The organism is Amycolatopsis sp. PS_44_ISF1 (assembly GCF_032335455.1).
Lineage (GTDB): Bacteria > Actinomycetota > Actinomycetes > Mycobacteriales > Pseudonocardiaceae > Amycolatopsis.
The window spans coordinates 112,744-168,555 of the sequence record NZ_JANUXO010000004.1 but is presented as its reverse complement, the minus strand read 5'-3'; the positions used below and the strand labels follow the sequence as shown (position 1 = coordinate 168,555).

General features: G+C 73.4%; 54 protein-coding genes (2 of these 54 cut by a window edge). 34 read left to right on the top strand and 20 right to left on the bottom strand.

The window, feature by feature from the left end; genetic code table 11:
* The 3 genes from NYF13_RS30715 to NYF13_RS30705 all read left to right on the top strand — a co-directional run.
* Positions 1-893: the 3' portion of a threonine synthase gene (locus NYF13_RS30715; protein WP_315661430.1), read on the top strand. 325 nt of this gene lie to the left of the window's left edge; only the last 893 of its 1,218 coding nucleotides appear in the window; its start codon lies beyond the left edge, outside the window; it ends in the stop codon at positions 891-893.
* Between the two features lie 38 nt (positions 894-931).
* Positions 932-1,588, top strand: a complete 657-nt coding sequence (locus NYF13_RS30710; protein WP_315661429.1) for a GntR family transcriptional regulator — start codon at positions 932-934, stop codon at positions 1,586-1,588.
* A gap of 154 nt (positions 1,589-1,742) precedes the next feature.
* The gene (locus tag NYF13_RS30705) at positions 1,743-3,395 is read left to right on the top strand and encodes a glutamate--tRNA ligase family protein (protein WP_315661428.1); all 1,653 of its coding nucleotides are present in this window, start codon (positions 1,743-1,745) and stop codon (positions 3,393-3,395) included.
* Here the strand turns inward: NYF13_RS30705 and NYF13_RS30700 are convergent.
* Positions 3,376-4,083 (bottom strand): nitroreductase family protein, encoded by a 708-nt coding sequence (locus NYF13_RS30700; RefSeq protein ID WP_315661427.1) that lies wholly within the window; start codon positions 4,081-4,083, stop codon positions 3,376-3,378. The two genes, NYF13_RS30705 and NYF13_RS30700, sit on opposite strands and share 20 nt — an antisense overlap.
* A 72-nt stretch (positions 4,084-4,155) precedes the next feature.
* Between NYF13_RS30700 and NYF13_RS30695 the strand changes: the two genes are divergently transcribed.
* The 6 genes from NYF13_RS30695 to NYF13_RS30670 all read left to right on the top strand — a co-directional run bounded on the left by NYF13_RS30695 (position 4,156) and on the right by NYF13_RS30670 (position 9,051).
* Positions 4,156-5,073, top strand: a complete 918-nt coding sequence (locus NYF13_RS30695) for a LysR family transcriptional regulator (protein ID WP_315661426.1) — start codon at positions 4,156-4,158, stop codon at positions 5,071-5,073.
* A 67-nt stretch (positions 5,074-5,140) separates the two neighbouring features.
* Entirely contained in the window at positions 5,141-5,317 is a 177-nt protein-coding gene (locus NYF13_RS30690; RefSeq protein ID WP_315661425.1) for a hypothetical protein, read from the top strand.
* 23 nt (positions 5,318-5,340) lie between these two features.
* Complete coding sequence (locus tag NYF13_RS30685) at positions 5,341-6,171, top strand: phosphotransferase (protein WP_315661424.1); 831 nt, start codon at positions 5,341-5,343, stop codon at positions 6,169-6,171.
* A gap of 160 nt (positions 6,172-6,331) precedes the next feature.
* The gene (locus NYF13_RS30680; RefSeq protein WP_315661423.1) at positions 6,332-7,552 is read left to right on the top strand and encodes a cytochrome P450; all 1,221 of its coding nucleotides are present in this window, start codon (positions 6,332-6,334) and stop codon (positions 7,550-7,552) included.
* Positions 7,553-7,580: 28 nt separating this feature from the next.
* Positions 7,581-7,781 (top strand): ferredoxin, encoded by a 201-nt coding sequence (locus tag NYF13_RS30675; RefSeq protein WP_315661422.1) that lies wholly within the window; start codon positions 7,581-7,583, stop codon positions 7,779-7,781.
* A 46-nt stretch (positions 7,782-7,827) separates the two neighbouring features.
* Positions 7,828-9,051, top strand: a complete 1,224-nt coding sequence (locus tag NYF13_RS30670) for a cytochrome P450 (RefSeq protein ID WP_315661421.1) — start codon at positions 7,828-7,830, stop codon at positions 9,049-9,051.
* A 4-nt stretch (positions 9,052-9,055) separates the two neighbouring features.
* Here NYF13_RS30670 and NYF13_RS30665 read toward each other — a convergent pair whose 3' ends face one another.
* On the bottom strand, positions 9,056-9,835 hold the full coding sequence (locus tag NYF13_RS30665; protein WP_315661420.1) for an IclR family transcriptional regulator: 780 nt from the start codon (positions 9,833-9,835) through the stop codon (positions 9,056-9,058).
* A gap of 164 nt (positions 9,836-9,999) precedes the next feature.
* Between NYF13_RS30665 and NYF13_RS30660 the strand changes: the two genes are divergently transcribed.
* The 5 genes from NYF13_RS30660 to NYF13_RS30640 all read left to right on the top strand — a co-directional run bounded on the left by NYF13_RS30660 (position 10,000) and on the right by NYF13_RS30640 (position 15,244).
* Positions 10,000-10,710, top strand: a complete 711-nt coding sequence (locus NYF13_RS30660; RefSeq protein WP_315661959.1) for a CoA transferase subunit A — start codon at positions 10,000-10,002, stop codon at positions 10,708-10,710.
* 2 nt (positions 10,711-10,712) lie between these two features.
* Positions 10,713-11,360, top strand: coding sequence for a CoA transferase subunit B (locus NYF13_RS30655; RefSeq protein WP_315661419.1), 648 nt, complete (start codon positions 10,713-10,715; stop codon positions 11,358-11,360).
* Positions 11,361-11,505: 145 nt separating this feature from the next.
* Positions 11,506-12,516 carry a non-homologous end-joining DNA ligase gene (ligD, locus tag NYF13_RS30650; RefSeq protein ID WP_315661418.1) on the top strand — a complete coding sequence of 337 codons (1,011 nt, stop codon included), beginning with the start codon at positions 11,506-11,508 and terminating at the stop codon, positions 12,514-12,516.
* Between the two features lie 310 nt (positions 12,517-12,826).
* Complete coding sequence (locus tag NYF13_RS30645) at positions 12,827-13,744, top strand: diiron oxygenase (RefSeq protein WP_315661417.1); 918 nt, start codon at positions 12,827-12,829, stop codon at positions 13,742-13,744.
* Between the two features lie 3 nt (positions 13,745-13,747).
* A complete protein-coding gene (locus NYF13_RS30640) occupies positions 13,748-15,244 on the top strand; it encodes an FAD-dependent oxidoreductase (RefSeq protein WP_315661416.1) in 1,497 nt (498 codons plus the stop codon).
* A gap of 29 nt (positions 15,245-15,273) precedes the next feature.
* Here NYF13_RS30640 and NYF13_RS30635 read toward each other — a convergent pair whose 3' ends face one another.
* Positions 15,274-16,209, bottom strand: a complete 936-nt coding sequence (locus NYF13_RS30635; RefSeq protein WP_315661415.1) for a DMT family transporter — start codon at positions 16,207-16,209, stop codon at positions 15,274-15,276.
* A 73-nt stretch (positions 16,210-16,282) separates the two neighbouring features.
* On the opposite strand from NYF13_RS30635, the gene NYF13_RS30630 reads away from it, so the two are divergent.
* On the top strand, positions 16,283-17,206 hold the full coding sequence (locus tag NYF13_RS30630) for a LysR family transcriptional regulator (RefSeq protein ID WP_315661414.1): 924 nt from the start codon (positions 16,283-16,285) through the stop codon (positions 17,204-17,206).
* A 383-nt stretch (positions 17,207-17,589) separates the two neighbouring features.
* Positions 17,590-18,981, top strand: coding sequence for an aminotransferase class I/II-fold pyridoxal phosphate-dependent enzyme (locus tag NYF13_RS30625; protein ID WP_315661413.1), 1,392 nt, complete (start codon positions 17,590-17,592; stop codon positions 18,979-18,981).
* 44 nt (positions 18,982-19,025) lie between these two features.
* Here the strand turns inward: NYF13_RS30625 and NYF13_RS30620 are convergent, their stop codons facing one another.
* The 3 genes from NYF13_RS30620 to NYF13_RS30610 form a co-directional block, all read right to left on the bottom strand.
* On the bottom strand, positions 19,026-19,250 hold the full coding sequence (locus NYF13_RS30620; RefSeq protein ID WP_315661412.1) for a hypothetical protein: 225 nt from the start codon (positions 19,248-19,250) through the stop codon (positions 19,026-19,028).
* 76 nt (positions 19,251-19,326) lie between these two features.
* Positions 19,327-19,692: an ATP-binding protein gene (locus NYF13_RS30615; RefSeq protein ID WP_315661411.1), complete on the bottom strand. Its 366-nt coding sequence runs from the start codon at positions 19,690-19,692 to the stop codon at positions 19,327-19,329.
* Between the two features lie 268 nt (positions 19,693-19,960).
* Complete coding sequence (locus tag NYF13_RS30610; protein WP_315661410.1) at positions 19,961-20,317, bottom strand: Sec-independent protein translocase TatB; 357 nt, start codon at positions 20,315-20,317, stop codon at positions 19,961-19,963.
* A 98-nt stretch (positions 20,318-20,415) separates the two neighbouring features.
* On the opposite strand from NYF13_RS30610, the gene NYF13_RS30605 reads away from it, so the two are divergent.
* The gene (locus NYF13_RS30605) at positions 20,416-21,060 is read left to right on the top strand and encodes a transglycosylase SLT domain-containing protein (protein ID WP_315661409.1); all 645 of its coding nucleotides are present in this window, start codon (positions 20,416-20,418) and stop codon (positions 21,058-21,060) included.
* A gap of 85 nt (positions 21,061-21,145) precedes the next feature.
* Here NYF13_RS30605 and NYF13_RS30600 read toward each other — a convergent pair whose 3' ends face one another.
* Positions 21,146-21,880: a zf-HC2 domain-containing protein gene (locus NYF13_RS30600; RefSeq protein WP_315661408.1), complete on the bottom strand. Its 735-nt coding sequence runs from the start codon at positions 21,878-21,880 to the stop codon at positions 21,146-21,148.
* Between the two features lie 63 nt (positions 21,881-21,943).
* Between NYF13_RS30600 and NYF13_RS30595 the strand changes: the two genes are divergently transcribed.
* The 3 genes from NYF13_RS30595 (at position 21,944) to NYF13_RS30585 (ending at position 26,829) form a co-directional block, all read left to right on the top strand.
* Positions 21,944-22,516, top strand: a complete 573-nt coding sequence (locus NYF13_RS30595; protein ID WP_315661407.1) for a sigma-70 family RNA polymerase sigma factor — start codon at positions 21,944-21,946, stop codon at positions 22,514-22,516.
* Positions 22,517-22,633: 117 nt separating this feature from the next.
* Positions 22,634-24,571 (top strand): cytochrome c oxidase assembly protein, encoded by a 1,938-nt coding sequence (locus NYF13_RS30590; RefSeq protein ID WP_315661406.1) that lies wholly within the window; start codon positions 22,634-22,636, stop codon positions 24,569-24,571.
* Positions 24,568-26,829, top strand: a complete 2,262-nt coding sequence (locus NYF13_RS30585; RefSeq protein WP_315661405.1) for a heavy metal translocating P-type ATPase — start codon at positions 24,568-24,570, stop codon at positions 26,827-26,829. Before NYF13_RS30590 ends, NYF13_RS30585 begins: the two co-directional genes overlap by 4 nt.
* A 42-nt stretch (positions 26,830-26,871) precedes the next feature.
* On the opposite strand, the gene NYF13_RS30580 is transcribed toward NYF13_RS30585, so the two are convergent.
* Entirely contained in the window at positions 26,872-27,810 is a 939-nt protein-coding gene (locus NYF13_RS30580; RefSeq protein ID WP_315661404.1) for a 2-dehydropantoate 2-reductase N-terminal domain-containing protein, read from the bottom strand.
* Between the two features lie 193 nt (positions 27,811-28,003).
* Between NYF13_RS30580 and NYF13_RS30575 the strand changes: the two genes are divergently transcribed.
* The 3 genes from NYF13_RS30575 (at position 28,004) to NYF13_RS30565 (ending at position 31,456) form a co-directional block, all read left to right on the top strand.
* Positions 28,004-29,041 (top strand): medium chain dehydrogenase/reductase family protein, encoded by a 1,038-nt coding sequence (locus NYF13_RS30575; RefSeq protein WP_315661403.1) that lies wholly within the window; start codon positions 28,004-28,006, stop codon positions 29,039-29,041.
* 168 nt (positions 29,042-29,209) lie between these two features.
* Positions 29,210-29,815 carry a malectin domain-containing carbohydrate-binding protein gene (locus NYF13_RS30570; protein ID WP_315661402.1) on the top strand — a complete coding sequence of 202 codons (606 nt, stop codon included), beginning with the start codon at positions 29,210-29,212 and terminating at the stop codon, positions 29,813-29,815.
* 210 nt (positions 29,816-30,025) lie between these two features.
* Positions 30,026-31,456, top strand: a complete 1,431-nt coding sequence (locus NYF13_RS30565; RefSeq protein WP_315661401.1) for an alpha/beta fold hydrolase — start codon at positions 30,026-30,028, stop codon at positions 31,454-31,456.
* A gap of 177 nt (positions 31,457-31,633) precedes the next feature.
* Here NYF13_RS30565 and NYF13_RS30560 read toward each other — a convergent pair whose 3' ends face one another.
* Positions 31,634-32,986: an amidohydrolase family protein gene (locus NYF13_RS30560; protein ID WP_315661400.1), complete on the bottom strand. Its 1,353-nt coding sequence runs from the start codon at positions 32,984-32,986 to the stop codon at positions 31,634-31,636.
* Positions 32,987-33,401: 415 nt separating this feature from the next.
* Here NYF13_RS30560 and NYF13_RS30555 point away from each other — a divergent pair, with 415 nt between their 5' ends.
* Positions 33,402-34,049 carry a hypothetical protein gene (locus tag NYF13_RS30555; protein WP_315661399.1) on the top strand — a complete coding sequence of 216 codons (648 nt, stop codon included), beginning with the start codon at positions 33,402-33,404 and terminating at the stop codon, positions 34,047-34,049.
* A gap of 20 nt (positions 34,050-34,069) precedes the next feature.
* Here the strand turns inward: NYF13_RS30555 and NYF13_RS30550 are convergent, their stop codons facing one another.
* Positions 34,070-34,948 carry a pyridoxal-phosphate dependent enzyme gene (locus NYF13_RS30550; protein WP_315661398.1) on the bottom strand — a complete coding sequence of 293 codons (879 nt, stop codon included), beginning with the start codon at positions 34,946-34,948 and terminating at the stop codon, positions 34,070-34,072.
* A gap of 157 nt (positions 34,949-35,105) precedes the next feature.
* On the opposite strand from NYF13_RS30550, the gene NYF13_RS30545 reads away from it, so the two are divergent.
* From NYF13_RS30545 to NYF13_RS30530, 4 genes are all read left to right on the top strand, one after another.
* Positions 35,106-35,627, top strand: coding sequence for a YlcI/YnfO family protein (locus NYF13_RS30545; RefSeq protein ID WP_315661397.1), 522 nt, complete (start codon positions 35,106-35,108; stop codon positions 35,625-35,627).
* Between the two features lie 72 nt (positions 35,628-35,699).
* Entirely contained in the window at positions 35,700-36,548 is an 849-nt protein-coding gene (locus NYF13_RS30540; RefSeq protein ID WP_315661396.1) for a DUF4097 family beta strand repeat-containing protein, read from the top strand.
* Between the two features lie 26 nt (positions 36,549-36,574).
* Positions 36,575-37,534 (top strand): ATP-binding cassette domain-containing protein, encoded by a 960-nt coding sequence (locus tag NYF13_RS30535; RefSeq protein ID WP_315661395.1) that lies wholly within the window; start codon positions 36,575-36,577, stop codon positions 37,532-37,534.
* Positions 37,531-38,328, top strand: a complete 798-nt coding sequence (locus NYF13_RS30530; protein ID WP_315661394.1) for an ABC transporter permease — start codon at positions 37,531-37,533, stop codon at positions 38,326-38,328. Before NYF13_RS30535 ends, NYF13_RS30530 begins: the two co-directional genes overlap by 4 nt.
* A gap of 205 nt (positions 38,329-38,533) precedes the next feature.
* On the opposite strand, the gene NYF13_RS30525 is transcribed toward NYF13_RS30530, so the two are convergent.
* Positions 38,534-39,544, bottom strand: coding sequence for a ferritin-like domain-containing protein (locus tag NYF13_RS30525; RefSeq protein ID WP_315661393.1), 1,011 nt, complete (start codon positions 39,542-39,544; stop codon positions 38,534-38,536).
* 289 nt (positions 39,545-39,833) lie between these two features.
* Here NYF13_RS30525 and NYF13_RS30520 point away from each other — a divergent pair, with 289 nt between their 5' ends.
* Together NYF13_RS30520 and NYF13_RS30515 are read left to right on the top strand one after the other, a co-directional pair.
* Positions 39,834-40,721, top strand: a complete 888-nt coding sequence (locus NYF13_RS30520; RefSeq protein WP_315661392.1) for a hypothetical protein — start codon at positions 39,834-39,836, stop codon at positions 40,719-40,721.
* 57 nt (positions 40,722-40,778) lie between these two features.
* The gene (locus NYF13_RS30515; RefSeq protein WP_315661391.1) at positions 40,779-42,548 is read left to right on the top strand and encodes a hypothetical protein; all 1,770 of its coding nucleotides are present in this window, start codon (positions 40,779-40,781) and stop codon (positions 42,546-42,548) included.
* A gap of 586 nt (positions 42,549-43,134) precedes the next feature.
* Here NYF13_RS30515 and NYF13_RS30510 read toward each other — a convergent pair.
* Positions 43,135-43,881 carry an anti-sigma factor gene (locus NYF13_RS30510; protein ID WP_315661390.1) on the bottom strand — a complete coding sequence of 249 codons (747 nt, stop codon included), beginning with the start codon at positions 43,879-43,881 and terminating at the stop codon, positions 43,135-43,137.
* Positions 43,878-44,483, bottom strand: a complete 606-nt coding sequence (gene sigK, locus NYF13_RS30505; protein ID WP_315661389.1) for an ECF RNA polymerase sigma factor SigK — start codon at positions 44,481-44,483, stop codon at positions 43,878-43,880. The genes NYF13_RS30510 and sigK overlap by 4 nt, the downstream gene beginning before the upstream one ends.
* A gap of 159 nt (positions 44,484-44,642) precedes the next feature.
* On the opposite strand from sigK, the gene NYF13_RS30500 reads away from it, so the two are divergent.
* Both NYF13_RS30500 and NYF13_RS30495 read left to right on the top strand, forming a co-directional pair.
* On the top strand, positions 44,643-46,217 hold the full coding sequence (locus NYF13_RS30500) for a molybdopterin-dependent oxidoreductase (protein WP_315661388.1): 1,575 nt from the start codon (positions 44,643-44,645) through the stop codon (positions 46,215-46,217).
* 132 nt (positions 46,218-46,349) lie between these two features.
* Complete coding sequence (locus NYF13_RS30495) at positions 46,350-47,027, top strand: fasciclin domain-containing protein (RefSeq protein WP_315661387.1); 678 nt, start codon at positions 46,350-46,352, stop codon at positions 47,025-47,027.
* A gap of 589 nt (positions 47,028-47,616) precedes the next feature.
* Here NYF13_RS30495 and NYF13_RS30490 read toward each other — a convergent pair.
* Both NYF13_RS30490 and NYF13_RS30485 read right to left on the bottom strand, forming a co-directional pair.
* A complete protein-coding gene (locus NYF13_RS30490; protein WP_315661386.1) occupies positions 47,617-48,375 on the bottom strand; it encodes a GAF and ANTAR domain-containing protein in 759 nt (252 codons plus the stop codon).
* A gap of 223 nt (positions 48,376-48,598) precedes the next feature.
* On the bottom strand, positions 48,599-49,216 hold the full coding sequence (locus NYF13_RS30485; RefSeq protein ID WP_315661385.1) for a hypothetical protein: 618 nt from the start codon (positions 49,214-49,216) through the stop codon (positions 48,599-48,601).
* A 355-nt stretch (positions 49,217-49,571) separates the two neighbouring features.
* Here NYF13_RS30485 and NYF13_RS30480 point away from each other — a divergent pair, with 355 nt between their 5' ends.
* The gene (locus NYF13_RS30480) at positions 49,572-50,075 is read left to right on the top strand and encodes a hypothetical protein (RefSeq protein ID WP_315661384.1); all 504 of its coding nucleotides are present in this window, start codon (positions 49,572-49,574) and stop codon (positions 50,073-50,075) included.
* Positions 50,076-50,128: 53 nt separating this feature from the next.
* On the opposite strand, the gene NYF13_RS30475 is transcribed toward NYF13_RS30480, so the two are convergent.
* The 5 genes from NYF13_RS30475 to NYF13_RS30455 form a co-directional block, all read right to left on the bottom strand.
* Positions 50,129-51,319, bottom strand: coding sequence for an acyl-CoA dehydrogenase family protein (locus NYF13_RS30475; RefSeq protein ID WP_315661383.1), 1,191 nt, complete (start codon positions 51,317-51,319; stop codon positions 50,129-50,131).
* A 62-nt stretch (positions 51,320-51,381) separates the two neighbouring features.
* The gene (locus NYF13_RS30470) at positions 51,382-52,509 is read right to left on the bottom strand and encodes a glutathione-independent formaldehyde dehydrogenase (protein ID WP_315661382.1); all 1,128 of its coding nucleotides are present in this window, start codon (positions 52,507-52,509) and stop codon (positions 51,382-51,384) included.
* Positions 52,510-52,583: 74 nt separating this feature from the next.
* Positions 52,584-53,033, bottom strand: coding sequence for a VOC family protein (locus NYF13_RS30465; RefSeq protein WP_315661381.1), 450 nt, complete (start codon positions 53,031-53,033; stop codon positions 52,584-52,586).
* The gene (locus NYF13_RS30460) at positions 53,030-53,860 is read right to left on the bottom strand and encodes an SDR family oxidoreductase (RefSeq protein ID WP_315661380.1); all 831 of its coding nucleotides are present in this window, start codon (positions 53,858-53,860) and stop codon (positions 53,030-53,032) included. The genes NYF13_RS30465 and NYF13_RS30460 overlap by 4 nt, the downstream gene beginning before the upstream one ends.
* Before the next feature lie 11 nt (positions 53,861-53,871).
* Positions 53,872-54,705, bottom strand: coding sequence for an alpha/beta hydrolase (locus tag NYF13_RS30455; RefSeq protein WP_315661379.1), 834 nt, complete (start codon positions 54,703-54,705; stop codon positions 53,872-53,874).
* 176 nt (positions 54,706-54,881) lie between these two features.
* Here NYF13_RS30455 and NYF13_RS30450 point away from each other — a divergent pair, with 176 nt between their 5' ends.
* Positions 54,882-55,812: the 5' portion of an iron-containing redox enzyme family protein gene (locus NYF13_RS30450; RefSeq protein WP_315661378.1), read on the top strand. The gene runs 107 nt beyond the window's last position; 931 of the gene's 1,038 nt are visible here — the first part of the coding sequence; it begins with the start codon at positions 54,882-54,884; its stop codon lies beyond the right edge, outside the window.

Genomic DNA, 55,812 nt, shown 5'->3' with positions numbered 1-55,812 from the left:
GCTCGTTCAAGGCTCGCGGTGCCGCGGTGGGCGTCTCGCGGGCGCTGGAGCTGGGCGTGCGCGGCGTCGGCATGCCGACGAACGGCAACGCGGGCGCGGCCTGGGCGCTCTACGCCGCGCGGGCCGGCCTCAAGAGCCTGATCGCGATGCCCGACGACGCGCCCGCGATCACCATGAAGGAGTGCCTGGCCGCCGGCGCCGAGCTGTACCGGGTGGACGGGCTGATCGGCGACGCGGGCCGGCTGATCGCCGCCGCGGTCGCCGCCCGCGGTGGCTACCAGGAGGTTTCCACGCTGAAGGAGCCGTACCGGCTCGAGGGCAAGAAGACGATGGGGTACGAGATCGCCGAACAGCTCGGCTGGCGGATGCCGGACGTGCTGCTGTACCCGACCGGCGGCGGCGTCGGCCTGATCGGGATCCACAAGGCGTTGCGGGAGCTGAAGGAGCTGGGCTGGCTTTCGGGTGAACTGCCGCGCCTGGTCGCGGTCCAGGCCACGGGCTGCGCGCCGATCGTCGAGGCCTTCGCCCGGGGCGCGCGGGAAAGCGAGCCGTTCTCGGACGCTCGCACGGTCGCCTTCGGCATCACCGTGCCGAAGGCCCTCGGCGATTTCCTGGTGCTGGACGCGGTCTACGAGACGGGCGGCACCGCGATCGCCGTGACCGACGAGGAACTGCTGGCCGCGCAACGCCGGCTCGCCGGGCTGGAGGGCGCGTTCGTCTGCCCCGAGGGCGCGGCCTGCTTCGCCGCCGTGGACCGGTTGCGCGAGTCCGGCTGGCTGGGCGGCGGCGAGGAGGTCGTGGTGCTCAACACCGGCGCGGGGATCAAGTACCCGGAGACGGTCGAGGTGGACGCGCCGCTGCTGGCCAAGGACGGCGTCATCCCGGTGGGGTGAGGGGAGTGGAGCCGATCACCGAAGGAGGCGCGACCAAGGTGACCGACCGGCCTCCGGCGGCGGGCAACCTGGTCCGCGCGGCGTACGCGGCGGCCCGCGAGGCGGTGCTGACCCGTGAGCTGGAGCCCGGCTGCCGCGTCACGGTGCGCCCGCTGGCCGAGCGGCTCGGCATGTCCCCGACTCCGGTGAAGGCCGCGCTGGCGATCCTGGAGCGGGAGGGTTTCCTGGTTTCCCGCCCGCACGCGGGCTATTTCGTCGCCGAACTGACCGCGGCGGACCTGCGGGACCTCTACGAACTGCGCTCCGCCGTGGACTCCCTCGCCGCCCGCGACGTGGCCCGCACCCGCCCGCCGGAGCGGCTGGCCCGCCTCGGCGAGCTGATCGACGCCCAGCGCGCCGCCCTGCAGCACGGCGACGTCACCCGCTACGCCGGGCTGGACCGCGAGTTCCACGCCCTGATCTGGCAGTCCTCCCCGAACCGGCGCCTGCTGGTGATCGCCGGCCTGCTCGGCGCGCAACTGCAACTCGGCCGCAACGTCACCATCTCCGTGCCCGGCCGCCCGGAAGCCAGCCTCGGCGAACACCGCGAAATCCTCGAAGCCCTACGCTCCGGCGACACCTCCGCCGCGGAACAGGCGGCCCGGCGGCACGTGGCGCAGGTGATCCGGGCGTTGGAGACGGCGCTGCCGCAGTGAGCCGGACGCGCGGGGAAGGTTCCTCGCGCCGAGGGAAACCGGACCGGGCGGCGGCCCGGAGGCGTGCCCGCACCTCGCGCGACCGGCGGCGATAGGCTGAGTCCGTTGCCCTGACCCTGTCCGAAAACCAGAGCCGCCCGGAGTGCCGACGCCCATGCTGGACCGAGCCGTCATCGATGCCCTGTTCCCCGCGGACCTGCCGGAGCCCGAGCACTGGGAGCGGCGTTACCCGCAGCGTTCGCTGGCCGAGGGGGCCGAGGTGACGCGGTTCGGGCCCTCGCCGACCGGGTTCGTGCACATCGGCGGGATCTACGTCGCGGGGATCGACCAGGACGTGGCGCGGCGCTCCGGCGGGCGTTACCTGGTGCGGGTCGAGGACACCGACCAGTCGCGCGAGGTCGAGGGGGCACTGGAGCAGTTCGAGCGCGGCTTCGCCTACTTCGGGCTGGCCGCCGACGAGGACATCGCGCGCGGCGGCGACTACGGCCCGTACCAGCAGTCCGCCCGTGAGGAGATCTACCTCAGCTACGTCCGCCACCTCCTTCGCGAAGGCCGCGCGTACATCGATTTCGCCACGAAGGAGGAGCTCGCCTCCATCACCTCCCGGCAGCAGGCCACCAAGCTGCCCACCGGCTACTACGGTTCCTGGGCGCTCTGGCGCGACGCCGAACCGGCCGACGTGCGGGCCAAGCTCGACGCGGGCGAACCGTGGGTGGTGCGGTTCCGCGCACCCGAGGACACCGGCGCCCGGGTCCGCTTCACCGACGCCATCCGCGGCTCGATCGAGGCCGAGGCCAACCGCAACGACGTGGTCATCCTCAAGAGCTCCGAGCAGAGCCCGCGGCTGCCGACCTACCACTTCGCGCACGCCGTCGACGACCACCTGATGCGGGTCAGCCTGGTCATCCGCGGCGACGAGTGGATCTCCTCGGTGCCGGTGCACCAGCAGTTGTTCGACGCGCTGGGCTTCGAGCCGATCACCTACGCGCACATCGCCCCGCTGATGAAGCAGGAGGGCGGCAGCAAGCGCAAGCTGTCCAAGCGCAAGGACCCCGAAGCCTCGGTCGACTTCTACATCGAGGCGGGCTACCCGGCCGATGCCGTGCTCTACTACCTGCGCGGGCTGGCCAACGGCCGGCTCGCGGAGCTGCCGCTGCGGCAGGCGCTGGCCGAGCCGATCCGGCTGGCCGAGTGCGGCGTGGCCGGCCCGCTGGTCGACCTGGTCAAGCTGGACGACATCGCCGCCGACCACATCGCCACGCTGTCCGGCGAGGACATCCTCGAGGCCGTGCGCGGCTGGGCCCGGCAGTTCGACGCCGAGCTGCTCGCCGTGCTCGAGGCCGAGCCCGAGCTGGCGCTGCGCGCGCTGGCCGTCGAGCGCGACGGCGCGGAGAACCCGCGCAAGGACCTCAAGCGCTGGGGCGAGTTCCGGGCCGTGTACGGGTTCTTCTTCCCGCAGCTGCACGCCGCGGTCACCGGGCCGGAAGACGAGCGCATCGCCGCCCTCGGGGTGGCTCCGGAGGTGGTGCGCGCGGTCGCCACCGACTTCGTCGCGGACTACCGGCAGCTCGACGACGGCCAGGAGTGGTTCCAGCAGATCCGCGACGTCGCCGCCAAGCACGGTTTCGCCCGCAACGCCAAGGAGTTCAAGAAGGACCCGGAGGCGTTCCCCGGCTCCATCCGCGAGGCTTCGCAGATCGTCCGGCTGGCCCTCACCGGCTCCACCCGCAGCCCCGACCTGCACGCCGTCAGCCAGGCCCTCGGCCGGGAGGAGACGCTGCGGCGGTTCACGGCGCTGGCCGGCTGAGCCCGTCCGCCTCGCCGACGACCACCAGGGCCTCGGCCAGCGGTTTGCGCCGCAGGTCCGGCACCTCGCAGTCGTCGGCGGGGTGCCCGACCGGGAACAGCACGAACGGCCGCTCGGTCGCCGGCCGGCCGAACAGCCCGGTCAGGAAGGCCATCGGGCTGGGCGTGTGGGTCAGCGTGGCCAGTCCCATCGTGTGCAGGGCCGTGATGAACAGTCCGCAGGCGATGCCGACGCTCTCGGTCACGTAGTAGTTCTTGCGCAGCCCACCGTCCGGGCGCGGGGTGCTCTTCTGCGCGAACGCGACCACCAGCCACGGCGCGATCTCCAGGAACTCCTTGTCCTCATCGGTTTCCAGCGGCGCGAGGGCGTGGTGCCACTGCGGGGCCGAGCGCTCGCGGTAGAACCGGCGCTCCTCCGCTTCCGCCCCCGCCCGCACCCGCCGCTTGAGTTCGGGGTCGCGCGTCGCGGCGAAGGTCCACGGCTGGTGGTGCGCGCCGCTCGGCGCCGTGTTGGCGACGCGGACCGCGGTCTGGATCGCGGTCAGCGGCACGGGCTCGGGGGAGAACCACCGCACCGAACGGCGGGTCTCCAGGTGCTCGTGCAGCTCCTGACCGCGTCGCAGCCCTTCGCCGTCGGAAAGGCGTGGTGGCGCGTACGGGACGAAGGGGTGGCTGTGGGTCCGGGGCACGCGAACGACACTGGCACGCGATCCGCGCATTGGTCCAGTTCGGAATACTCGGCCGGCCCATAAGCTCGGCTCATGAGCCTTCCCCCGGTTTCGCTGCGGCAGCTCGAATACCTGGTGGCCGTCGCGGAGACCGGCGGGATGACCGCGGCGGCGGTGCGCTGCCACGTCTCGCAGTCCGCCGTCTCACTGGCCGTCGCGGAGCTCGAACGGGTGCTGGACGCGGGGCTGGTCCTGCGGGGCCCGCGCCGGGGCACGGCCCTGACGCCCGCGGGCCGCCAGGTCGTGGCCGAGGCGCGGGCGGTGCTCGGCGCGGTCACCGAGCTGGCCGCCGGGGCCCGGCGCCTCGGCCGTGAGCCGGCCGGACGGCTGCGCGTCGGCTGTTACGCACCGATCGCCGCGCTGCACCTGCCTGCCGCGATCGCGGCCTTCCGCGCCGAGCAGCCCGGGGTGGCGGTGGAGTTCGTCGAGGGCACCCTGGCCGAACTGCAGGCCCGACTGCTCGACGGCACGTGCGAGCTGGCCTTCCTCTACCGGCAGGACCTGGTGCCGGGCATCGAGGTGGCCGTGCTGCACGACCGGCCACCGGCCGTGCTGCTGGCCGCCGGGCACCGGCTCGGCCGGCGCACCGCCGTAGCGCTGCGCGAACTCGCCGGCGAGCCGCTGATCCTGCTCGACGTGGCGCCCAGCGCCCGGTACTTCCAGTCGGTGTTCGACGCGGCGGGCGTCGAAATGCGGGTGGCGCACCGGGCGGGCAGCTTCGAGCTGGCCCGGGCGATGGTCGCGCGCGGGCTGGGTTACTCGCTCGCCGTGCAGCGCCCCCCGGTCGACGTCTCGGTGGAGGGCCTGCCCGTGCGGGTGCTGGCGATCCGTGACCGCGTGCCGACCACGCCGGTGGTGCTGGGCTGGGCCGGGGGCGCTCGCCCGACCCGGCGCGCGGAGGCGTTCCTGGACTGCTGCCGCACCCTGTTCGGCCCGGCGCCGTCCGGGTGAGACCCCGGGTTCGCCCGGTCGCCGCGCGCACCCTGTGCGCGGCGGCGAACCGGCTAGACTCCCGCTCGTGGAAGCCGAGAAGACCACCCAAGCCGCCGTGCTCAACCTGTCGATCTTCGAGGTGAACAAGGTGGCCGTCCAGCTCGCCGACGCGCAGCGCACCGGGGACCTCACCTCGATCCCCGAGGCCGCGCAGCACCTGAGCGAGGTCGCCGACCACCTGCGCGGACTGGCCGCGGAGTAACCACGGCCTGGCCGAATGGCCGGATGACCCACCCCGTCCCCGCCGACCTGCTGGAGATCGCCGAAGCGCTGGTGCCGGACGCCCCGCTCGGTTCCGCCCGTCTGGCCGGGCACGGGAACATGCACCACGTCGTGCTGCTGCCCGGTTTCGCCGCGGTCCGGATCAGCAGACGTCCCAGCTCTGCCGCCGAACTCCCGCGCCGGACCGGCATCCTCCGGGCCGTGGCCGCGGCCGGGCTGCCGTTCGCGGTGCCGGAACCGCTGAGCGCGGTGACGCGGCTCGGGGAACGGGTGGCCGTCGCGGTCTCCTGGATCGACGGCGAGAGCCGGCCGGAAGGCGCCGGGGATGCCGCGGCGTTCGGCCCGCTCCTGGAGGCGTTGCGCGAGACGGAGATCTCTCCGGAGCTCGAAGCCGTTCTCCACACCCCGCGCCGGTACGACGACGGCGTGGGCTGGGCCGAGATCCTGGGCGAAGTCGTCCCACGCCTGCCGGCGCAGTGGCGTGACGGGGTCCGGCGGCGGCTGGACCGGTTGCTGGCGCTCGAAGAGGTCCCACCCCGGCTCGTGCACGGTGACCTCGGCGGCAGCAATGTCCACTTCGGACGGAACGGCGAGCTGACCGGCGTGCTCGACTGGGATTTGGCCGTCCGCGCCGACCCGGCGATCGACGCCGCCCTGGTGGCGAGCTGGCACGGCTGGGCCGTGCTCACCGGCGAGGAGGCCCACCGGCGCGCCCGGGTCTGGCACGACGTCATCGGGGCCGGACACCTCCACCCGGTGCTCGCCGGCAAGCCGCTGTCGAACGTCGACGGTTTCGTCGGAGCCGTCGTCGCTTGGCTGCAAGCGCACGGCTGAGGCCGGTGTCAGGTTTTGGCCGGAACTGCCGACTGCCAATCCCGCCGCAGGGCGTTCTCGACGCGGTTCCCGAGCCGGTTTTAAATCAGTCGCTTGACTTCGGCCCTCCCGATCGGTTGACTGATCACGAAGCCGAGACCGGAATCGAGGAGGATGCACGGTGGGGCCGACCGATCAGGCGCTGAGCTACCCGATCCCCGTCCCGTCGGCGCTGGAGCCGCCCGGGGAATGGGCGCGGTTGCGCCACGAGCGCCCGATCGCGCGGGTGCGGCTGCCCAGCGGCGACGAGGCGTCGCTGCTCACCCGGTACGAGGACGTCAAGCAGGTGCTCTCCGACGGCCGGTTCGGCCGCCTGCTCAACGCCGACGACGCCGCGCGGCTCTCCGACTCCGAGTCCGGCGGGGTGTTCAACAGCGAGATGGCCAACGCGCTGCCGCAGACCGGCGAAGGCCACCAGCGGTGGCGCCGGATGATCACGAAGTGGTTCACCGCCAAGCGGATGGCCGCGCTGCGCCCGGGCATCACCGCGATGGCCGAGCGGCTGGTCGACGAGATGACCGGCGACCGGCCCGGCGGCCCGGCCGACCTCAAGGCGCGGCTCGGCTTCCCGTTGCCGGTGTGGGTGATCTGCGACCTGCTGGGCGTGCCCGACGCCGACCGCGACCGGTTCGCCCGCTGGTCGGACGCCCTGCTCAACCTCACCCGCTACACGCAGGCGGAGACGGACGCGGCGCAGGCCGAGTTCGCCGCCTACCTGGCCGCGCACCTCGAGGCCAAGCGGGCCGAGCCGGGTGAGGACCTGCTCAGCGGACTGCTCGCCTCGACCGGCGAGGACGGCGAGCCGCTGCCGGACGTGCTGCTGGTGATGACCGGGCAGGCCCTGCTGATCGCCGGGCACGAGACCACGGCGAACATGATCGGCAAGATGATGGGCCTGCTGCTGGCCGACCGCGGGCGCTGGCAGCGGCTGGTGGCGGATCTGTCGCTGGTGCGCCCGGCCGTCGAAGAGGTGCTGCGTTTCGACGCCAACCCGGGCATCGGCATGCCGCGCTACCTCAGCGAGCCGGCCGAGGTCGCCGGCGCGGTGCTGCCGCGCGGTACCACCGTGATGTGCAGCATGGCCGCGGCCAACCGGGATGAGCGCGCGTTCGACCGCGCGGACGAGATGGACCTCGGCCGCACCCCCAACCCCCACCTGGCCTTCGGCGCCGGTGCCCACTCCTGCCTCGGCCAGGCGCTGGCCCGCACCGAGCTGCAGGTGGTGCTGGAAGTGCTGCTGCGGCGGCTGCCCACGCTGGAGCTGGCCGTGGCGCCCGGGGAGCTGCGGCGGGTGGAAGGACTGGCGGTCGGCGGGCTGCGCGAGCTGCCGGTCCGGTGGTGACGGTGCGACGGGACGAAGGAGAGAAACGATGAAGATCACTGTCGACGAAGACCGGTGCTGCGGCGCGGGCACGTGTGTCCTGCTCGCCCCGGACGTGTTCGACCAGCGGGAGGACGACGGCATCGTGGTCCTGCTCGACGCGGCACCGGCCGAGGAAGCGCACGCGGCCGTGCGCGAGGCGGCGAACGTGTGCCCGGCGGGGGCGATCACCGTCGCCGAGCGCGCTTGAGCCGCCCCGCCACCGTCCACAACCGACTCAACCTTGGGAGCACGAGATGACCGGCACGGTCGAGACGCACCCGGCCGGGGCGCCGGACTTCCCGATGACCCGGGCGGCCGGGCGCCCGTTCGACCCGCCGCCCGCCGCGCGGGCCCAGCAGGACGAGGCCGCGCTCACGCGGGTCCGGCTCTGGGACGGCAGCACCCCGTGGCTGGTCACGCGGTACGCCGAGCAGCGGGCGCTGCTGTCCGACCCGCGGGTCAGCGCGGACATCGGCCGCCCCGGCTACCCGAGCTCGGCGCCGCTCCCGCCGGGCGGCGGCTCCCGGATCAGCTTCATCCTGATGGACGACCCGGAGCACAACCGCCTGCGCCGCATGGTGACCGCGCCGTTCTCCCTGCGGCGCGTCGGGGCGCTCCGCCCGGCCGTCCAGCAGATCGTCGACGAACTGATCGACGGGCTGCTGGCCGGTCCGCGGCCGGTGGACCTGGTCGAGGCGTTCGCGCTGCCGGTGCCCTCGCTGGTCATCTGCGCCCTGCTCGGGGTGCCCTACGGCGACCACGACTTCTTCCAGGACAACAGCAAGGTGATCATCCGGCGGGACGCCACGCCGGAGGAGCGGATGGCCGGGCACCAGGCGCTCACCGGCTACCTGGCCCGGCTCGTGGCCGAGAAGGAGGCGAACCCGGCCGACGACCTGTTGTCCGGGCTGGCCGCGCGGGTCACCGCGGGGGAGCTGTCGCGGGACGAGGCGGCGCAGATGGGCGTGCTGCTGCTCATCGCGGGCCACGAGACCACCGCGAACATGATCGCGCTCGGCACCCTCGCGCTGCTGGAGCACCCGGACCAGCTCGCGCTGCTGCGCGAGTCGGAAGATCCCGCGCTGGTCGCCTCCGCCACCGAGGAACTGTTGCGGTACCTCAACATCACGCACAACGGGCGGCGGCGCGTGGCCACCGAGGACATCGAGATCGCCGGCCGGGTCGTGCGGGCCGGCGAGGGCCTGATCCTGGCCAACGACATCGCCAACCGCGACACCGCCGTGTTCCCCGACCCGGACCGGCTCGACCTCACCCGCGACGCCCGGCGTCACGTGGCGTTCGGCTTCGGCGTGCACCAGTGCCTCGGCCAGCAGCTCGCGCGGCTCGAACTCCAGGTCGTGTACGGCACGCTCTACCGCCGCATCCCGACTCTGGCCCTGGCCGCGGACCTCGCCGACATCCCGTTCAAGCACGACGGGTCCGTGTACGGGGTGTACGAGCTGCCCGTCACCTGGTGACCGCTCACCGCGGCTCTCGGCGCAGGGCCGTGGTGAGCGCGTGGGCCTCCTTCAGCAGCAGCTCGCCCAGCTGCGGGCGCCGGTCCGCGCGGAACCGGGACTCGACGCCGGTGAGGGTCAGGGCCCAGGCCGGCTCCCCGGCCGGGCCGAACACCGCCGCGGCCATGCCCCAGCTGCCTTCGACGACCAGCCCGGGGTTGACCGCGTAACCCTGTTCGCGCGTCCGGGCGATCCGGGTGCGCACGGCCGCGGCGGAGTGCCCGGGACCCCAGCGGGTGGTGAGGTCGGTGCCGCCGAGGTAGGCGTCGATTTCGCGATCCGGCAGCAGGGCCAGCACGACGAGCCCGGCCGAGACCACGCCGAGCGGAAAACGCGTGCCTTCGTAGAGCACGAAGGAGCGGATCGGGAAGTCGCCGTCCTCGCGCAGCAGGCAGACCGTCTCGTCGCCGCGGCGGGCGGAGAAGAACGCGCTCTCGCCGGTCGCCGCGGCGAGGCGGTGCACGCTCTCCCGCGCGCGCTGCGTCACGTCGTAACGCGCGGCAGCCGCTTCTCCGAGCAGGTACAGCTCGGGGCCCAGGTGCCAGCGGCCGCTGCGGCGGTCCCGGTCGGCGAAGCCCTCGTCGAGCAGCGCCACCAGCAGCCGGTGGGCCGTGGGCCGGGCGAGGCCGGTGGCCCGCGCCACGTCCGAGGTCGTCACCCCGGCCTCCGCGCCGGTCGAGAGGGCGCGCAGCACCGCCGCCGCCCGTCCGATGAGGTTCGGGGGCGGCTGGCGGGGGACGGTCATGAGCCGATCCTACGTCCACTGGGTGAACACCGGCGAACCTCGCGTCCGGCTGCCGAAAAGATGAACCCGGGAGGGTTTCCCCAGCTTGAACTCGAGGCCGGGGCGGACTTGACTCGTTCGCATCGACCGGTCAGTGGACACCTGAAGGAGACGACGTGCCCGAAATGTTCGACGACGCCCGCGACGCGCTGGCCGGCGCGCTGCGGGACGGCATGACCCTGGCCGTCGGCGGCTTCGGCCTGTGCGGCATCCCGTCCGACCTGATCGAAGCGGTCCGCGACTCCGGGGCGCGGGAGCTGACGGTGGTCTCGAACAACATGGGCGTGGACGGCATCGGCCTCGGGCTGCTGCTGGAGAACCACCAGGTGCGCAAGGTGATCGCGTCCTACGTGGGGGAGAACAAGCTGTTCGCGCGCCAATACCTCGACGGCGAGGTGGAGGTCGAGTTCACGCCGCAGGGCACGCTGGCCGAGCGGATGCGCGCGGGCGGGGCGGGGATCGCGGCGTTCTACACCCGCACCGGCGTGGGCACACCGGTGGCCGAGGGCAAGCCGCACGAGGAGTTCGACGGCCGGGTGCACGTGCTGGAGCGCGCGATCGTCGCCGACGTCGCCCTGGTGCACGCCCACACCGCGGACCGGGCGGGCAACCTCGTCTACCGCTACACCGCGCGCAACTTCAACCCGCTGGTCGCCACCTGCGGGCAGCTCACCGTGGCCGAGACCGAGATCCTGCTCGAAGACGGCTACCTCGACCCGGACCGGGTGATCACCCCCGGGGTGTACGTGAACCGGCTGACGGTGGCCCGCCCCCGGGTCAAGGAGATCGAGAAGCGGACGGTGCGCCCGCGCCCGGCCGCCGGAACGGAGGCGTGACGATGGGCTGGAGCCGTGACGAGATGGCGGCCGTCGCCGCGCGCGAGCTGCGCGACGGCGACTACGTGAACCTGGGCATCGGGATCCCGACCCTGGTCGCCAACCACCTGCCCGAGGGCGTCCGGGTCACCCTGCAGAGTGAGAACGGCATCCTCGGCCTGGGCCCGTTCCCGGTCGAGGGCGAGGAGGACGCGGACCTGATCAACGCGGGCAAGCAGACCGTCACCGTGCTGCCGGGGGGCAGCTACTTCGACTCGGCCACCTCGTTCGCGATGATCCGCGGCGGCCACATCGACGTCGCCGTGCTCGGCGCGCTGCAGGTCGCGGCCAACGGCGACCTGGCCAACTGGACCGTGCCCGGCGCGCTGGTCAAGGGCATGGGCGGGGCGATGGACCTGGTCGCGGGCACGAAGCGGATCGTCGTGCTGACCGACCACGTGGCCAAGGACGGCCGCCCGAAGATCGTCGCGACGTGCGAGCTGCCGCTGACCGGGGCCGGGGTGGTCGACCGGATCATCACCGACCTCGCGGTCCTCGACGTCACCCCGGACGGCCTGGTCCTGGCCGAGCTCGCCCCCGGCGTCTCGGCCGGCGAGGTCCGGGAGAAGACCGGCGCTCCGATCACCGTGCCGGTCTCGGCGCAGGGCTGAGGGAACCGGCCGCGGGCCGGTAACTGGTGCGTCACCGCTGCCGCCCGGACGGGTCCGCGCGCGGGCGCGTCCGGGCCATCCGGATTACCGTCGTCGGAGCGGGCCGGCACCCAGGCCGGGCCGCCGGGGGGCGGGGGAGGCCGGTATGCCGGGGAAGGGGCCGGCCGGGCGTTCGCGGGTACCGGAGCCGGTGGAGCCGATGCTCGCGACGCCGGACCGGGGCCGCCTGGCGGAGGGCCCGCACTACGCCTACGAGTGGAAGTGGGACGGCTACCGGGCGGTGATGCGGGTCGCGCCGGACGGCACCACGGTGCTCACCAGCCGCAATCGCACCGATTTCACCACGCGCTACCCCGAGCTGGCCGGCGCGTTCGGGGACGCGCTCGGCGGCCGCGCCGCGGTGCTGGACGGGGAGATCGTCGCGCTGGACGAACACGGCCGTCCGGACTTCGGCCTCCTGCAGAACCACGGGACCAGCGGCCGCACGGTCGCGTACTTCGCCTTCGACGTGCTGCTGCTCGGCGCCGACCGGCTGCTCGGCGAACCCTACGACGAGCGGCGGAAGGTGCTGGAGGGGCTGGAGCCGCCGGACCGGCGGCTGGTCGCGATCACCCCGTCCTACGCCCACACCGACCTGGCCGCCCAGGGCAGCGGACCGCAGGACCTGCTGGAGGTCGCGGCCGAGCGCGGGCTGGAAGGTTTGGTGGCCAAGGACCGGCGGTCGAAGTACCACCCCGGCCGGCGCAGCCCGGACTGGCTGAAGCACCCCCTGGTCCGGACCCTGGAGGTCGTGGTCGGCGGCTGGCGCCCCGGCCAGGGCAACCGCGAGGGCACGATCGGCGCCCTGCTGCTCGGCGCGCACTCCCGCGAATCCGGTGAGCTGCTGTACCTCGGCGACGTCGGCACCGGCTTCACCCGGGCCACCCTGGCGGACCTGCTGGCCACGCTGACTCCGCTGGAACGCCGGACGAGCCCGTTCGCGAACGTGGTCCCGCGCGAGCGGGCCCGGGGCGCCCGGTGGGTGACGCCGAAGCTGGTGGGGGAGGTGGTCTACCGGCAGTTCACCCCGGGCGAGCACCGGCTGCGGCACACCGCCTGGCGCGGCTGGCGCCCGGACCGGCGCGCGGAGGAGGCCGTGGTCCCGCTGGTGCCGTGAACACCGTGCCGTTCCTGCCCCGGTAAGGCCGGGGTCCGGCCCCCCGGACCATGCTTCGTCCCCCGAAGGGTTCGCGGCGCCGAAACTGTCCACAGTGGAGTCGGGGGCGAACGCTTTCCGCTCCGGCCGGTGACGCGGTGACCAGCACGTGCGGCGGCCCACGGAGGCGAGCAGTGGTCAAGGGGTGCTGCCGGGGTTCCGAGGTTCAGGCCCGAGGGCGTGGGGCGCCGCCCCCTTGCTCCTGTTTCATTGTGTGTTACCTTGGGTAACAGTAAACGAAGGTAACAGGAAGCCGCCAGGGGAGCCTGCCATGACCAGCGTCGCGAGCCAGCACCGAGCCGACGAACCGCCGTCCGGGCGCGAGGAGGTGGTGCGGCGGCTGCTGGATTCGTCGGCGACGCTGTCCTACGACCCGGCCACCGAGGTCGACTGGGAGACCCCGCTCGATCTCGGCTGCCACGGCGCGAGTCCCGAGTGGAGCACGCTGTACGGCACCTCCTACTGGGCCGAGCTGACCGAGGAGCAGCGGCGCGAGCTGACCCGCCAGGAGGCGGCGTCGGTGGCCAGCACCGGGATCTGGTTCGAGATGATCCTGCAGCAGATGATCCTGCGGGACTTCTACGCGAAGGACCCGACCGACCCGGCGTTCCAGTGGGCGCTGACCGAGATCGCCGACGAATGCCGTCACTCCATCATGTTCGCGCGCGGGGCCGAGAAGCTGCGCGCGCCCGCGTACCGGCCGCGTCGGCTGGTGGTCGAGGCCGGGCGCGTGTTCAAGGCCGTGGCCGTGGGTGAAGCGGCGTACGCGGCGATCCTGGTCGCCGAAGAGGTCCTCGACGTGATGCAGCGGGACTGGATGCGGGACGAGCGGGTGGTGCCGTTCGTGCGCACCATCAACAACATCCACGTGGTCGAAGAGTCCCGGCACATGAAGTTCGCCCGGGAGGAGACGCGCGAGCGGCTCAAGGGGGCGGGCTGGGCCCGGCGCCAGTTCAACGCGCTGGTGGTGGCCATCGCCTCGTACGTGATCGTCGGCAGCATGGTCAACCGCAAGGTCTACGCCAACGCCGGGCTCGACGCCCGGCGCGCGATCCCCGAGGCGAAGGCGAACGAGCACCACAAGTCGATGATGCGCTCGAGCTGTGCGGGGCTGATGGAGTTCCTCGGCTCGGCCGGTCTGCTGACCAAGCCCGCGACCTGGTTCTACCAGCGCGCCAACCTGATCTGAGCCATGGCCTTCGCCATCACGCAGACCTGCTGCAACGACGCCTCCTGCGTCTCGGTGTGCCCGGTCAACTGCATCCACCCGACGCCGGACGAGCCGGACTTCGGCCGCACCGACATGCTCTACGTCGACCCGCGCGCCTGCATCGACTGCGGCGCGTGCGCCGACGCCTGCCCGGTCGACGCGATCTTCCCGGTGGACAGCCTGACCGCGCCGTTGCGGGCCTACGCCGGGGTCAACGCCGAGTTCTACGCGGATCGCCGGGCCCCGGCCGCCGCCGATCCGGCGCCGAACTTCCACGCCTGGGGCCCGCCGGTGTTCAGCCGGGACATCCCGAGCGATTTCGCGCCGCTGGACGTCGCGGTGGTCGGCACCGGACCGGCCGGGATGTACGCGGTCGAAGACCTGTTGCTGCACACCAATTCCCGGGTGACGCTGATCGACCGCCTGCCGGTCGCGGGCGGGCTCGTCCGGTACGGCGTGGCGCCCGACCACCCGTCGACGAAGAAGATCGGCGAGACCTTCGCGCGGTTCCACCGCCATCCGCGGCTACGGCTGCGGCTGGGCGTCGAGGTGGGCCGCGACGTCACCGCGGACGAGCTGGCCGCGCGCCACGACGCGGTGATCTACGCGGTCGGCGCGTCCTCGGCGCGCTCGCTCGGGATCCCGGGGGAGGACCTGCCGGGCAGCGTCGCGGCGACCACCGTGGTGCGCTGGTACAACGGCCATCCCGACGTCCCGGCCGACGTGCTCGACCTGTCGGAGGAGCGGGTCGTGGTGGTGGGCAACGGAAACGTCGCGCTGGACGTGGCCAGGATCCTGACCGCCGACCCGGCCGCGCTGGCGGGCACCTCGATCTCCCCGGCCGCCTTGGCCCGGCTGCGGACGAGCAAGGTGCGCGAGGTCGTGCTGCTCGCGCGCCGCGGCCCGGAGGACGCCGCGTACACCCGGCCCGAACTGCTCGCGCTGAGCGGGCCGGGCGAGGTCGATCTGGTGGTCGACGCCCACGACCCGCGGGTCGGCGCGGCCATCGACGCCGGGGTCGCGGGCGGCAAGGCGAGCCTGCTCCGGGGCGTCCGGCGCGAGCCGGTCGACTGGTCGGCGCCGCCCGCGCACGGACGGCGCCGCATCGTGCTGCGGTTCCACTCCGCCCCGGTGGAGATCCTCGGCGACCGGCAGGTGCGCGGCACCCGCGTCACCGCGGCGCTCGGGGACGAGGAGATCGTGGCCGGTCAGGTCGTGCGCGCGGTCGGCTACCGCGGGGTCCCGCTGCGCGGCCTGCCGTTCGACGAGGCCACCGCCACCATCCCGAACTCCGCCGGCCGCGTCGAAGGCCGCCCGGGCACCTACGTCGTCGGCTGGATCAAGCGCGGGCCGAGCGGCGGGATCGGCGCCAACCGGGCCTGTGCCGCCGAAACCGTGGCCACGGTGCTGGCCGACGCGGTCGACGGCCGGATCTCCCGCCGTGCACCGGGACTGGTGTCGCGGTTGCGCCGTCGTTGACCGGTTCCGGACTCCAGCGCCGAAGGCGGTCAACCCGCGGCCGGACGGGGCCGCCGGCTCGCCCCGGCGAAGCAGACCGCGCCGAGGACCACCGCGCAGCCGATCAGCTGCAGCGCGCTGGGGGCCTCGCCCAGCAGCAGGATGCCGAACAGCACCGCGCCGATCGGCTGGAGCAGCATCAGCGTCGCGCCGAGGGTGGCGGTCATCCGGGGCAGGGCCGCGGCGACCAGCAGCCAGCCGACGATCTGGCCGATCACGGCCAGTCCGGCGAACCAGCCGAGCGCGGGCCAGCCCGGCGCCAGGTCGAGGCGGTGGAAGGGCAGCCCCAGCAGCACCGCGACGGCGCCGGCCGAAAGGGTCGCCAGCAGCAGGGTCTGCACCTGCGAGCCCGGGCTGGTGCTGATCCGGATCAGCAGCAGGTACACCGCGTAGCCGGCGCCCGCGACCAGGGCCGCGACCGCGCCGGTCAGCGGGTCCGAACCGGTCACGGCGGTGCCGATGAAGCCACCGGCCAGCACGATCCCGCCCAGCAGCACCGGGGCGGTGAGCAGGAACCGGCGGCCGGGACGCTCGTGCAGGAAGGCGAAGGCCAGCACCGGCACGATGATCACCTGAACGGCCAGCAGCACGGTCGAGATCCCGGCGCCGATCCGGGGGATCGCCTCGCCCCACAGCACGAAGTCCAGCCCGAGGCCGCCGCCGGCCAGCAGCGGCAGCAGCCGCCGGGGCCGCTCCCCGGTCCGCCGCCGCTCCCACCGGGCGAGCCCGGCGAGCAAGGGCAGCGCGAACAGGCAGCGCCAGAACGAGCTGGTCGCCCCGCTGGTGCCGGACTCCTTGATGAACACCGAGGCCAGCGCGATGCACAGCCCGCCCGCGGCGGTGAGCAGCCGCGGGTCGAACCGGTCGGTGAGCGCCGAGACGGGGCCGATCGGGGCAGGGCGCGGCGGCAGGCTGGTCGTGGTCACCCCTCCAGCCTGAGCGCTCGCACTGTCAAGGACAAGTGAATGTTGTTCAGGAAAATCCGGTAGCATCGCTACCGTGTTCAGCCTGGATCGGATGCGGGCGCTGCACTCGGTGGCCCAGTACGGCTCGGTCGCGGCGGCGGCCGCGGCGCTGCACGTCACGCCCTCGGGCGTCTCCCAGCAACTGGCCAAGCTCGAACGCGAGGCCGGCCAGGAACTGCTGGAGCCGCGCGGCCGGGGCGTCCGGCTGACCCGGGCCGGGCGGGTGCTGGCCGGGCACGCGGAGAAGGTGCTGGCCCAGCTGGCCCAGGCCCGCTCGGACCTGGATCGGATGCGCGAGGACGTGCTCGGGCCGCTGCGGATCGGCGCGATCCCGACCACGGTGCACGCGCTGCTGCCCCCGGCGCTGGCCACGCTCGCGGCGCAGCACCCGCGCCTGGAGGTCACCCTGCGCGAGGGCGAGGCGGAGAAGACGATGCCGCAGGTGCTCGCCGGCGACCTGGACCTCGCGGTCATGGAGAGCTGGGCCGACCGGCCCACCGTGCTGCCGCCCGGGGTCACGGGGGTCACCCTGTTCTCCGACGTCGCGGATCTCGCGCTGCCCGCCGGGCACCGGCTCGCGCACCGCCGCGCGGTCGACCTCGCCGAGGTCGCCGACCTGCCGTGGATCGCCTGGACCGCGGGCACCGGCTGCTACGAATGGCTGCGGCAGGTCCTGCGGGAGCAGGGCCTCGACCCGCGGATCAGCTGCACGGTGGGCGGGTATCCGACGCAGCTCGCGCTGGTCGCGGGCAACGCCGGGGCGGCACTGGTGCCGCGCCTGGCCCGTGAATCCGTGCCCGAGGGCGTCCGCTTGCTCACCACCCGTCCCACGCTGTCGCGCACGATCCTCGCGGTCTGCCGCACCGGCGAGGAGGAGCGGGGCGCGGTCCGCGCGGCTCTGGACGTGCTGCGCGACGCCTCCGCGCGGTTCGAAGGCAACGCGGCTCCGGTCCGCTGATTTCAGGAACGGCCCCGGTCCCGCGGATCACTTCGGCGCCCGCCCCGGGCCGCCCGAGGTGGGCGCCCGGGGACCGCGGGGCACTCGTCGCTGATCTTTCGGGCAGAGCTTCGCGGCCGTTTTCCGAGCCGTTCCGGGCAATTCCCGTGAACGGTGTATAGGCCGGATCGGGCCGCGCGGTGACGGAATGGCGAAACGTGCGGACCGGCCGGCCGCCGTGTCGTGGAAGTCAAGCCGCTGCCGGGGCTTTTCCCTGCGGTGGCGCCCTTTCGGTGGGCACGGCTTCGGGTACCGGTGACCGGGACGAGAAGTCGCGAGGCGTTCACGGCCCGTTCCGGGCCGGGGTCTGGAAGTGCGGAAGACCACCGGCTATCGTCCCCGCCGTGCTTGATCACCTGGAGCCGGACGGTCACGAACTGCGCGCTCTGCTCGAGCAGGTGACCACCGGACTCGCCGGGTTCGTCGACGGTCTGCCCCAGGCACCGGTGGACGGCCGGGGGACCGCTCCGGAGATCGTCGACCTGGTGGCCGAGCCGCCCGGCGAGAGCCCCGGCGACGTCGGCAAAGTCCTGTCCTTCGCGCTGAAAGCCGGGGCGGCGGCGATCGAAACGGCCAGTCCCCGGTTCTTCGGCTACGTCCCCGGCGGCGGGCTGGTCAGCTCGGCCGTGGGGGAGCTGATGGCCCGGGTGCTCAACCGGTTCACCGCCATCGGCGACTTCGCGCCGGGTCTGGTCGCGCTCGAACACGGGGTGCTGACCTGGCTGGGCGAGCTGTTCGGACTGCCCGCGGGCGCGACCGGGATCCTCACCAGCGGCGGTTCGGCGGCGATGCTGTCGATGGTGGTGGCGGCGCGGGAGGACCGGCTCGGCCCGGAGGCCGACCCCGGCACCGCCCGGCTCTACGTCTCCGACCAGACCCACTACTGCGTCGCGAAGGCCGCGCACGTGGCCGGGTTCCCCGCGCGGTCGGTGCGGCTGGTGGCGACCTCCGACGGACGGCGGCTCGACCCGGTCGCGCTGGCCGCGGCGATCGAGCAGGACCGGGCCGCGGGACTGCGCCCGTTCCTGGTCGTCGGCACGGCGGGCACCACGAACGCCGGGGCGGTCGACCCGCTCGCCGCGATCGCCGGCGTCGCCCGCGAACACCGGCTGTGGTTCCACGTCGACGCCTGCTACGGCGGGTTCTTCCAGCTCACCGCCCGCGGCCGGGCCCGGTTCGAGGGCATCGGCGAGGCCGACTCCATCACCGTGGACCCGCACAAGAGCCTGTTCCTGCCCTACGGCACGGGTGCGCTGCTGGTCCGCGAACGCCGCCTGCTCGCCGCCTCCTACCCCGGTGACCGCGCGGCCTACCTGCCCGACGTCACCGGTGAAACCCTGCCCGACTACGCCCACCTCGGCTTCGAGCTGACCCGCGAGCACCGCGGCCTGCGGATCTGGCTGCCGCTGCACCTGCACGGGGTGGCCGCCTTCCGCCGGGCGCTGGACGAAAAGCTCGACCTGGCCGGGCACCTGCACGAAGCGCTGGCGGCACTGCCGGGGCTGGAGCTGCCGCACCCACCGGAACTGTCCACTGTGGTCTTCCGCCTGCGCGACGGGGACGAGGACGCGAACCGGGCCCTGCTGGAGCGGATCCGGTCCGGGGGCCGGGTGCTGCTGTCCGGCACCCGGCTGGACGGCCGGTTCACGCTGCGGCTGTGCGTGCTGTCCCCGCTCACCCACCGCGAGCACATCGACGAGGCCGTGGCGGCCGTGCGGGCCGCGCTGCACGGGTGAGCGGCCCGGTCGCACGGCCCGAGCGTGGTTCGGTGCGGTCCGGCTCAGCCGGAGTGGCCGCAGCCGAGCACGGGGGCGCTGACGAGCGTCCGGCAGGCTTCGCAGGTGCTGACCGGGTCGGCGCGGCGGCCCCAGAACGGGTAGCGCGCCCCGCAGAGGGCGACCAGCACTTCACCGGGACGCGGATCCGGGTGGCACCGCGGGCAGAAGGCGTGCGCGACGCGGTCGATGCCGGTGGCGGACTCGCGCCGGTCCGGTTCGGTGCTCATCGGATTCCCTTCGATACCAAGCATTCTGGCCGGATGGCGGTTCCGGCCGGGCGGGGGTTGCGGCCGGGACCCGAGGTCACCCGCCGGCGAGCGGGAGCTCGGCCCACACCGTCTTCCCGGTCGGTGTGGCGTACTGGCCCCAGTCGTCGCTGATGGCGGCGACCAGGAGCAGTCCGCGGCCGCCGGTGGTGGAGGGTTCGCGGGGCCGCGCCTGCGCCGGGCCGCTGTCGTCGACCTCCACCCGGACGCGCCCGGGACGCCGCAGCAGACGTAGGCGCTGCGGGGGACTACCGTGCGACAGCGCGTTCGTGGTCAGCTCGTCGACCACCTGGACGGCATCGCTCAGCGCGTCTCCGTCCACATCGGCCAGGTTCGCGCGAACCCACGAGCGCACCCGGCGCAGCGTCTCTCCGTCGGCACCGGCCAGCGAAAATTCCGTCACCTCGGGCTCCGCGGAGGCGCCGGGCGGCCGGCGGGGCGGCGGCGCGGGCGGACGAGGTTCTTCAACAGCGGTTCACGGTCCCCTTCGTGAAATCGATCTGATGCCGCGTCGGTATACCCGGGATCGCTCCGGCTGAAACCTGTGCGGCGGGACGTGGTCGGCTCGCGAGTCCGGGATCGGGCCCGGATCCGGTCGCCGTCCGGTGGTCCTGCCCGCGCGAACCGGTCACCCACCGGGTCACTGGAGCCGAGTGGCCGGGGAGCAGGGCTCAGGTGGCGTCCGGGTCGACCGGCGCGCGCTCGCCGGGGCTCAACGGCCGCGCCTCGGCCACGGGGGTCGCGGCGGCCGGGCGTTCGGGTGCGTCGTCGTCGAGCAGGTACCGGCTGACCACGGTCCGCGGGGAGAACTCGCGCAGCGACTGGAGCTCCTGCAGAGGTTTGCGCAGCTCCTGGAACTCCGGCCCGAGCTCGGACCGGAGCTGGGCCTGGGCGCCGGAGGCGAAGCCGCGGACCTTGTGCACGGCCTGGGCCAGCCACCGGGCCGATTCCGGCAGCCGCTCCGGGCCGAGCACGAACAGGCCGGCGACCAGGAGGACCAGCAGGTGGTCCAGGCTGAGACCGAACACGGTGTCTCCTTCGGTCCCGGCGCGGAATCGTTGTGCCCCATAGTAGGCCCTCGCGGACCCTTCCGGTGGGGCCTGAGTGAACGGTGGAAGGCGGAGTGATGGAACCACGTCGTGGCGCTCGGGCCCGGCTCGCGGCCTGGGCGCTCGTGCCGGTGCTGGCCGGGTGCGGCGCGAGCCCCGGCGGCAGTGCGGAAAAGCCGGAGCCGAGCTCGTCGGCCGCAGCCGGCTCCTCCCCGGGCCCCATCGGGTCTCCGGCCGTGAACCCGGATCTGTCGCGCTACGCCGCGCAGGTCCGGGCGCGAGCCGGCGAAGCCGGGGTCGACCCGCTGCTGGTGATGGCCATCCTGGACAACGAGTCGTACAAACCGCACGATCCGGAGCTGGAACGGGCCTGGCAGAAGCTCAAACCGGACGCGGCGTTCGGCGTGGCGAACATGCACCGCGCGACCTTCGACCAGACCAAGCGGGGCCGCTCCTTCTCCGGGCGCCGCTGGGAGCAGCTCCCGGACGACCCGGACCTGGCGATCCAGGCCGAGTCCTGGTACCTGCACGATCTGGCCGCGCAACTCCCCCCGTCCCACGGCTCCTACCGCGCCGGCGAGCTGCTCGCCCTGGGCTACAACACCGGACCGGGCACCATGAAGGCTTTCGCCAAGGGGGCCAAGCCCGGTCCCCAGGCGCAGTCCTATCTGGACAGATTCCGGGCCGACCAGGCGAAAGCGGCGGCCGCGCTCGGCCCCTGACCGCCGGTCCCGGTCGCCGCCGGGCCGTGCGGCGCCGGGCCGGGCGATGAGGTGCGGCGTCATGCGTGCGGCGCGGCGCACCGGTTCAGGCGGCGTGGTGCCGTCCGGCGGGTCGTTGCTGGTGGCGTCCCCGCCGGGCCGGCGGGCGGGCCAGGGCGAGGGCGCCGCCGGAGCCCGGGGTCTCGGCGGGCGCGGGTTCGTACTGCTCGTCGGCCCGGCCGGGGCCCGGTTCCCGCCGGGCCCGGTGCTGGCGGTGGACGGCGAACAGCAGGCCCAGTCCGATCACCAGGAACACGTGCGTGAGCACGCGCCCGGCCGTGACCTGGCCGCCGATCAGGTCCGAGGTGGTGACGACCGTGAGCACGAGCACGAACCCCGCGATCATCGGCAGCTGGCCGGCCGCGGCGCGGGTGCGCAGGGCGGCCCACAGCAGGCCGATCCCGACGGCGAGGTTCCAGGCCGCGCTCTCGTTGATCAGGTGCCCGGCCATGGCCCCGCCGCCGTGCACGCCGGTGTCCATGCCCAGCAACTGGGCGAAGGCCAGCCCGCACTGCACCAGACCGACCAGGCCCAGCGCCACCCGCAGGCCCCACTTCTCCCGGGACACCGGCGGTGCCTGCGCCAGGATGGCCGCGGTGAGGTCCGGCACCGGGGGGGCGGCGCGGACCAGCATGGCGCGGCGCAGCGCCTCGCCCCGGGCGGACCAGGAGCGGCACGCCGGGCAGATGGCCAGGTGCGCGTCGACCTGGTCCGCGGGCAGCGGGCCGGGCTCGGCGTCCAGCCGGGCCGACAACGCTTCGCGGAAGATTTCGCAACTCACGCCTACATAGTCGCCCGGGCGCCCTCCGGAGTTCCCGCCGCCCTCGTGCATTACCGTGAGCGCGTGTCCAGCGGCAGGGACGGCGAACAGGACGAGCGCGTCACGGCGCTCGCGCTGACCGCTGCCCGCGGCGACCAGGCCGCCCTGGAGCGCTGGGTGCGCGCGACCCAGGCCGACGTCTGGCGGTTCCTGGCCCACCGCACCAGCCCGGCCGAAGCCGACGACCTCACCCAGGAGACCTACCTGCGGGCGTTCGGCTCGTTGCGGCGGTTCGCCGGTCGGTCGAGCTCCCGGACCTGGCTGCTCTCGATCGCGCGCCGGGTGGTGGTGGACCAGATCCGGTCGGCCTCGGTGCGCCCGCGGATCTCCGGCGCGGCGGACTGGCAGCGCGCGGCCGAGGACCACACCGGCCGCGGCCGCTCGGCCGGGTTCGAGGACGTGGTCGAGCTCGGCGTGCTGCTCGCGGGTCTCGACGAGGACCGCCGCGAGGCCATCGTGCTCACCCAGTTCCTCGGGCTCTCCTACGCCGACGCCGCCGAGGTGTGCGGCTGCCCGGTCGGCACGGTCCGGTCACGGGTCTCGCGGGCCCGCGAGGATCTGCTGCGCGCGCAGGACGAGACCAACAGCGCCATGTGAACCGGCGTCCCCTGTGGACGGTCGGCATGACCCGGATCACGCGGGCCGCCCGGGAACCGAGGTGCCCTCGCGTCCGACTCGTGTGGGGTGAGAGCGCAACGGTGGAAGGTGGCCGCGGTGGCGGCCGCGGTGGCCGGGCTCGCCCTGCTCCTGCTCGTGGTCGCCACGGCGGGGGACGTGTACGCGCCGGTGGGCAACGCCGATCCCGGGCCGCTGACCACCTATGGGTTCGCGATCGTCCGGTTCGTGGCCGACGCCGCGGGCGCGGGCGCCTGCGGCGCGCTCGTGTTCTCGGCGTTCGTGGCGCCCGGGCGGCGTGACGGCTCGTTGTCGCCCGGCTCGTACGCGGCGGCCCGGCTCGGCGCGGGGTGCGCGCTCGCCTGGCTGGCCGCGGCGGTGGCCGCGGTGCCGTTCTCCGCCGCGGTCGCCTCGGGCCAGCCGCTGGCCGAGGTGCTGCGGCCGGCCGTGCTGGTCGGGACGATCGACGCCGCCGAAGAGCCCAAGGCCTGGCTGTGCGTGGTGGCCGCGGCCGGGGTGGCCACGGTGCTGTCGTGGCAGGCGATGGCCTGGCGCACCACGGTCGCGGCCGCGGTCGTCGCGGTGGCCGGGCTGCTGCCGCCGATCACCGCCGGGCACGCCTCGACCGGGGCCGGGCACGACCTGGCGTCGAACGCGCTGTTCTGGCACGTGCCGGCGGCGAGCGCCTGGCTGGGCGCGCTGGTCGCGCTGCTGGCCCACCTGGGCCGTACGCCGGACCCGTCTGCGCTGGTGCTGAGCCGGTACCGCCGGCTTTCCGCGGGGTGCTTCGCCGTGACCGGCGTGTCCGGTGCGGTGGCGGCCTTCGCCGCGGCCGGACCGGACGGCCGGACCGGCCGGTACGGCCTGCTCCTGCTGGCCGAGCTGGTGCTGTTCGCCGGCACCGGCGTGGTGCTGGCCCGGCGGCGGCCGAGCCGGTCGCCGATCCGGACCGCGGTGGCCGAGCTGATCCTGCTGGGCCTGGCGACCGGCGGTTCGGCCGCGCTGAGCGTGCTCGTCCCGCCCGCACTGGTGGACCACCCGGCCACGGTGCAGGAGACCATCCTGGGCTACGACCTCGACCTCCCGCCCGGGTTCGCCCGGCTGGTCCTGGACTGGCGGCCCGATCTGCTGTTCGGCCCGGTCGCGCTGCTCGCCGGGCTCGGCTACCGGCTGGGGGTCCGGCGGCTGCGCCGCCGCGGCGACCCCTGGTCCACCGGCCGGACCGCGGCGTGGCTGGCGGGCTGGGCCGTGGTGCTGGTGGCCACTTCCTCCGGCCTCGGCGTGTACGCGCCGGGCACGTTCAGCCTGCACATGATCACGCACATGGCGCTGAACATGTTCGCCCCCGTGCTGCTGGCGCTCGGCGGCCCGGTCACGCTGGCGCTGCGGGCCCTGCCGGCCGGCGCGCACGGCGACGTGCCCGGCGCGCGGGAGTGGGTGACCTCGCTGCTGCACGCGCCGGTCACCCGGTTCTTCGCGCACCCGGCGGTGGCGGCCGTGCTGTTCGCCGGCTCGTTCTACGCGCTGTACTTCTCCGGCCTGTTCGGCGACGCCATGCGGTACCACTGGTCGCACCAGCTGATGAAGGCGCACTTCCTGATCACCGGCTACCTGTTCGCCTGGGTCGCGGTCGGTGCCGACCGGACACCGCGGCCGGTCCCGCACCTGGCGCGGCTGGGCGTGCTGTTCGCGGTGATGCCGTTCCACGCGTTCTTCGGCGTGATCCTCATGAGCCGGCCGACGGTGATCGCCCCCACCTACTACCACTACCTCGCCCTGACCTGGGTCGGTGACCTGCTCACCGACCAGCGCCTCGGCGGTGGCATCGCCTGGGCCGGCGGCGAGGTGCCGATGGTCGTGATGGTCGTCGCGCTGCTGGCGCAGTGGGCGCGCGACGACGAGCGCCGCGCCCGTCGCGGCGACCGCCACGGCGAGAGCGATTTCGACGCCTACAACGCGATGCTGGCCGAACTCGCCACCCGCCGGCGAACCCCACCGTCCACAGTGTCCGGCCCGAACCCTGGAGAGTCCGCATGACCACCGCAGCCCCGGTCCACCGGGAAGTCCGCACGCTGGAGCTGGCCGTCTCCGGGATGACCTGCGCGGCCTGCTCCGCCCGGGTGGAGCGCACGCTGAACCGGATGGACGGCGTCCGGGCCTCAGTGAACTACGCGACCGAGCGCGCCACCGTGCAGGTCCCGGCCGGGCTCGCGGACGAGGCGGTGTTCGAACGCGTCCGCAAGGCCGGTTACGGCGCGCGGCGGCGCGGGGCCGGGGACGAGGACCTGACCACGGCCCGGGTGCGCGACCTGCGTCGCCGGCTGATCGTCGCCGCGGTGCTGGCCGTGCCGCTCGGCGACCTGTCGATCACGCTGGCCCTGGTGCCTTCGCTGCGGTTCCCGGGTTGGCAACTGCTCGGCCTGGCACTCGCGGTGCCGGTGGTGGGCTGGGCGGCGCTGCCGTTCCACCGGGCCGCGCTGCGCAACCTGCGGCACCGTTCGTCCAGTATGGACACCCTGGTGTCGCTCGGGGTGCTGGCCTCGTTCGCCTGGTCGGCCTGGGCCGCGCTGGCCGGCGGGCCCGAGCCGGGCTACTGGGTCGGGTTCGGGCCCACGGCGCCGGGCGCGGACGCGGTCTACCTCGACGTCGCCGCCGGGGTGACCACGTTCCTGCTGGCGGGCCGGTACTTCGAAAGCCGGTCACGGCGGGGCGCGGCGGGCCTGCTCGCGGCGCTCGACGCGCTGGCCGCGAAGGAGGTCCGGGTGCTGCGCGACGGCGCCGAGCGGATGCTGCCGGTGGGTGAGCTGGCGGTGGGGGACCGGTTCGTGGTGAAGCCGGGCGAGGCCGTCGCGGCCGACGGAGTGGTCGAGACGGGACAGTCCACCGTGGACGTTTCGGCGGTCACCGGTGAGCCGGTCCCGGCCGAGGCGGTGCCGGGACGGCGGCTGATCGGCGCTTCGGTGAACCTCGAGGGCTGCCTGGTCGTGCGGGCCACCGCGGTCGGCGCGCACACGCAGCTCGCGCAGATGACCGCGCTGGCCGAACGCGCCCAGGCCCGCAAAGCCTCGGTGCAGCGGCTGGTGGACCGGATCTGCGCGGTGTTCGTGCCGGTGGTGCTGGCGCTCTCGGCCCTGACCCTGGCCGGCCGGCTGCTCACCGGGCACCCGCTGCGGGACGCGTTCACGGCCGCGGTGTCGGTGCTGATCATCGCCTGCCCGTGCGCGCTGGGACTGGCCACGCCGACCGCGCTGATGGCCGGGGTCGGCCGGGGCGCGCAGCTGGGCATCCTGATCAAGGGCCCGGACGCGCTGGAGGCGAGCCGCCGGGTGGACACGGTGGTGCTGGACAAGACCGGCACCGTGACCACCGGCCGGATGAGCGTGACCGGCTGCCACCCGGTGGCCACGCGCACCGCCGGCGAGGTGCTGTGGTTCGCCGGGGCGGTCGAGGCCGGCTCCGAGCACCCGATCGCCGCCGCGGTGCTGGCCGCGGCCCGGGCCGAGGTCGCCGAACTACCGGAGGTGACGGCGTTCCGGGCCCTTCCGGGCCTCGGGGCGCAAGGCACGGTGGCGGGCCACGAAGTGCTGGCCGGCAGCGCGAGGCTGTTCGGCGAGCAGGGGATCGCGCTACCGGCGGAAGCGGCCGCCCGGGTCGAGGCCGCGCGGGCCGGGGGCGCGGTCCCCGTGCTCGTGGCGGTCGACCGGGAGGTGGCCGGGGTGGTGGTGGTCCGCGACGGGGTCAAGCCGTCCGCCCGCGCGGCGGTCACCGCGTTGCGGGAGCTGGGCCTGCGGACCGTGCTGCTGACCGGTGACCACGAAGTCGCGGCCCGCGCGGTCGGGGCCGAGATCGGCGTGGACGAGGTCCGGGCCGGGGTGCTGCCCGCGGAGAAGGCCCTGGCGATTGCGGCGATGCGGGCCGCGGGGGCGCGCGTGGCCATGGTCGGCGACGGCGTGAACGACGGCCCGGCGCTGGCCACCGCCGATCTCGGGATGGCGATGGCCCACGGCAGCGACATCGCGCTGCGCTCGGCCGATCTGGTCCTGGTCCGCGAGGACCTGCGGGTGGTCCCGGACGCCATCCGGCTCGCCACCGGCACCCTGCGGATCATCCGGGGCAACCTGGCCTGGGCGTTCGGCTACAACGTGGCCGCACTGCCGCTGGCCGCGCTCGGCCTGCTCAACCCGCTGATCGCCGGGGCGGCGATGTCGCTGTCCTCGGTGCTGGTGGTGTCCAACAGCCTGCGGCTGCGGTCGTTCGGCCGGGGCGGGCCGGACTCGAACGGTTCGGGGGACTGAGACGGTTCGGGGGACTGAGACGGTTCGGGGGACTGGGGCGGTTCAGGCCCGGTGCGCGAGGGCGGCTTCCAGCCGCGGCACCGCGATCCCCCGCCGCCGCGCTTCGGCCAGGGTGTCGCGGCAGATCGCCCGCGGCTCCTCGGCGCCGGGGTCGGACTGCGCCTCGAAGTTCACCCGGAGCGGCCCGACGTGGCCGATCAGCCAGCCCAGCACGGCGGCGGCCGGCCGCGCGGGCACCCGGAAGCTCAACGCACTGGCCCGGTGGCGCCGCAGGTCGACCCCGCGCGCCTCGAGCAGCGGCCGGAGCTCGCGGGTGGCCAGCAGGGCCTCGCGCAGATCGCCGGTCCGGCCGATCAGCTCCGACAGCGAACCCCGTTTCAGGCCCTGCGCGTGCAGTCCGGCGTTCCAGGCGAAGTGGATCAGCAGCCAGCCGCGGAAGTCGGCCTGCTCCTTGATCCGGAGCCCGGCTCGGCAAAACGCTTGGCGCACCGCCTGTTCCCGTTCGGTCGGCGGCCGGTCGAAGGTGCCGAAGACGAACGACGGCAGCAGTGCCCCGCGGAGCACTCCGTCGGCCCCGAAGCCGCCACCGGCCTGCGGGAAGCCCCAGACCACCTGTTCCGGCGGCAGGTCGCCGACGACCGCTGCGGGCTCGGCCCAGAGGTTGCCGAAGACCAGCACCGTGGCCTCGCCCAGGTGCGGGGCCAGGACGGCGGCCGCTTCGGCGACCCGGTAGTGCTGCACGCTCAGCAGGACCAGGTCGAACCGGCCGTCCAGGTCCTCGCGGTAGCGCACCGGCCACTTCCGCACCACGCGCTGCCCCCGCCGCCGGCGCCGGGTGTCGAGCAGGTCGAGGTCGATCGTCTCGCCGTAGGCCGCCGCCCGGCCGGGCCGGACGTAGAACTCGACCTCGTGCCCGGCCTGCTCCAGGACCCAGCCGTACACCGAGGCGATCACGCCCCGGCCGAACACCAGAATCTTCACGCCGCTCCCCGGGTCCCGGAAAGAATTGGAGACCATCTCCACTTTCGAAGATATGGAGATGGTCTCCACTTGTCAACGGGCCGCGGGCGGAGGGCGGGCCGCACCGAACCCGGGTGGCGTTCGGCGCGATCGCTATTGCTTGGTTCTGAAGTTAGATGCTATAACTAACGCAACAGCAAAGAACGGAGTGATCGTGAACCACACCAGCAACGCCCAGCTCACCCGGGTGGTCCTGCCCGGACAGGTCGACGTCGACGGGTTCGTGGTCGAGCGCGGACCGGTCCCGTCACCGGGCGCCGGCCAGGTCCTGGTCGAGCTGGAGGCCTCCGGCGTCTCGTTCGCCGAGCAGCAGATGCGCCGCGGCCGGTACTACGACCAGCCGCCGTTCCCGTTCGTGCCGGGCTACGACCTCGTCGGCACCGTGCTGGCCCTCGGCGAGGGGGCCGAGCCGTCGCTGCTCGGGCAGCGGGTGGCGGCGCTGGTGAAGGTCGGCGGCTGGGCCAGCCACGTGGTGCTCGACGCGGACAAGCTGATCCCGGTCCCGGACGGCATCAGCGCGGTCGACGCCGAGACCGTGGTGATCAACGGCATCACCGCGTGGCAGCTGCTGCACCGCAGCGCCCGGGTGCACGCCGGGCAGACGATCCTGGTCCACGGGGCCAACGGCGGGGTCGGCTCCACGCTCGTGCAGCTCGCCCGGGTGGCCGGGGTGAAGGTGATCGGCACGGCGTCCGTGCGCCACCACGAGTCGCTGGCCGAACAGGGGGTGATCCCGATCGACTACCGCACCGAGGACGTGCCCGCCCGGGTCCGCGAACTCGCCCCGGACGGCGTGGACGCGGTGTTCGACCACATCGGCGGCCGCAGCGTGATCGACTCGTGGAAGCTGCTGGGCCGGGGCGGGAGCCTGGTGGCCTACGGCAGCGCGTCGACCAAGGACTACACCGGGTCCAAGCAGTGGCCGGTGCTCAAGCTCGTCCTGCGCCTGGCCCTGTGGAACGCCTGGCCGAACGGCCGGCGCGCGTCCTTCTACAACGTCTGGGCCGGGGTCCGGAACACCGGCGCCTTCTACGGCCGGCTGCGCGACGACCTGGCGGAGGTCTTCGCCCTGATGAGTTCCGGTGAGGTGACCGCGAAGACCGCCGCGGTGCTCCCGTTCGAGCGCATCACCGAGGCGATGCGGCTGGCCGAGTCCGGCACGGTGGCCGGGAAGATCGTGCTGACGCCCTGATCCCGCGTTCCCGGGCCGCGCCCGGGGGAGCAGGGGTGCCCCCGGTGCTCCGCGCGGGCAGGATCACTACCTCTTTTGCCCTCCGCCGGCCCGGTAACGTCGGACCGGCGTGCTCCGGTAACCGCCTCGGACTTTCGGGGTGATCCTCCACTGCAACGGGAGAAATCCATGGGTGCCCACGTGGCCGGCCGTCGAAGACTGCTCGCGCTGGTGGCCGTGGTGTCGGCCGCCCTGTCCGGTTCCGTGGCCGTCGCGGGGGCCGCCCACGCCGGCACCCCGCCACTCGCGGGCGGGGTGTCCATCGACGTCGGGGGCGACGGCGGGGACGGGTTCGTCGCCGATTCCTACGGCACCGGCGGAATCCCGGACACCATCCCGGCCGGGAAGCCCAGCGTGCCCAACTTCACCGCCACCGTCGGCCACCCGATCCCGGCCGGGATCTGGCACACCTCGCGCTTCACCGACTCGGCCTACACCGTGCCCGGGCTGACCCCGGGCGCGGCCTACCAGGTCCGCCTCTACTTCCTCGACTGGTACTGGATCGGCGCCGGCAAGCGCGCCTTCGACGTCGACCTCGACGGCACCCGGGTGCTCACCGACTTCGACATCTCCGGTACCGCCATCCGGCACGGCGCGGACGGGCCGGCGGCGTTCGGCGTCGAGCAGGACTTCCCGCTCACGGTCGGCGCGGACGGCACCGCGACCGTCAGCTTCACCCGCGGTTCCGCCGACCAGCCCCAGATCAACGCCATAGTGATCACCCCGGTCCGGTAACCGGCCCCGATCCCGGCGCTCGCGAAAGGAAGTCCTGGCGCGGCTTCCCGAAGTGGGGCGGCGCCGCCCGCGCGCACTTCTTCCCGCCATGCCGCTGCGGAATCCGGCTCGCCGCGGGCGCCCGGCTGACGGTACTTCTGTCATCACCGGCGCCGATGATCACGTGCCATGATCATCGGCGTGCAGGGGATCTTGGTGAGGACAAGACGGTTGCGACGCGGGCTGGCGCTGGTGCTGACCGGGGTGGTGATGACCGGCGGGGGTGCCGGGGCGGCCCGGGCGGCGGACGGGGACCCGGTGGCCGCGTTCGGGGTGCGCGCGCCGGACTGGCGGCCGTGCGCCGAAAACGGCACCGAGTGCGGAGCGCTCTCGGTGCCGCTGGACTGGGCGAAGCCGGCCGGGGCGAAGATCACCGTGGCCCTGACCCGCCTCGAGGCGGCCGATCCCGCCCACCGCATCGGCTCGCTGCTGTTCAACCCGGGCGGTCCGGGGGATCCCGCGGCGCCGTACCTCAAGGAGGTCGCGGACGAGATGTTCCCGGCCCGGCTGCGGGAGCGGTTCGACCTCGTCGGCGTGGACGCGCGGGGCGTGGGTGACAGCAGGCCCGCGATCGCCTGCGAGAAGCCGACCCTGGACCTGAACGTCACCCAGTTCCCGGGCAGCCGCGCGGAATACGACCGGCTCGCCGCGTACAACCGTGACGTCGGGGAGGGCTGCCGCCGCGCCACCGGCCCGCTGATCGACCACGTGGACACGATCAGCGCGGCCCGGGACTTCGAGGCCGTGCGGATCGCGCTCGGCGCCGGCCGGATCAGCTTCCTGGGCCTGTCCTACGGTTCACTGCTCGGCGCCACCTACGCCCGGCTGTACCCGGGCCGGCTCCGGGCCGCGGTGCTGGACGGCGCCGTCGACCACACCGTCGGCTCACGCCGGCTGGCCCTGGACGAGGCCCGGGCCGAAGACGCCGTGTTCGGCCGGTTCGCCGGCTGGTGCCAGTCCACTCAGGACTGTGCCCTGCGGGGCCGGGACATCGCCGCCGAGTACCGCGCGCTGCTCGACCGCGCGCGCCGGGCCCCGATCCCGGCCGCGAGCACCCCGTCCGGCGCGACCGCGCCGCAGATCGCCTACACCGGCTACGCACTGCTAGCCCTGCCCCGGAACTGGAGCACGCTCGCGACCGGCCTGGCCCGGGCCATCGCCCCGGCGCCGGACGCCTCCCTGTTCGCGGTCCCGGTGGCCAGCGAGGCCGCGTACCGGGCCATCACCTGCCACGACTTCCCCTCCGACGTCCGCGATTACCCGGACCTGGCGGCCCGGCAGCGGGAGATCCGCCGCGCCGCCCCGGTCACCCAGGGCTTCGTCGAAGGCTGGGACGTGCAGTCCGGCTGCCTCGGCTGGCCGGTCCGGGCCGCCGACCCCTGGGGCCCCACCCCGGTGCGCGGCGCCGCCCCGGTGCTGGTCGTGAGCGGCCGGAACGACCCGGCCACCCCGTATTCGTGGGGCGTCGGGCTCGCCGCCCAGATCCACGGCTCGAAGCTGCTGAGCTGGGACGGCGTCGGCCACACGGCGTGGTTCAACGACCCGGCCACGCAGGCCGAGGAGGTCGCGTACCTGCTCGGAGCCCCGCCGCCACCGTCCTGATCGGACCCGGACCGGGGAGACCCGGCACCCGCGGTCGTGTCCTGGGTCCGGGCGCCACCCGGCCACCGTGCCCCGCTCGACGGTGTATCCGGCGCCTAAGCAGCCGCGGAATTCGGCCACTCCGGCCTCGCTTCCCCCTCGCGGGCTGTGCCCGGAGGGCCGGTTCCCGGGCGCTTCTCACCCGGCCGGGGCGCCCGAACCGTCGATCGCGACTCCGGCCGCCGCGGCGATCCGGTCGCGCGACTCCAGCACCCGGGCGCGCAGCGCGGGCAGGTCGACGCCGAGCAGTTCGCCGTTGCGCTTGACCGCCCGCCCGGCGATGAAAACGCTGTCCACCAGCCCGGGGTGACCGGCGGTGACGATCGCGCCGACCGGGAAGACCGAGGGGTCCTCGGCGTCGAGCAGGACCAGGTCGGCGTCCTTGCCGACGGTGAGGCTGCCGACGCGGTCTTCGAGCCCGCAGGCCCGCGCGCCCTCCACCGTGGCGAAGCCGAAGAAGTCCCGCGCGGTGAGGCTGCGGTCCAGCCCGCGCTGCACCGCGAACCCCGTGCGCAGGGTGGAGAACATGTCGCCACTGGCGGACGGGCAGTCGTCGATCGACAGCGACGGGCGGATCCCGGCGGCCAGCAGCCGTCCGGTCTCGGGCCAGCCGAAGCCCATCTTCAGCTCGACGTCCGGGCTGACCGAAACCGAGCAGCCCGCCTCGGCCAGCATCGCCAGCTGGTCGTCGGAGATGCCGTTGCCGTGCACGATGGTGGTGCGGGCGTCGAGCAGGCCGTGCTCACGCATCCGCTCGATCACCCGGTCGCCGGTCGGCCAGCCGGTGCCGCCGTGGACGTGCACGCTCACCCGGAGACCGAGCTCCCGCGCCACCGCCACGTCGGCGACGGTTTCGTCCATTGTGGACCGCAAAGGACCGCGCAGGGCCAGCACCAGCCCGTCCCCGGGCAGCTGCTCGCGCATCCGGGCCAGCTCGGCGGCGATGCCGGAACCCGCTGAGTCCCCGGAACCCGCCGAGTCCCCGGGGCCCTCGGCGCAGTAGCCGAACAGCGAGCGTCCGGGGGCTTCGCGCAGGCCCTGGACCGCGGCGTCGGCGTGCTCCGGGGTGAGGGCGCAGTTGAACCAGTCGAGCATGGTCGTGACCCCCGAGCCGAGCGCCTCGATCCGGCCGAGCAGGTTGCCCAGGTACACGTCTTCCGGCCGGTAGTGCGGCCGGAGCGCGCCTTGCATGACCGCGCCGTACTGACCGAAGGTCCAGTCCGCGCCTAGTCCCCGGAACGCGGTCTGCCAGGTGTGACGGTGGCTGTCCACGAAACCGGGCAGCACGATCTTGCCGGCCGCGTCCACCACCTCGGCCCCGGCCACGGGCAGTTCCGGGGCGACCGCGGCGATCCGGCCGTCCTCGATCAGCACGTCGCCCCGGCGCAGGTCGCCGACGGCCGGGTCCCCGCTGACCACGATGCCGCCGCGCACCAGCGTCCGCGCCGCGCGACCGGGCTCGGGCCGGGGCCGCTCGCTGCCGAAGGTCATGGTGTCCTCCCGATGGTTCCGCCGATGAGTCGACCCTAGCGCCGTCCGCGGGCCCGGCGCCGGTTCGGTGGAGCCGAGAGGCCCTGATGATCAACGCCGGTACCGCGACGAGCCGGTGGCTACGGCGCATGACGATCGGGGACGGGCTGCCCCGCCCTGACCGCGTGGGCCGCGCTGAAGGGCTGGGCCGAAGGCGCCGAACTCATCGAGGTCCTCCGGTCGGCCCACGAAGCCGGCTGACTCGGGCTCCTGCAGGATGGGCGCACGGCCGAGGAACTGGCCGCGGCCACCGGGTCCCGGCCGAGCAGGCCGCGAACGTGCTGGCCGTGCCGACTCCGCCGGGGTGGTGCGGGCGGGGGAGAACTCGTTCCGGCTCAGCCCGCCGTTCGCCGCCCTGGTCGCTGGGGTGTCCGGAATGGACCTTTCCACCGTGCTGGCCGCACGGGACCTGGCGTGCGGCCGGGCCGGGCAGTCGGCCCTGCCGCCCGAGCGGCGAGACCGCCTCGACGGTGCGCAGGCGCTCACCGTCGCGCTCGACGCCGGGGTGCGGCCGAGCGCCGCGGCCCGCGAGCTGTATGCGGTGCTGTACCGGTCGTTGCCGGAGTTCGCCGAGCGGCTCGAGGCCGGTGGCCCGCTGCTCGACGTGGGCAGCGGCGTGGGCGGCACCCCGCTGACGATGTTCGAGCGTCTCCGTGCAATCGGCGTCGAGATCGTGCCCGGGATCGCCGAGGAGATCAGGCGCCGGGCGAAGGCGGCGGGGGCCGAAGACCAGCTGGAGGTCCGCGCGATGGATGCGCGCGCCCTCGACGACGAATGCCGCTTCCCGGTCTCCTTCTGGACCCAGCCGTTCTTCCCGGCCGAGACCCGCGCCGAAGTCCTCGCCGCCATCTTGCGCCCGGCGGCCTGCTGCTGGTGCCGGAGCTGTTCGCGCCGTTGTCCACAGAGGACGAACCGGTCTTGGCCGACCGGCTCGACCGGCGGCAGCAGGGAGCCGCTTTCGGCCTGTCCACGGAGGATCTGGCCGCTGAGGCGACGGCAACGGAGTTCCGGGCCGCGCAGGTGATCGAGAGCGTGCTCGGGCGGCTAGCAGAGCAGCGCGACGACCGTGGTGCCGCGGGCGAAGGTCCCCGTCCGGATCCGCTGGAACAGTCCGTACATCATCTTGGCCTCGTAGACCCGGTCGAGACCGACGCCGTGGCGGTGCTGGAAGTCCGCGATGAAGGCGTCCAGCGCGGCGGTGCGGCGGGCGTAACCGCCGAAGGCGAAATCGCAGTCCAGCGACCAGTTGCCGGTCTCGGCACCGAACGCTTCCCGTTGCAGGCGGCGCACTTCGGCTTCGAGGAACCGCCCGCCCTTGAGCACGGGGAAGCCGATCGCGCGCTGCCGGGGGCCGAGACCGGCGGCGAGGCCGGCGAGGGTGGCGCCGGTTCCGCAGGCGCAGCAGAGGACGTCGAAGTCCTCGGTGATCTCGCCCGGCAGTTCGGCGCACCCGCGCACGGCCGGTCCGTTGCCGCCGCCTTCGGGGATCAGGTAGGCGGGCCCGAACCGGCCGGTGAGCGCGGCGAGCACGTCCGGATCGGTCTTGCGCCGGTAGGTCGTGCGGTCCAGGTAGGTCAGCCGCATGCCCTGGCGCTCGGCGTAGGCCAGCGATTCGTTGAGCGGCCGGTGTTCCTCGCCCCGCACCACGCCGATCGTGCCGAAGCCGAAGTGCCGGCCCGCCGCCGCGGTCGCGCGCAGGTGGCTGGAGTAGGCGCCGCCGAAGGTCAGCAGCCGGCGGTGGCCCTGGGCGCGGGCCAAGGCCAGGTTGTCCCTGAGCTTGCGCCACTTGGTGCCCGGCACCTCGGGGTGGAGCAGGTCGTCCCGCTTGAGCAGCAGCCGGACCCCGCGCCCGGCCCCGGGCCCGCCGGGCAGTTCGACCAGCGGGGAGGGCAGCTCGATCGCGAACTCCGAACCGGACGGCACGCCCGCAGCCTAGACCCGGGCGTGACACCGCCCGCTGGGCCTTCGTCGACGGCGAGCGCCCCGAGGGGCTCGCCCGGCGTCCGGCGCGGAGCCACGATGGCGCCATCCTGAGCCAATGCGGCTTGTAGTGGTGCCACTTATGTGCCATAGTGATGCCATGGACTTGACCACGTACGTGAACAACCTCGGCCGCGAGTTCGCCACCCTGGCCGAGGCCGGGGGCGAGCCGGCGCGTGCGCTGGTCGAACGCCTGACCGGACCGCTCGAATCGGCGATCCGGATGAGCCTGCTGGAGGCGCTTTCCGCCGCCTCCGACGAAATCACCCGGGACTTGGCCCCGGGCTCGGTCGAGCTGCGCCTGCGGGGGCGGGATCCCCACTTCGTGGTGACCGCGCCGCCGTCGCGGCCGCCGGTGGAGGAGGATCCGGCGCCGGCCGGGGCCGCGCCCGAAAGCGATCTGGTGATCGCCGAGGACGGCCCGGCCGCGCGGATCAACGTGCGCCTGCCCGAGCAGCTCAAGGCCGCGGTCGAGGCGGCTGCGGCCAAGGAGGGCCGCTCGGTCAACGCCTGGCTGGTCCGGGCGGCCACCGCCGCGGTGCAGCGGCCCGTTCGCGAACCGCGCGCCGAGCCCGGCGGCGGGAAGCGGGGCAAGCAGAGCTTCACCGGCTGGGTGCGCTGAGCCCGCCGGCCCACCTGTACCCGTCCTCCCACCTGCGGGGACGACTCACCGAACCACTCCGAGGGGACACCCATGCCTGAATTCGAGACACCCGAGCCCATTGCCGTCACCTTCGAACTCGGCGTCGCCGGCGAGGTCCGGATCGCCGCGAGCGACCGGGCCGACACCGTCGTCGAGGTGCGTCCGTCCGACCCGGCCGACGAATCCGACGTCAAGGCCGCGCACCAGGTCCGCGTCGAGTACGCGAACGGCGGGCTGGTGGTCAAGGGCCCCAAGGGCCGCGCCTTCGACTTCTCCCGCAAGAGCCGCTCGGTCGAGGTTTCGGTCGAGCTGCCCAGCGGCTCGCGGATCTCCGGTGAGGCGCAGCTGGGCAACTTCCACGGCACCGGCCGGCTCGGGGAGACCCGGCTCGAGACCTCCGCCGGCACCTGCCGGTTCGAGCACACCGGCCCGCTGGACCTGCGCACCTCGGCCGGGGACCTGATCGCGGACCGGGTCGACGGCGGGGCCGAGGTGCACACCGCGTCCGGCCGGGTGAGCCTGGGCCGGGTCGAGGGCCCCGCGGTGGTCAAGAACTCCAACGGCCGCATCGAGGTCGGCACGGTCGCCGGGGACGCGCGGCTCCGCGCGGCCAACGGCGACATCTCCGTGGAGCGGGCGGACGCGGGCCTCCAGGCGAAGACGGCGAACGGCAACATCCGGGTCGGCGAGGTGGTCCGGGGCTCGGTCGCGGTCGAGACCGCGATGGGCGACCTCGAGATTGGCGTCGCCGAGGGCACCGCGGCCTGGGTCGAGGCGAACACCGGGTTCGGGCAGCTGCACAACGAGCTGGCCGCGGCCGCCCAGCCGGGCGAGTCCGACGAGACCGTCGAAGTCCGCGCGCACACCTCGATGGGCCGCATCACCCTCCACCGCTCCTGAAAACCCGTTCCCGGAAAGGCAATCCCATGACCACCGGACCCGCCCCCGCCGCGATCTCGGCCACCGGGCTGCGCAAATCCTTCGGCGACCACGTCGTGCTCGACGGGGTCGACCTGACCGTCCCGACGGGCACGGTCTTCGCCCTGCTCGGCGCGAACGGGGCCGGCAAGACCACCACGGTCAACATCCTGTCCACCCTGCTCGGCGCCGACGGCGGCACCGCGCGGGTCGGCGGGCACGACCTCGAGGCCGAGCCGGACGCGGTCCGGGCCGCGATCGGGGTCACCGGCCAGTTCTCGGCGGTCGACTCGCTGCTCACCGGCGAGGAGAACCTGCGCCTGATGGCCGATCTGCACCACCTCGGCCGGCGCGACGGCCGGCGTCGCGCCGCCGAACTGCTCGACCGGTTCGACCTGGGCTCCGCGGCCGGCAAACCGGCTTCGACCTACTCCGGCGGGATGCGGCGGCGGCTCGACCTGGCCATGACCCTCCTCGGCCGCCCCCGGGTGATCTTCCTGGACGAGCCCACCACCGGGCTGGACCCGCGCAGCCGCCGGGGTATGTGGCAGATCGTGCGCGAGCTGGTGGCCGGTGGCGTCACCATCTTCCTGACCACGCAGTACCTGGAGGAGGCCGACGAGCTGGCGGATCGGATCGCCGTGCTCGACCACGGCCGGCTGGTCGCCGAGGGCACCGCGGGCGAGCTGAAGCGCCGCGTCCCCGGCGGCCACATCCGCCTGCGGTTCACCGATCCGAGCGGCTTCGACACGGCCACGCGGCTGCTGGGCGAAGCCTCGCGTGACGACGAAGCGCTGGTCCTGCGCGTGCCCAGCGACGGCGGCCTCCGCTCGCTCAAGACCCTGATCGACCGGCTCGACGCCCACTCGGTCGAGGTCGGCGAGCTGTCCGTGCACACCCCCGACCTCGACGACGTCTTCTTCGCCCTCACCGGCGACCCCGACCACGAAAAGGCAGCCGCCCGATGAGCACCACCGTCCCCGCGTACCCGCTGCGCGATTCCGCGACCATGTTGCGCCGCAACCTCAAGCACCTGCTGCGCTACCCGTCGATGACCGTGACGCTCGTCGGCATGCCGATCGTCTTCCTGCTGCTGTTCGTCTACGTCTTCGGCGGCACGCTCGGCGCCGGTCTCGGCGGGGCCTCCGGCGGGCGCGCCGAGTACGTCGACTACGTGGCGCCGGCGATCATCCTGATGACCATCACGGCCACGGTCCAGGGCACCTCGATCTCCATCGCGATGGACCTGACCGAGGGCATCATCGCCCGGTTCCGCACCATGCCCATCGCGCGGGCCTCGGTGCTGACCGGGCACGTGCTGGGCAGCGTGGTCCAGGCGGCGTTCGCGCTGGTCGTGGTGACCGGGGTCGCGCTGCTGGTCGGCTTCCGGCCCGCCGCGGGGCCGGGGGCGTGGCTGGCCGCGGCCGGGGTCCTGCTGGCGGTGACGTTCGCGCTGGTCTGGCTGGCGGTCGCGCTCGGCCAGGTGAGCAAGAGCGTCGAAACCGCGAGCAACGTGCTGATGCCGCTGGTGATCCTGCCCTTCCTGGGCAGCGGATTCGTGCCGGTCGACTCGATGCCGGCCGGTTTGCGCTGGTTCGCCGAATACCAGCCGTTCACCCCGATCATCGAAACCCTGCGCGGGCTGCTGATGGACAAGCCGGTCGGGAACGACGCCTGGTTCGCCCTCGGCTGGTGCGCGCTGATCGGCGTGGCCGGCTACCTGTGGTCCAAGAAGCTGTTCGCCCGGGAAGCGGCCCGGTGACCGAGCCGGTTCCGGAGTTGTCCTTCGACCCGCTCTCCGGGCCGGCCCCGATCCGCGAGCGGCGTCCTCCGGCCCGGCGCATTGACCTTTGGTACCGGACCTCCGGGGGAGCCCGGAGCAAAGCTGAAGAGCGGGGCACCGGAACCAGCTTCCGGTGCCCCGCCGGTGTCCACGGCGGGGGCTGGGCCGTGTCAGGGCCAGTGGGTCAGTTGGCGGCGCTGGTGTTGACGTCGCCGTTGACACCCTTGGGGAAGAAGCCGCCCGAGGTCGCGGCCTTGTTCGTCAGGTAGACGATGTTGAGCACCTGGCCGGGGGTGCGGCTGTAGGCGATGCCGTTCGCGTCGGTGGGCACGATGTTGGCGTTGCCGTGGCTGTCGACCACGCCCTGGTCGTCGTCGGTCGGGCCGTCGAGGCTGTCGCGGGCGTCGGAGAGCTTGACCGAGGCCTTCCTGAGGTCCGTGCTGAACAGCCCGGTGCCCAGGAGTCCGCCACTGCGCTGGTAGAGCGCGCTGCGGATGTTGGCCGCGTGGTAGGCCTCGACCGCGAGGATGCCCGCCGCCGCCTCCAGGTAGGTCTTGTTGCTGATCAGCGGAGCCGCACCCTTGTACGCGGTGACGCCGACGTCTTCGAACAGGAAGGCCGCGAGCAGGAAGTTCTCCTCGCAGGCGAAAGCGTCGAAGGTGTGGCCGGGCTTGACCAGCCCCGCCGCCTGCGCCGCCGCGGTGAAGCTGGACTGCAGGTCGATGGCCGGACGGCTGACCGCCGCCGAGCCCAGGGCCGCGCGCAGGAACTCGACGTGCGCCTTCTCGTCGCCCGCGATCTCCTGCGCGTACTGCTTGGTGGCCCGGGTTTCGAACCGCACCGCGCGGCCACCGGTGACCCCGCCCCGCGTGCCGGTGCCGGTGGTGCTCGAGTCGGCGAGCCCCTTGCCGGTCACCGCGTGCAGGTAGAACTCGGCCTCGAGGTACTCCAGGTTCAGCGCGAAGTTGAGCACCGCGCTGTCACTGACCTCGGCGGTCGCGGCCTCGGACACCGGGGCCGACTTGCGCGTCGCGGCCGACGCGGTGGCGCCCAGGCCGCCGCCGAGCCCGGCGAGCGCACCGGCCCCGACCACGCCGAGCCCGGTCATCCCGGCCGCACGCAGGAACTTGCGGCGGTCCTGGTCGTTCTCCGCGCTCCGGTTGATCATCGAGGCGGCATAGCTTTTGCCAAACACGGGCGATCTCCTTCCGGCCCGGCACCGGGTGCCGGGCTTGTCCCGCGCGCCGGGAGGCAGTGGTCACGCGGGAGCGATCTTCGTGGACTCGAAGCATTCGGGCCCCCGGGCCGGGTGGATTGGTCGGCGGCCCATCCGGTGTTCGCGGACGGCCGCGTTTCCCCCTTCCGGGCCCGGGTAAACCCGGGACGGCAAAAAAGAAAAACCGAAAATCCACCAAACCGGTGAGCGGGCTGCCCGCGAATGCCCACCGTTGGGTGAAATTCCACCCTGGAGGGGAGGTGAATTCATGAATAACTCCTCATTGCCACCACGGATGGGCGAAATCGGGCCTTGGGTGGTGACTGCGCGTAGAACACTTCTCTTGCTCGGAGTCACCGCCGGTTTCGTCTTCCTGGCGGCACTCCTGGCCAGTGGGGCGCGAGCGGACGAAAGACCCGCAAGTGATCCACCGGCTTCGGCTGGCTCGGGGGGCAAGCTCGTAGCGCCGGTTGCCGCAGTGCTGCGTCCGGTGACGGACGGAGTTGCTTCGGCGGTCAAGCCGGTTGCTTCGGCGCTGCGTCCGGTGACGGGGGCACTCGCCCCGGTCGTCTCGGACCTCCGTCCGGTGACGGCTCCGGTGGCCGAGTCGGTCGGTTCGGTGCTGCGTCCGGTGACGGCCGTGGTGGAGCCGATCACTTCGGCTCTGCGTCCGGTGACGGAACCGGTGGTCGCGATCGTGCGGCCGGTGGTCACCCCCGTCGCCGGTGCGCCGAAACCCGTGACGAAGCCGGTCGCGAACCCTGCGGCGGCACCGGTCGTCAGTGCGGTCGCGATTCCGCAGCGGCAACCGGAAGCGATCAGCCCCCGGGCTGACTTCGTCGCCGGACCGGCGGTGGTCCCGGCCGCCCATCGGGCCGTGCCCACGGGCTCGGCCGGCTCCGCGGCGGTGACCGCGCGGCCGGAAGGGGCCACGTCGAGGCCGGGCCAGGGCGTTCCGCCTGGACCGTTCCAGCCGGACACGGCGTTCTCGACCGGCACGGCGACGTTGTCGGACTCCGGTCAGCACGGCGGGATGGCGGCGATCGTGGCCGTCCGCCCCGGCGTGATCGGGGCGTGGCAGCGGTGGCGGGCCCCGCCCGCCGGCGCGTGGCCGCCGCGATGGGCGGCCTCCGGTGGTGAAAACCGACCTGGATGACTGTTTCTCTCTACCTCCAGAAATCCATAATGGACAGACGGTAAGGAAAGGGAAACAATGCACAAGTACGTGCGACGGGGCTTGACCGCCTCGTTCATCTCAGGGGGCTTCCTCCTGCTGGGCACCGCGGTGGCCAGCGCGGACACCGGCCACTCGGCCCCGCTCGGCGGAATCGGCGACAGCCTGCACTCCGTGGTCGCGGGACTGACCTCGGCCGGCGCCCACGGGGGCAGCGGTGGTGACTCCGGTGACGGAGGGAACGCCACCAGCGGCAACACCGCGGTCAGCGGGAACTCCGGCAACTCGGGGAACTCCGGCTCCACCGGCGGCAACACCGCCGCGGGCCTGTGTGTGCTGGCGAAGTGCACCACCTCGGTCTCTTCGGGCAACTCGGGTAACACCGGGTCGACCGGCAGCACCGGGAACGCGTCGAACACCAGCGCCACCACCGGGGGGAACTCCGGTTCGGCGGGCCACGGCGGCACCGGTTCGGCCGTGTCGTCCGGCGTCGGCTCGACCCAGGGCCACTCGCGTGGCGGTCTCCTGGGCGTGATCGGAAAGGTCACCGGCACCGCGACCGGCGGTCAGGGCGGCAACTCCGGCGACGCCGGGAACGCCACCAGTGGCAACCAGGCGGTGACCGGGAACTCCGGCAACTCGGGGAACTCCGGCGCCACCGGCGGGAACAGCGCCTACGGGCTCTGTCTGCTGGCGAAGTGCACCACCACGGTCACTTCGGGCAATTCCGGTAACACCGGCAGCACTGGTGCGACCGGTGACGCGTCGAACACCAGCAGCACCACTGGCGGTAACTCGGGTTCCGCGGGCAATGGCGGCGACGCCACGTCCGTGGCCACCGGGGTCAACTCCGCGACGAACAACGGTGGCGGCCGCTGGTCGCGTCCGGGCCAGGGCGGACTGCTCGGCTCGCTCGGCAACGTGGCTTCGGGCGCGGTGGCCGGCCGGGGCGGCAACTCCGGCCACGCGGGCGACGCGGACAGCAAGAACACCGCGGTGACCGGCAAGTCCGGCGACTCGGGGAACTCGGGTTCCACCGGTGGCAACACCGCCATCGTGGGCAACCTGGGCGGCCAGGAGAACGGCCGTCACGGCTGGGACGGCGGCAGCCGCTCCAATGGTGGCCGGTCGAGCACCACGGTCACTTCGGGCAACTCCGGTAACACCGGCAGCACTGGTGCGACCGGTGACGCGTCGAACACCAGCAGCACCACTGGCGGTAACTCGGGTTCCGCGGGCAATGGCGGCGACGCCACGTCCGTGGCCACCGGGGTCAACTCCGCGACGAACAACGGTGGCGGCCGCTGGTCGCGTCCGGGCCAGGGCAGCACGAGCGTCCTGGGCCAGGTCGTGGCGATCGCGGCCGGTGGCCGGGGCGGCAACTCCGGCGACGCCGGCGATGCCACCAGCAAGAACACCGCGGTGACCGGCAAGTCCGGTGACTCGGGGAACTCCGGTTCCACCGGTGGCAACACCGCCGTCACGGCCACCGGCAGCGGCTCCGGCCGCGACCAGGGCCAGTGCCACGGCGGTTCGCAGGGCTGGGGCCACCACGGCCACGGCGCCTGGGGTCACGGCACCTGGGGCCACGGCTCCTGGGGTCACGGCTCGCGGCACCAGGGTGACCAGTCGAGCACCACGGTCACCTCGGGCAACTCCGGCAGCACCGGCTCGACCGGTGTGACCGGCGACGCCACGAACACCAGCACCACCACCGGCGGCAACTCCGGCCCGGCGGGCCACGGCGGCGACGCCGGGTCCATCGGCACCGGCGGGAACACCGCCGCGCACACCCCGCGCACCGTCTGACGGTCAACGGGAAGCACGGAAAACGGCGGGGCCACCAGGGAAATCCTGGTGGCCCCGCCTTTTCGCGCGAGTACCGACCGGCGGCGGCCGGGCCACCCGTCCGTCCTCAATGGATGATCGCGCCGCTGCGCCGGTCCGGGAACCCCCCGGCCCCCAACCACGACGAGTGCCCCCCAGCAACTTCAGGTCCGGGCACCGCCACCGGCCGTGACGATCTGGGCCCCGGCATGCGCGCCCACCCGACGCTGCGACATGACCAATCTGGCACCATCACCGGCCGCAACGATCTGGGCCCCGTTACGAGAGTCCGCCCGCCGCCGCGGCACGATCGATCCTGCACCGCCACCGGCCGCGACGATTTGGGCGCCGGCCCGACGCCGCGACATAACCGATCCGGCACCAGCACCGGTCGCGACGATCTGGGCCCCGTCACGCGCGTCCGCCCGCTGCCGCGGCACGATCGATCCGGCGCGACCATCCGCTTGCGGCAGCACCCGCCAAGCAGCAGGCAGCGCCCGCGCGAGACCTCCGCGCGGGCGCTGCCGCAACCCTTTCCTCCCGAGCCGGCCGCAGCCGGTCCCCGTGTTCAGCCGAGCGAGAGCAGGGCCACCCCGGGGGTGGTCGGCTGGGGCGAGCCGGCCAGTGGCTCCGTGGTGACGGCCATCCGGTTGGCATCGGCCGGGACCGGGGCGACCAGGGAGGTCTCGCCGGCGCCGGGGTTGAGCAGGCCGGCCGACAGGGGACCGCGGGGGCCGATCAACCAGACCTGGTAGGCGTGCGCTCCGTCGAGGGGCGGGAGATCGTGGATCGCCACCGAGACCTTGCCCAGGCTGCGGGAGATCGCGACCGTGGCGGTGCCGCCGCCGGCGCCGTGGCCGGTCACGGTGACGGCGTCCGGGGCGGCGGCGATCAGGTTCTGCGGCTGGGCCACGGCCACCGGGTTCGCCGGCGGGCGGCCGGCCACCACCCCGCCGATCACCACGCCGCCGACCACCACCCCGGCGATCACCGCGGCGGCGGCCAGGCCGATGCCGGCCCGGGCGCGCCAGGAGGGGGCGGAGCGCAGCGGCACCGGGAGTACGAGCGGGGGCTCCACCTGCGGCGGCAGCTGCCGGGTCTCGGTCACGGCCGCGAGCACCCGCGCCCGCAGGGCATCGCCGGGGCTGCTGGTCACGGCGGCCCCGAGCAGACCCGAGACCTCCCGGAACTCGCGGACCTCCATCGCGCAGGACTCGCACTGGGCCAGGTGCTGCTCGAAGCGCTCGCGCTCCGGTCCGGTGACCGCGTCCAAGGCGTAGGCGCCGGTCAGGGTGTGGGCTTCGGCGCTGGTCATCGCAATGCTCCCATAACGTTGCGCAGGCGGATGAGTCCGTCCCGCATGCGGGACTTGATCGTGCTGACGGAGACCCCCAGCCGCTCGGCGACCTCGCGGCAGGTGTAACCGTCGTAGTAGGCGAGGGTGATGGACTCCCGCTGCAGATCGGTGAGGGTGGCCAGCGCGGTCCGCACGTCCTCGCGCTCCAGTCCGACCAATGTGGACTCCGCCACCTCGTCGAAGGCCCGGCGGGGGTCGAGCAGCCCGGCCCGGGTCTCCCGGTCGGAGCCGGCCTGCTCGGTGCGGACCCGGTCGATCGCCCGCCGGTGGGCGATGGTCAGCACCCAGGTGCGGACGCTGCCCCGGTGCTCGGTGAACGACGCCGCCTTGCGCCAGACCTCGAGCAGCACCTCCTGCGCGACCTCTTCGGACTGCGCGCGGTCGCGGACCACCCGCGTCACCATGCCCAGCACCGGGCCGGCCAGCTCGTCGTACAGCGCGGCGAAGGCCCGTTCGTCGCCCAACGCGACCCGGGCGATGAGTGCTTCGGCGGTCGGTGCCGGTTCCGGCGCCACGGGGGACGGCGGAACCAGGGCGAGCGCCCTGGCAGGGGTGGCCATAGGTGATCCCTCCCGGCCTGCGCCGAGTCGGACGCCGGGCTTCCCGGCGTGCTGAGGGTGATTCGCCGTCGGGGGTCCGGTGGATTGGTCGCGGCCGGCGGGGGCACCCGTTCAGGGCCTGACGCCAATCCCCGCACCGCCCGGGACCGAATGCTTTCCATGACCGCCACAGAACTCAGCCGCCCGGAAACCCCTGTGCCCCCGGAGCGCGCCCGGCTACGGCTGCCCTCGGCCGCGCTGTGCGGCGTGCTGGCCCTGGCCACCGCGCTGGCGGCCGGCCACCTGGTGGCCGGGTTCATCAGCATCAACGCCTCGCCCTACCTGGCGGTCGGCAACGGCGCGATCGACCTGACCCCGGTGGAGCTCAAGGACTACGCGGTGCGGACCTTCGGCACCCACGACAAGCTCGTGCTGCTCGGCGGCATGGCGCTGGTGATGGTGGTCGTTTCGGCCCTGGCCGGGTTGTTGTCGGCCCGGTCGCGGTGGCCGGGCGTGGCCATCATCACGCTGTTCGGGCTCGTGGGTGGTTTCGCCGTGTTCGAGCGGCCGGACCTGACCGCGGTGGCCCTGCTGGCCCCGCTGGCGAGCCTGGTGGTCGGCGTGGCGGTGTTCGTGCTGCTGCACCGGCTGGCCCCGCGCAAGAACGTGCCCGCACCGCCCGAGGGGGCCTCACGCCGGTCGTTCCTGCTGGGCGGGGCCGGTGCGGTGGTCGGAGCCGGGGTGCTCGGCGGAACCGGGCAGCTGGTCAGCGGGACCCGGGACGCGACGGCCTCCCGCGCCGCGATCGGCACGCTGAAGCCGGCGGTGGCGGCGCCGGCGATCCCGGCGGACGCGGACTTCGCCAAGCTCGGCACGCCGACGTTCCTGACGCCGAACTCGGGGTTCTACCGGGTGGACACGGCGCTGTCGGTGCCGCAGGTGCGCGCCGAGGACTGGTCGCTGCGGATCCACGGGATGGTGGACCGGGAGATGCGCTACTCCTACAACGACATCCGCAACCGGCCGCTGACCGAGCGGACCATCACCATGACCTGTGTGTCCAATGAGGTCGGTGGCACCTACGTGTCCACTTCGAACTTCATCGGGGTCGACCTGGCCGACCTGCTGGCCGAGGCCGGGGTGCAGCCCGGGGCCGAGCAGCTGTTCTGCTCCAGCGTGGACGGGTGGACCTCGGGCACGCCGGTGGCGGCGGCCCAGGAGCGCGCCCGCGGGGCGATGCTGGCGATCGGCATGAACCGCGAGCCGCTGCCGCTGGAGCACGGGTTCCCGGCGCGGCTGGTCACCCCGGGCCTCTACGGCTACGTGTCGGCGACGAAGTGGATCGTGGACATCGAAGTGACGACCTGGAAGGCGCGGCAGGCGTACTGGCTCAAGCGCAGCTGGAGCGAGCAGGCGCCGATCAAGACGGAGTCGCGGATCGACGAGCCCAAGGGCTTCGACACCGTGCCCTCCGGTCCGGTGCGGCTGTCCGGGATCGCCTGGGCGCAGTTCCGCGGGATCGACCGGGTGGAGATCAACCTGGACGACACCGGCTGGCGCCCGGTGACGCTCTCGTCCGAGGTGAACCTGAACACCTGGCGGATGTGGTGGGCCCAGATCTCGGTGAAGCCGGGCACGCACCAGGTGAAGGTCCGCGCGACCGACCGGACCGGCTACACCCAGACCGAAGACCGCGCGGGCACCGTGCCGAACGGCGCCACGGGCTGGCACTCCACCACCTTCATCGCGACCTGATCGCGCCAGTCCAGGACGTCACACTAAAGAGTGACAACCGGGGCCAATCTTTTCCCGGAGCAGAACCGAATCCCTGATGTCACCAACAGTTCAGCCACGGACTGTCCTTCCTAGATTCTGGAGTGAACCCACGTGAAGTCCCTGCGTATCGCCGGTATCGGTGTCACTGCTGTCGCCGCTCTCGCCCTTTCGGCCTGTGGCGGTGGCTCCGACAGCGGCTCGTCCAGCAACAGCAGCGCGCCGGCCCCGTCCTCCTCGATGGCGGCTCCGTCGTCTTCGGCCGACTCCGGTGCTTCCGGTGGCGTGACCACCAACGCCGACGTGTTCGGCCCGGCCTGCTCGAAGCTGCCCCAGGGCAACGCCGCCGGCTCGCTCGACTCGATGGGCCCGCAGCCGGTCGCCTCGGCCGCCTCGACCAACCCGCTGCTGACCAAGCTGGTCGCCGCGGTGAAGGCCGCCGACCTGGTCGACACGCTCAACAGCCAGCCCGCGATCACCGTCTTCGCGCCGGCCGACGCGGCGTTCGACAAGCTGGGTGACGCGAAGTTCAAGGAGCTCGCCGGCGACAAGGCCGCGCTGGCCCCGATCCTGCAGTACCACGTCCTGGGCAAGCGCTACGACGCCAAGGGCCTGTCCGCCGCCGGCTCGGTCGACTCGCTCAACACCGCGGGCGGCCCCGTGAAGGTCGAGGGCTCCGGCGACAACATGACCGTCAACGGCGCCAAGGTCCTCTGCGGCAACATCCCCACCAAGAACGCCACCGTGTTCGTCATCGACACGGTCCTCACCCCGGGCACCAACAAGAGCTGACCCGGCTCCGCACAGTCCACAGTGGTACCACCGGGCCCGTCGTCGGGGCGCGCCCGGTGGTACCACTGTGTCGTGGAACGCCCGCTCGCCGCCGAAGGTCCTGACGCCGCGGCGGCAGCGGGGGACCCGCCGGTGTTTCGTGGCGGCCGGAGGGTCCGCCGGTCATCGTCGGCGCCGACACTCCACGCCGCCGGCGGTGACCGGCCTGGACCGTATCATCGTCGTCCCGGAAGCCGGCCCCGCCCCAGCCGCCGCTCCCGGGCCGTGTCATTTCCGGTGCCGGTCATTTCTGGCAGCGGCCATTTCCCGGCCCGGCCTTTCCCGGCCCACTGTTCCCACGCTGAACGCGGGGACGGCATGAGCTTCCCGCCCCGGTCGGAAACCCCGTTTCGGTCGCAGCTTCCCGGGGCCACGACCGCTCACTGATCCCGGGCACCGCCACGACTGCCCCGGGCTCAGGAGATCGGCACCCCCACCGCGGCCTGGGTCACCACGGTGGCCGTACCCAGCGCCGGCGGCATCCGCCTCGGTGGCGGAAATCCCGTTGCCCACCGGCGATCGAGGCGGCGAACGCGCTCGAAGGGTCCGCCTACCGGTCCGACGCGAGGATGGCGGCCACGTCCGCGGTGCCTTCGACGACGCCACGGGCGAGGTCGGTCAGCCGGAGGTGGTGGCTGCGGGCGTGGGCGCGCAGGTGGCTGAACGCCTCGTCCATCGAGACCGACCCGCGCTCGGCCAGCACGCCCTTGGCCTGCTCGATCACCACCCGGCTGGTCAGCGCGGTCTTGAGCTGCCCGGCCAGCCGGTCGCCCTGCTCGATGGTGCGCTGCTGCAGGAGCCCGATGGTGGCGACACCGGCGAGGGCCTGGCCGAGCTCCAGGACCCCGGCCGCCGGGCCGCCGGGCTCGGTGCCGAACAGGGTCAGCACGCCGATCACCTGCTCGCGCAGCCGCATGGGCAGGGCCTGAGCGGCTCGGTAGCCGCATTCGCGGGCGGCGGCGGTGAACGTGGGCCAGCGCCGGGTTTCGGCCGGTAGGCCGGCGAACAGCACGGGAACGCCGGTGCGGGCGCAGTCGATGCACGGGCCTGACTCGGTCTGCACCGCGAACAGTTCCAGCAGCTCCGTCCGCTGCGAGGAGGTGGCCGCGACGCGTGGCGTGCCGTCCTCGTCGAGGAGGATCACGCAGGCCGCGGAAACGCCGAGCAGGTCCACGCTCCGTTCGACGAGCAGGGTGAGGAAGTCACCGATGTCGAAGTCCGCGACCAGGGTGTCGGCCAGCTGGACGAAAGTGCGCGACAACTGCTGTTCCCGGTCGGTGGACGGGGCGGTGTCGGGGGTGGTGCTCATCAGCGCGGGACTCTCCTTGCGAGTGGGTGAGCCGGGGGCGGAAACCGGTGCGAGAAGAACGGGATCAGCCGGGGGAGCCGGGCGACGGGACTGCGGCGGGCCCGGCGTTCCGTGCGGATCGGTCTCGATCGAGCGCGACGTCGGACCCGCCATGGGGACGGGCCCGCGCCCGGGCCACCGCGCCACGGGCCGGCCGGTCCGGGGACCTCGGTGGTGACCACGATCAACCGGCCTCGGCCGGGAGGAGACGGTGTGCCCGGCCGCGTCGGAGCGAGACGACGCGGACCAGCCCGGCTCCGGAGAACCCCGTCAGCGCGCCCCACCGGCTCGTCGTGACCGGTCCGCCGAGCAGCGCAGGCCCCGGCGGCGGGACCGCGGTCAGCCGCGAGAGCCGCCGGGCGCTACCGGCGTCGTCGACCAGGTCCGGGGCGGACCGGCGGGTGCTGGTCCGTCCGCGCCGGACGCCCTTGACCAGCGCGGCGGATCTGGTGCCGAAGCGCCAGCGGTAGCGCGGACGACCGTCGCGGTCGACGGTGGCCACCCAGCCGATCACCGGCCCCGGCGCGCCCGGGCCGTCGGCGAGGGCCGGCGCGATCCGCAGTCCCGGCCCGGCCTCGAACCCACCGTGGGTCGAAGTGCGGTGGAATCCGGTCTCCACCCCGGACCCGGTGAGGAAGCAGCAGCCCAGCACGGCGAGTCGTTTCCCCGGGAAGGTCCGGCCGGTGGCGGGCCCGGGGACGGCGCGGGGGAGTGCCTTCGTGCGGTGGGTCATCGTCAGGTGCTCCGAACGGATGTCGATCGCCGGGGGGCCGGGCGAGGGACCGGCGGACCCGGTCACCACGCATTCGTTCCTGCGCGGCGGCCTGGTTGGGCGGTCCGAGGTTTAACCCGGCCCGTTCGGGTCACCCTGCGGGCAGGCGCCCTGAGGTTTCGCGCGGAACACGGGCGGCCCAGGCCCCGCAGGTTCAGACTCGTGAGCCGGCGGGGCCGTTTCGCGGCCGGCCACCGGCCGGGGCCCGTCCACCCGGGCCCGGCCCGCGGGCCGGGCGGTGCGCGGACCGGTTTATGATCAGCCCGCGGGGCCACCCGCGAACTGCGCCCCCAGACCCAGGGCTGACCACCACCTGCACCTGCGTTTTCAGGGAGCGGCTCATGATCGCGGCGAAGTCGGTCGTCGGCACGACGGGGACAGCACGGTGACCGCTGGGACCCGCAGTCGGCCCGCCGCTCCGGATGCCCACCTGCGCGAGCTGCCGCCCTGGCTGACCGCGGAGGCCGACGTGGCCGGGCGGATGGTGACGTTGAGCTATCGCGTGGCCTGCAGCACCGGCCGGTCCCGGCGGGAGAGCAAGCGCTTGCTGGATCGTCTGCTGCCCGCGCTGGCCGAAGCCGGTCGGCCCCGCCCGGTGGGGGAGTGGACGGATCCGGGCCGCCGGGCCCGCGCTCGGCTGGTGAAGGCGCTGCGGGCCGAGCTGACGCCCGAGGTCGATCGGGCGGTGCTGGCCGCCGCGCTACGCGATGCGGTGTTGCTCGACGAGCTGGCCTTGTTGCCGCCACGCCAACGATTCGCGTTGTGGGCCACGGCGGTGGCCCGTCGGAGCACCGACGACCTCATCGCCGTCACCGGGTGGACGCCCCGGCAGGTGTCGAAGCTGTTGCAGGCCGCCCTGCGCACCGTGGCCCTCCACGCGCGGCCGTAGAGAAGCAACCGGTCCGCCCTCGAACCGGCTGCGTCTCTCTCGACGGATCGGACTCAGACGAACGCGCTCATGCCGGTCACCGCGCGGCCGACGATCAACTGGTTGATCTCGCGGGTGCCTTCGTAGCTGTAGAGGGCCTCGGCGTCGGCGAAGTAGCGGGCGATGTCGTGCTCCAGCAGGATTCCGTTGCCGCCGAAGACCTCCCGGGCCAGCGCGACGGTTTCGCGCATCCGGGTGGTCACCACCGACTTGGCCAGCGCGGAGTGCTCGTCGAGGTCGATGCCCTCGTCCTGGAGGCCGGCCAGGCGGACCACCAGCGCCAGCGAGGAGGTGACGTTGCCCAGCATGGTCGCCAGATGATCCTGCACCAGCTGGAACTTCGCGATCGGGCGGCCGAACTGCTCGCGCTCCTTGGCGTAGGCCAGGGCCAGCTCGTAGGCCGCCATCATGCAGCCGACCGAGCCCCAGGCGACGCCGCCGCGGGTCTGGCGCAGCACGTCGCTCGTGTCACGGAAGCTGTTCGCGCGCTGGAGCCGGTTCCGCTCGGGCACCCGGCAGCCGTCCAGGGTGATGTCGGCGTTCTGCACCGAGCGCAGCGCCACCTTGCCCTCGATCTTCACCGGGTGGAAGCCGGGGGTGTCCCGTTCGACCACGAATCCCTTGACGTGCCCGTCTTCGAGGTCGCGGGCCCAGACGACGACGAGGTCGGCGAAGGTGGCGTTGCCGATCCATTTCTTCTCACCGTCGAGGACCCACGTGTCGCCTTCGCGCCGGGCGGTGGTCTCCAGGCCGCCGGAGACATCGGAGCCGCCGTGCGGTTCGGTGAGCGCGAACGCGCCGATCCGGTCCATCCGGGCCATCCCCGGCAGCCAGCGTTCCCGCTGCTCCTCGGAGCCGCAGCGGTCGATGCTGCCCATGGCCAGCCCGGTGTGCACCCCGTAGAAGGTGTTCACCGACGGGTCGGCCCGGCCGATCTCCAGCGCGAGGAACCCGCTCAGCAGCCGGGATCCGCGGTGCGCGGCGAGGCCGTCGTACATCAGCCCCGCGATGTCGAGCCCGCGGATCCCGTCGATGAGCTGGAACGGGAACTCGGCCCGGGCCCAGTACTCGTTGGCGATCGGTTCGACCTCGGCGCGCAGGAAGGCCCGGACCCGTTCGAGAATGCCGCGCTCGGTCTCCGAGAGCAGGTTCTCGAACTGGTAGAAGTCCCCGGTGAGCGTCTCGAACTCCCGTGTGGTGGTCATGCCGACGGCCTTCCTGCTCGGTTCGTGCTTCGGTCCCGCCCGGCCCGGCGGGCGCGGGCGGCTCAGGGTTGCAGCACGACCTTGGTCCAGCCGTCCTCGCGCTTGTCGAAGTGCTCGTAGCCTTCCGCGGCCTGGTCCAGGTTCAGGGTGTGGGACACCAGGAAGCCCGGGGTGGCGACGCCTTCGGTGATCAGGTCGCGCAGCTGGGTGTTGTACTGCTTGGTGTTGCACTGCCCGGAGCCCATGGACTGGCCCTTGAAGAAGAACTGGCCGTAGTCGAAGGCCAGCTTGCCCTGCCGCGCCAGCTCCCCTTCGGCGCCGGGGTCCTCGGGCAGGTAGACCCCGACCACGCCGATGCCGCCGGTCGGCTTGACCGCGGCGACCAGCTCGTTGAGCACGACCTCCGGCTGCTCGACGCCGTCCGGGTTGTGTGCCTGGTAGCCGACCGCGTCGACCCCGCGGTCGGCGCCGCCGTCGGTCAGGTCGGTGATCCGCTCGACCGCGTCGCCCGCGGACCGGTCGATCGGGATGGCGCCGATCCGCTGGGCCAGCTTGAGCCGGTCGGGCTGCTGGTCGACCACGAACACCCGGGAGGCGCCCTTGATCCGGGCCGCGTGCGCGGCCATCAGCCCGACCGGGCCGGCGCCGTAGACCACGAGGTTCTCGCCGGCCTGGAGCTTGGCCAGCTCCACGCCGTGCCAGCCGGTCGGGAAGATGTCCGACAGCATCGCGTAGTCCAGTTCGTGTTCGGTGCCTTCGGGCAGCACCAGCGCGTTGAAGTCCGCCCACGGCACGCGCAGGTACTCGGCCTGGCCGCCGTCGTAGGGGCCCATGCTGGCGTAGCCGTACGCGGCGCCTGCGGTGCCGGGGTTCGCGCGCAAGCAGAACGCGGTCAGCCCCTTGAAGCAGTTTCCGCAGGCGCCGCAGGCGATGTTGAACGGCAGCGAGACGCGATCGCCCACTTTGAGCCGGTCCACCGCGTCCCCGACGGCCTCGACGATGCCCATGTTCTCGTGGCCGAGCACCTTGCCCGTCTCGACGTCGGTGCGGCCTTCGTACATGTGCAGGTCGGATCCGCAGATGTTGGTCGTGGTGATGCGCACGACCGCGTCCTTCGGGTCCTCGATCCGCGCGTCCGGCACGTTCTTCACGGCCACGTCGTGCGGTCCCTGGTAGACCAAAGCCCTCATCGGCTGCCTCGCTTAGCGTTTTCGGCTGGTTTCCGGGGGATTCCCGTTTCCGGCCGCCGGAAACCCGGGGCCGGTCAGCCCTCGCCCCGACGCGCGGTCAGCTCGAGCTGGATGCCGTCCGGGTCGGTCACCGACAGCACGGCGATGCCGATCGGCTTCAGCTCGGTGATCTCGCCGTGCTCGTACCCGCGGCGGGCGCACAGTTCGCGGATCCGGCCCAGCTCCTCGTGTCCGCCGACCTGGAAGCTCACGTGGTCGAGCCCGACCCGCCGCGGGTCGAAGCGGTCACCAGCGTGGCGGCGGGGCTCGTCGCAGGGGCGCAGGCCGAGCTGGAAGCTGCCGTTGGTGAGCACGACCCCGCCCTGCAGGTTGCTCAGCATCAGCCAGTAGTCCGGGTCGTCCTGGGCCGGCGGCTCGGCCACCGCGACCGAAAGGCCGAGCACCTCGGTGTAGAAGGCCTGGGCCCGGGCGACGTCGGTGACCGTGAGGCGGAGGTGGTGCACCGGACCGACCGTCGTGGTCACGGCTTCTTCCCGTGCGCCTCGATGGAGACCGGCTCCCACTCGCGCCAGGTGGCCAGGCGGGATTCGTAGTCCTTGGTGGCCAGCGCGAGCGGGCCGTCGCCGAAGAACACGCGCAGCGGCGGCTCCGGCGAGTCGACCAGCTTCAGCACCGCGGCGCGGGTGGCCTCGGGGTCGCCGGGCGAGCTCTGGCGCTTCGGCGCGGACTTCTGCGCCTCGCGGAACTCGTCGTAGGCGGCCAGCGGCTCCGCGCGGCGGGCCGACGGGCCGGACCAGTCGGTGGAGTAGCCGGCGGGCTCGATCAGGGTCACCTTGACGCCGAAGCCCGCGACCTCCTGGGCCAGCGACTGGCTGATGCCCTCCAGCGCCCACTTCGACGCGTGGTAGGCGCCGACGTTCGGGAACGCGCTGATCCCGCCGATCGAGGAGACCTGCAGGATGTGCCCGGAGCCCTGCTCGCGCAGGTAGGGCAGCGCGGCCTGGGTCACCCAGAGCGCGCCGAACAGGTTGGTCTCCAGCTGGTCGCGCAGATCGGCCTCGCTCAGCTCCTCGACCAGGCCGAACTGGCCGTAACCGGCGTTGTTGACCACGACGTCGAGCCGGCCGAAGTGGTCGTGCGCGGTCTTGACGGCGGCGAACGCGGCGTCGCGGTCGGTCACGTCGAGGCGCAGCGGGAGGATCTTGTCGCCGTAGCGGGCGACCAGGTCGTCGAGGGTGGCCGTGTCGCGGGCGGTGGCCGCGACCGAGTCGCCCCGGTCCAGTGCGGCGATCGTCCACTCGCGACCGAAGCCCTTGGAAGCACCGGTGATGAACCAGGTTTTCGTGGTCATGACGTCCTCTCTCAGCGGTTCAGGAAGGTGAGCAGCGCGGCGTTGAACTCGTCGGCGTGGGAGGCGTTGATCGCGTGGGGGCCGCCCTCGATCACCACGAGTTCACTGTCCGAGAGTGCCGCAGCGGAGCGTTTCCCGCTGACCTCGAACGGCACCACCCCGTCGGCGTCCCCGTGGATGACCAGCGTGGGCACGGTGATCTTGGCCAGGTCGGCGCGGAAATCCGTGCGGGCGAAGGCGGCGATGCAGTCGAGCGTCGCCTTCGGCGAGGCGAACGCCGCGATCTGCTGGGCGTACGCGCGCTGGTCTTCGCTGACCGTCAGCTCGTCACCGGCGCTGAAGAAGCCGGTGGTGAACCCCTTGAGGAAAGCCAGCCGGTCGCCCTTCACCCCGTTTTCGAACGCGGCGATGGTGTTGTCGTCCAGCCCGCCGTCCGGGTTGTCGTCCGCCCGGTACAGGTACGGCGGCACCGCGGCGGCGAGCACGGCCTGCGAGACCCGGCTGGAGCCGTAGGCGCCGAGGTAGCGCACCACCTCACCACCGCCCATGGAGAACCCGACGAGGGCGACCTGGCGCAGCTCCAGGTGGTTGATCAGGGTGTCGAGGTCACCCGCGAGGGTGTCGTAGTCGTAGCCGGTCCAAGGCTGCGAAGACTGCCCGAAACCGCGCCGGTCGTAGGTGATGACGCGGTAGCCGGCTTCGACGAGCGCCGGGACCTGGTGCTCCCAGGACCGCCCGCTCAGCGGCCAGCCGTGGACCAGCACCACCGGCCGGCCGCTGCCGTGGTCTTCGTAGTGCAGCTCGACCGGCGCGCTGTTTTCGACGCCGACAGTCACCTTGCCCATGGGGGCCTTCCTCTCACACTGCTCGGAGCAGTCGCGTTGCGTGCAATGAAAATGCCCGCAACCGAACTCGGGTAAACCTCGCTGCGACCCGGGTCACACGACCGGGCGCCCGCCGCGACGTGGAGTGAACCGGATGCCCCGGGGGTACCCGCGCCGTTCACCCCGTTGGAGGTCCGATGCTGTTGCCCCGCCCCCGTGGGCCGCTCAGTTCCCTCGTCCGCGACCGGCTTTCCGGTGCCCCGGACGGGGCGGCGGCCGGACCGGTCCCGGAAGGCACCGGGACCGCGGTGCTGCACGACGAGGACCTGCAGCTGACCCTCTGGATGTGCTACGAGCTGAGCTACCGCGGATTCGACGAGGTCGACCCGTGGTGGGAGGACGCCCCGTTCGTCGCGCAGGTGCGGCGCGGGCTGGAACGGCGGTGGGAGGCCGGTCTGCGCGAGCTGGTGCCGGTGGTGGCGCTGGAACCGGAGTCGGTGCCGCGGGCGCTGGCCCGCCTCGTGCGCGCGGACGACGGGCCGCCGCTCGCGCAGTTCCTGCAGCGGCAGGCGTCCGAGGGGCAGTTCCGCGAATTCGTGACGCAGCGGTCGATCTACCACCTGAAGGAGGCGGATCCGCACAGCTGGGCCATTCCGCGGCTGTCCGGGCCGGCCAAGGCCGCGCTGGTGGAGATCCAGGCGGACGAGTACGGGCAGGGCCGGTTCGAGCGGATGCACTCGGAGCTGTTCCGGGACACCATGCGCGCCCTCGGCCTGGACGACGGCTACGGGCACTACGTGGACCGGGTCCCGGCGATCACCCTGGCGGTGAGCAACCTGATGTCGCTGTTCGGCCTCCACCGCCGCTGGCTCGGCGCGACGCTCGGCCACCTGGCCGCGTTCGAGATGACCTCTTCGCTGCCGAATCGCCGGTACGGCAACGGTTTGCGGCGTCTCGGCGGCGACGCGGACGCGACCCGGTTCTTCGACGTGCACATCGAGGCCGACGCGGTGCACGAGCAGATCGCCGCGCACGACCTGTGCGGCACCTTCGCGCGCGAGAACCCCTCCGCCGCGGCCGACGTCCTGTTCGGCGCGGCCTGCGGACTGGCGGTCGAGGCCGAGTTCG

What these genes read in the sequence shown, in the direction of transcription:
- NYF13_RS30705 (WP_315661428.1), top strand. Translation starts at nt 1,743, where the DNA reads ATGCTGGACCGAGCCGTCATCGATGCCCTGTTCCCCGCGGACCTGCCG.
- NYF13_RS30695 (WP_315661426.1), top strand. Translation starts at nt 4,156, where the DNA reads ATGAGCCTTCCCCCGGTTTCGCTGCGGCAGCTCGAATACCTGGTGGCC.
- NYF13_RS30685 (WP_315661424.1), top strand. Translation starts at nt 5,341, where the DNA reads ATGACCCACCCCGTCCCCGCCGACCTGCTGGAGATCGCCGAAGCGCTG.
- NYF13_RS30675 (WP_315661422.1), top strand. Translation starts at nt 7,581, where the DNA reads ATGAAGATCACTGTCGACGAAGACCGGTGCTGCGGCGCGGGCACGTGT.
- NYF13_RS30670 (WP_315661421.1), top strand. Translation starts at nt 7,828, where the DNA reads ATGACCGGCACGGTCGAGACGCACCCGGCCGGGGCGCCGGACTTCCCG.
- NYF13_RS30665 (WP_315661420.1), bottom strand. Translation starts at nt 9,835, where the DNA reads ATGACCGTCCCCCGCCAGCCGCCCCCGAACCTCATCGGACGGGCGGCG.
- NYF13_RS30660 (WP_315661959.1), top strand. Translation starts at nt 10,000, where the DNA reads ATGTTCGACGACGCCCGCGACGCGCTGGCCGGCGCGCTGCGGGACGGC.
- NYF13_RS30655 (WP_315661419.1), top strand. Translation starts at nt 10,713, where the DNA reads ATGGGCTGGAGCCGTGACGAGATGGCGGCCGTCGCCGCGCGCGAGCTG.
- ligD (WP_315661418.1), top strand. Translation starts at nt 11,506, where the DNA reads ATGCCGGGGAAGGGGCCGGCCGGGCGTTCGCGGGTACCGGAGCCGGTG.
- NYF13_RS30645 (WP_315661417.1), top strand. Translation starts at nt 12,827, where the DNA reads ATGACCAGCGTCGCGAGCCAGCACCGAGCCGACGAACCGCCGTCCGGG.
- NYF13_RS30640 (WP_315661416.1), top strand. Translation starts at nt 13,748, where the DNA reads ATGGCCTTCGCCATCACGCAGACCTGCTGCAACGACGCCTCCTGCGTC.
- NYF13_RS30620 (WP_315661412.1), bottom strand. Translation starts at nt 19,250, where the DNA reads ATGAGCACCGAACCGGACCGGCGCGAGTCCGCCACCGGCATCGACCGC.
- NYF13_RS30605 (WP_315661409.1), top strand. Translation starts at nt 20,416, where the DNA reads ATGGAACCACGTCGTGGCGCTCGGGCCCGGCTCGCGGCCTGGGCGCTC.
- NYF13_RS30585 (WP_315661405.1), top strand. Translation starts at nt 24,568, where the DNA reads ATGACCACCGCAGCCCCGGTCCACCGGGAAGTCCGCACGCTGGAGCTG.
- NYF13_RS30570 (WP_315661402.1), top strand. Translation starts at nt 29,210, where the DNA reads ATGGGTGCCCACGTGGCCGGCCGTCGAAGACTGCTCGCGCTGGTGGCC.
- NYF13_RS30560 (WP_315661400.1), bottom strand. Translation starts at nt 32,986, where the DNA reads ATGACCTTCGGCAGCGAGCGGCCCCGGCCCGAGCCCGGTCGCGCGGCG.
- NYF13_RS30555 (WP_315661399.1), top strand. Translation starts at nt 33,402, where the DNA reads ATGGACCTTTCCACCGTGCTGGCCGCACGGGACCTGGCGTGCGGCCGG.
- NYF13_RS30545 (WP_315661397.1), top strand. Translation starts at nt 35,106, where the DNA reads ATGGACTTGACCACGTACGTGAACAACCTCGGCCGCGAGTTCGCCACC.
- NYF13_RS30540 (WP_315661396.1), top strand. Translation starts at nt 35,700, where the DNA reads ATGCCTGAATTCGAGACACCCGAGCCCATTGCCGTCACCTTCGAACTC.
- NYF13_RS30535 (WP_315661395.1), top strand. Translation starts at nt 36,575, where the DNA reads ATGACCACCGGACCCGCCCCCGCCGCGATCTCGGCCACCGGGCTGCGC.
- NYF13_RS30530 (WP_315661394.1), top strand. Translation starts at nt 37,531, where the DNA reads ATGAGCACCACCGTCCCCGCGTACCCGCTGCGCGATTCCGCGACCATG.
- NYF13_RS30520 (WP_315661392.1), top strand. Translation starts at nt 39,834, where the DNA reads ATGAATAACTCCTCATTGCCACCACGGATGGGCGAAATCGGGCCTTGG.
- NYF13_RS30515 (WP_315661391.1), top strand. Translation starts at nt 40,779, where the DNA reads ATGCACAAGTACGTGCGACGGGGCTTGACCGCCTCGTTCATCTCAGGG.
- NYF13_RS30510 (WP_315661390.1), bottom strand. Translation starts at nt 43,881, where the DNA reads ATGACCAGCGCCGAAGCCCACACCCTGACCGGCGCCTACGCCTTGGAC.
- sigK (WP_315661389.1), bottom strand. Translation starts at nt 44,483, where the DNA reads ATGGCCACCCCTGCCAGGGCGCTCGCCCTGGTTCCGCCGTCCCCCGTG.
- NYF13_RS30500 (WP_315661388.1), top strand. Translation starts at nt 44,643, where the DNA reads ATGACCGCCACAGAACTCAGCCGCCCGGAAACCCCTGTGCCCCCGGAG.
- NYF13_RS30490 (WP_315661386.1), bottom strand. Translation starts at nt 48,375, where the DNA reads ATGAGCACCACCCCCGACACCGCCCCGTCCACCGACCGGGAACAGCAG.
- NYF13_RS30475 (WP_315661383.1), bottom strand. Translation starts at nt 51,319, where the DNA reads ATGACCACCACACGGGAGTTCGAGACGCTCACCGGGGACTTCTACCAG.
- NYF13_RS30470 (WP_315661382.1), bottom strand. Translation starts at nt 52,509, where the DNA reads ATGAGGGCTTTGGTCTACCAGGGACCGCACGACGTGGCCGTGAAGAAC.
- NYF13_RS30460 (WP_315661380.1), bottom strand. Translation starts at nt 53,860, where the DNA reads ATGACCACGAAAACCTGGTTCATCACCGGTGCTTCCAAGGGCTTCGGT.
- NYF13_RS30455 (WP_315661379.1), bottom strand. Translation starts at nt 54,705, where the DNA reads ATGGGCAAGGTGACTGTCGGCGTCGAAAACAGCGCGCCGGTCGAGCTG.